Below are 57,092 nucleotides of genomic sequence, written 5' to 3' on the forward strand. Positions count from 1 at the left end.
CGACGCGGTCCGGCTGGCCGGTGACATGCGAGCCGGGCACTACGACGCGGTCGTGGGACTGGGCGGTGGCAAGATCATCGACTGCGCCAAGTTCGCCGCGGCGCGGGTCGGTCTGCCGCTGGTCGCGGTGCCGACGAACCTCGCGCACGACGGCCTGTGCTCGCCCGTCGCCACCCTCGACAACGACGCGGGCCGCGGCTCCTACGGTGTGCCGAACCCGATCGCCGTCGTCATCGACCTGGACGTGATCCGCGAGGCCCCGGTCCGGTTCGTCCGGGCCGGCATCGGTGACGCCGTCTCCAACATCAACGCGATCGCCGACTGGGAGCTGTCCAACCGGGTCACCGGCGAGAAGATCGACGGTCTGGCCGCGGCCATGGCGCGCCAGGCGGGCGAGGCCGTGCTGCGGCACCCCGGCGGCATCGGGGAGAACGGCTTCCTCCAGGTCCTCTCGGAGGCGCTGGTCCTCACCGGCATCGCGATGTCGATCTCCGGTGACTCCCGGCCCGCCTCGGGTTCCTGCCACGAGATCAACCACGCCTTCGACCTCCTCTTCCCCAAGCGTGCGGCGAGCCACGGCGAGCAGTGCGGGCTGGGTGCGGCCTTCGCGATGCATCTGCGGGGGGCGACCGAGGAAGCCGTGTACATGGCCGAGGTGCTGCGCCGCCACGGGCTGCCGGTGCTGCCCGAGGAGATCGGCTTCACCGTGGACGAGTTCGTCCAGGTCGTGGAGTTCGCTCCCAGGACCAGGCCCGGCCGCTACACGATCCTCGAACACCTCGACCTGAAGACCGACCAGATCAAGGACATCTACTCCGACTATGCCAAGGCCATCGGTAGCTGAACTCCGCCCCGTCGTGCACCCCCCAGGGGTGAAGGACCGGCGCAGCGGTGAGCACTGGATGGGACGCCTCTACATGCGTGAGGTGTCCCTGCGGGTCGACCGCTACCTGGTGAACACCAGGATCACGCCCAATCAGCTCACGTACCTGATGACCGTATGCGGCGTGCTCGCGGCCCCGGCCCTGCTGGTGCCGGGGATCGCCGGCGCGGTGCTCGGCGTGGTGATGGTCCAGCTGTACCTGCTGCTGGACTGCGTCGACGGCGAGATCGCCCGCTGGAAGAAGCAGTACTCGCTCGGCGGGGTCTATCTGGACCGGGTCGGCGCCTATCTGACGGACGCGGCGGTCCTGGTCGGCCTCGGCCTGCGCGCCGCCGACCTGTGGGGCGACGGCCGGATCGACTGGCTGTGGGCCTTCCTCGGCACCCTGGCCGCCCTGGGCGCGATCCTGGTCAAGGCGGAGACCGACCTCGTCGGGGTCGCCCGTCACCAGGGCGGGCTGCCGCCGGTCAAGGAGGCCGCCTCCGAGCCCCGGTCCTCCGGCATGGCGCTGGCCCGCAGGGCCATCGGCGCGCTCAAGTTCCACCGGCTGATCCTCGGCATCGAGGCGTCCCTGCTGATCCTGGTCCTCGCGATCGCGGACCAGGTCAGGGGCGACCTCTTCTTCACCCGCCTCGGCACCGCCGTGCTCGCCGGGATCGCGCTCCTGCAGACCGTGCTGCACCTCGTGTCCATCCTCGCCTCCAGCAGGCTGAAGTGAGTACGGCGATGAAGGTCGGCGCGGTCATCATCACCATGGGCAACCGCCCCGACGAGCTCCGGGCCCTGCTGGACTCCGTCGCCAAGCAGGACGGCGACCGGGTCGAGGTCGTCGTCGTCGGCAACGGCTCGCCCGTCCCCGACGTCCCCGCGGGCGTACGGACGGTCGAGCTGCCCGAGAACCTCGGCATACCCGGCGGCCGCAACGTCGGCATCGAGGCCTTCGGTCCCGGCGGCACCGACGTGGACGTTCTCCTCTTCCTGGACGACGACGGCCTGCTGGCGCGGCACGACACCGCCGAGCTGTGCCGGCAGGCCTTCGCGGCCGACCCCGAGCTCGGCATCGTCAGCTTCCGTATCGCCGACCCGGAGACCGGGGAGACGCAGCGCCGCCACGTGCCGCGGCTGCGCGCCGCCGACCCGATGCGCTCCTCGCGCGTCACCACCTTCCTGGGCGGCGCCAACGCGGTGCGCACGAAGGTCTTCGCCGAGGTCGGCGGGTTGCCGGACGAGTTCTTCTACGCCCACGAGGAGACCGACCTGGCCTGGCGGGCGCTCGACGCGGGCTGGATGATCGACTACCGGTCGGACATGGTGCTGCACCACCCGACGACCGCGCCCTCGCGGCACGCGGTCTACCACCGCATGGTGGCCCGCAACCGTGTCTGGCTCGCACGCCGAAACCTGCCCGCGCCCCTGGTCCCGGTCTATCTCGGCGTCTGGATGCTGCTGACGCTGGCCCGCCGCCCCTCGGGGCCGGCGCTCAAGGCCTGGTTCGGCGGATTCGGGGAAGGCTGGACCAGTCCGTGCGGGTCCCGGCGGCCCATGAAGTGGCGTACGGTGTGGCGGCTGACTCGACTGGGCCGACCTCCTGTCATCTGACAAGCTCGTTCCTGAGAGCATTCGGGCCGTACCCCGGTCCCTGGCTCATGCCTACGCCCGACCAGCGTGCGCATCTTGAAGACGAAAGTTTCCACTTGTGAGTGAGACAACGCATGACGGCGGAGTCGCGGTGAGCGACCGTCCGTCGCCCGATGACGGGCTCTCCGCGGCCGAGCTGGCCGACCGGTACGGGCTCGCGGTCAGCGGTGCCCGGCCCGGGCTCGTCGAGTACGTCCGCCAGCTCTGGGGACGGCGTCACTTCATCCTCGCCTTCTCGCAGGCGAAGCTCACCGCGCAGTACAGCCAGGCCAAGCTCGGCCAGCTGTGGCAGGTGGCGACCCCGTTGCTCAACGCGGCCGTCTACTACCTGATCTTCGGCCTGATCCTGAAGGCCAACAAGGGCTTGTCACACGACGTGTACATCCCGTTCCTGGTGACCGGTGTGTTCGTCTTCACCTTCACGCAGAGCTCGATCATGGCCGGTGTCCGCGCGATCTCCGGCAATCTCGGGCTGGTGCGCGCGCTGCACTTCCCGCGGGCCTCGCTGCCCATCTCGTTCGCGCTCCAGCAGCTCCAGCAACTGCTCTTCTCGATGATCGTGCTGTTCGTCGTGGCGATCGGCTTCGGCAGCTACCCCGGTCTGTCCTGGCTGCTGATCCTCCCGGTGCTGGTCCTCCAGTTCCTCTTCAACACCGGGCTCGCGCTGATCGTCGCGCGGATGGGCGCGAAGACTCCGGACCTCGCCCAGCTGATGCCGTTCATCCTGCGCACGTGGATGTACGCGTCCGGTGTCATGTTCTCGATCAGCACGATGCTGGAGGGGCGTCCGGAGTGGATCGCCCGGGCCCTCCAGGCCAACCCGGCCGCGGTCTACATGGACCTGATGCGCTTCGCGCTGATCGACGGGTACGGCTCCTCGAACCTGCCCCCGCATGTGTGGGCCATCGCCGTCTTCTGGGCCGTGGTCGTCGCCGTCGGCGGATTCGTGTACTTCTGGAAGGCTGAAGAGAGGTACGGCCGTGGCTGAGCAGACCTCCCACATCCCGACCGTCATCGCGGACGAGCTGCACATCGTCTACCGGGTCAACGGCGCCAAGACCGGCAAGGGCAGCGCCACCGCCGCCCTCAGCCGCATCCTCAAGCGGGGCGAGGAGCGCGGCGTCCGCAAGGTGCACGCCGTCCGCGGCGTCTCCTTCGTCGCCTACCGCGGCGAGGCCATCGGCCTGATCGGTTCGAACGGCTCCGGCAAGTCCACCCTGCTGCGTGCCATCGCCGGCCTGCTGCCCGCCGAGAAGGGCAAGGTCTACACCGACGGCCAGCCCTCGCTGCTCGGTGTGAACGCGGCCCTGATGAACGACCTCACGGGCGAGCGCAACGTCATATTGGGCGGGCTCGCGATGGGCATGTCGCGCGAGCAGATCAGGTCGCGCTACGAGGACATCGTCGACTTCTCGGGCATCAACGAGAAGGGCGACTTCATCACCCTGCCGATGCGCACCTACTCGTCCGGCATGGCGGCCCGGCTGCGCTTCTCCATCGCGGCGGCCAAGGACCACGACGTCCTCATGATCGACGAGGCCCTCGCCACCGGTGACCGCAAGTTCCAGAAGCGCTCCGAGGCCCGCATCCGCGAGCTGCGCAAGGAGGCCGGCACGGTCTTCCTCGTCAGTCACAACAACAAGTCGATCCGTGACACGTGCGACCGCGTGCTGTGGCTGGAGCGCGGTGAGCTGCGCATGGACGGCCCGACCGAAGAGGTCCTCAAGGAGTACGAGAAGTTCACGGGCAAGTAGCCCATTTCGCCCAGGGCCCCGCCGGAACTCTTCGGCGGGGCCCTGCGTCTGCAAAGGAAACGTCAACTCCGCCTGGGCTTAGGAATCTTGACACCAATCGGTGTGTTGTTGTGATGTGCAGGACACCCCGACGGACCATGCAGCGTTGTACAACGTAAGCTGTACGGGTGCTGATTCGCGGCAAGTGGGGCGATAATGCGCGACACCCGGCACCGGCGCGCCGCGCGGACCCCCGGGCGGCGTGTCCGAAATGGGCAGTGTTGGGTCGGCAGTGTAGAACGGGAGATGTGACGGCAATGGCTACGGGAACTCTCCAGCTCCGTGACGCGTGTGCCGTCTCCGCGCCGGGTGGCGAGCGGTGACCGAAGCCGGGACGGCGCGTACCGGAGACCCGGAGCGCGGCACCCTCGACAAGGCCGCGGACGAGAACTTCCCCGTGGCGCCCTTCTTCCTGCCCAAGGCCTGGCGTGTCGACCTGATGGCCGTGTACGGCTTCGCCCGGCTCGTCGACGACATCGGTGACGGCGACCTCGCCCCGGGCGGCGCGGACGCCCGCCTGCTCGGCGTGTCGCCCGAGGACGCCGGGGACCGGCTCCGCATGCTGGACGCCTTCGAGGCCGATCTTCACCGTGTGTTCGACTCGACCCCGCGCCATCCCCTGCTGCGCCGGCTCCAGCCGACCGTCCGCCGCGCGGCCCTCACCCCCGAGCCCTTCCTCGGCCTGATCGCGGCCAACCGCCAGGACCAGCTCGTCGCGCGGTACGAGACCTACGACGACCTCGTCGCCTACTGCGAACTGTCCGCCAACCCCGTCGGCCGCCTGGTCCTCTCCGTCACCGGCACGTCGACGCCGGAGCGGGTGCGCCACTCCGACGCGGTGTGCACCGCGCTGCAGATCGTCGAGCATCTGCAGGACGTCGCCGAGGACCTCGGCCACGACCGTGTCTACCTGCCCGCCGAGGACATGAAGCAGTTCCACGTGCGCGAGACGGACCTCGCCGCACCCACAGCAGGCGCATCGGTGCGCGCACTGGTTGCATACGAAGCAGAACGCGCCATGAACCTCCTGAATGAAGGCACCCCCCTCGTGGGTAGCGTCCACGGCAGGCTGAAGCTGCTGCTCGCGGGGTTCGTTGCGGGGGGAAGGGCGGCGATCCGTGCGATCGCCGCCGCCGAATACGACGTACTTCCCGGCCCGCCCAAGCCCGGCAAGCTCCAGCTGCTGCGCGAGGTGGGAGTGACTCTGCGAGGAGAGGGGTGATCCGGACCGTGGAGTCGGAACAACACGTGTCCGCACCGGTACTCGCCGCGTACAGCTACTGCGAGGCGGTGACCGGTCAGCAGGCCCGTAATTTCGCGTACGGCATCAGGCTTCTGCCGACGCCCAAGCGCCGCGCGATGTCGGCGCTCTACGCGTTCTCGCGGCGCGTCGACGACATCGGCGACGGCGCGCTCGCGCCCGACGTGAAGAGCGCGCGCCTGGAGGAGACCCGGGCGCTGCTCGCGCGGGTCCGCGCGGGGTCCGTGGACGAGGACGACACCGACCCGGTCGCGGTGGCGCTCGCCCACACCGCCGAGGCCTTCCCGGTGCCGCTCGGCGGCCTCGACGAACTCATCGACGGCGTGCTGATGGACGTGCGCGGCGAGACGTACGAGACCTGGGACGACCTCAAGGTCTACTGCCGGTGCGTGGCCGGGGCGATCGGCCGGCTCTCGCTCGGCGTGTTCGGTACGGAACCGGGGGCGCGCGGAGCGGAGCGCGCGCCGGAGTATGCCGACACGCTCGGGCTCGCGCTCCAGCTCACCAACATCCTGCGGGACGTCCGGGAGGACGCCGCGGGAGGACGCACCTATCTGCCCGCCGACGACCTCGCCAAGTTCGGCTGCTCGGCCGGGTTCGACGGACCGAACCCACCGGAGGGTTCCGACTTCGCGGGCCTCGTGCACTTCGAAGTGCGTCGGGCCCGCACCCTTTTCGCCGAGGGGTACCGGCTGCTGCCCATGCTGGACCGGCGCAGCGGCGCGTGTGTCGCCGCCATGGCCGGCATCTACCGCCGGCTCCTCGACCGGATCGAGCGCGAGCCCGAGGCGGTGCTGCGCGGCCGGGTCTCGCTCCCCGGACGTGAGAAGGCGTACGTCGCCGTACGCGGTCTGTCCGGCCTCGACGCCCGCCATGTGTCCCGGCGCGCCGTCAGGAGGCGCGCCTGATGGACAATCTGGGCCAAGGTGACGCCGGCGGCGAAAAGCGGCGCGCAACCCTCCGGAGCCGGGCGGCGTCCCTGACTGAGACGGCCGACCGTGCACCGCTCAACCATCGCGGCGCGGCCGCAGGGGAGGGGGCACGATGAGCGACGTCACACAGTCCGCGGGCACTCCGGGCCGCCCCGAGGGGGCGGCCGCCGTAGTGGTCGGCGGAGGGCTCGCCGGGATCACCGCCGCGCTCGCGCTCGCCGACGCCGGGGTCCGGGTGACCCTGCTCGAAGGGCGTCCGCGTCTCGGCGGGCTCGCCTTCTCCTTCCAGCGCGGCGATCTGACCGTGGACAACGGACAGCATGTGTACCTGCGCTGCTGCACCGCCTACCGGTGGTTCCTCGACCGCGTCGACGCCGCCTCGCTCGCACCCCTGCAGGATCGTCTCGACGTGCCCGTTCTCGATGCCGAGGGCAAGCCGGGACGACGGCTCGGCAGACTCGGCCGCACCGCGCTGCCCGTGCCTCTGCATCTCGCGCGCAGCCTCGCGACCTACCCGCATCTGTCACTCGCCGAGCGCGCCAAGGTCGGGCGTGCCGCGCTGGCGCTGAAGGGCCTGGACCTCGCCGATCCGGCGCTCGACACGCAGAACTTCGGCAGCTGGCTCGCCGAGCACGGTCAGTCGCGGCGTGCCGTCGAGGCACTGTGGGACCTCGTGGGGGTCGCCACCCTCAACGCGGTGGCCCAGGACGCCTCGCTCGGGCTCGCCGCGATGGTGTTCAAGACGGGTCTGCTGTCCGACCCGGGCGCGGCCGACATCGGCTGGGCACGCGTCCCGCTGGGCGAACTGCACGACACCCTGGCCCGCAAGGCGCTCGACTCCGCGGGCGTCCGTACCGAAGTCCGTACACGCGTCACCTCCATCTCCCCTAACGAAAACGGGCGTTGGGACGTTCAGGTTCCCGGCGAGCGCATCGAGGCCGACACGGTCGTCCTCGCCGTGCCGCAGCGCGAGACCCACGATCTGCTGCCCGGGGGAGCGCTCGACGCCCCGGACCGGCTCCTGGAGATCGGCACCGCCCCGATCCTGAACGTCCATGTCGTCTACGACCGGAAGGTGCTCGGCAAGCCGTTCTTCGCCGCGCTCGGCTCCCCGGTGCAGTGGGTCTTCGACCGGACCGAGGCGTCGGGACTGCGCGAGGGCCAGTACCTGGCGCTGTCACAGTCGGCCGCGCAGGAGGAGATCGACACGCCCGTCGCCGACCTGCGCGAGCGCTACCTGCCCGAGCTGGAGCGGCTGCTGCCCGCCACACGGGGCGCCGGCGTGAAGGACTTCTTCGTGACCCGGGAGCGGACCGCGACGTTCGCCCCCACCCCGGGAGTCGGCCGCCTGCGGCCCGGCGCCCGCACCAAGGCACCCGGCCTGTACCTGGCCGGAGCGTGGACCGCCACCGGGTGGCCCGCGACCATGGAGGGTGCGGTCCGCAGCGGTGTCAGTGCGGCGGGCGCCGCGCTCGGCGCCCTGGGCCGGCCCCGCGATCACCTCCTCGGAGTCTTCGAGGAGGCGGCATGACGCTCGACCAGAGCACGGCAGGTCCCCGCACCTCCGGTACCGCAACAAGAGGAGAGACTGTGCCCACTGTGCCCCCGGCCGAGACGGCTGCCGACGCGGTGGACGTGACCGCGCTCCTGGAGCGCGGCCGGACCCTGGCCACACCGGTCCTCCGGGCGGCCGTCGACCGCCTGGCGGCGCCCATGGACACCGTCGCCGCCTACCACTTCGGCTGGATCGACGCCGAGGGCAACCCCGCGGACGGCGACGGCGGCAAGGCCGTGCGCCCCGCGCTCGCCGTGCTCTCCGCCCAGGCGGCCGGTGCCGCCCCCGAGGTGGGTGTGCCCGGCGCGGTCGCGGTCGAGCTGGTGCACAACTTCTCGCTGCTGCACGACGACCTGATGGACGGCGACGAGCAGCGCCGCCACCGGGACACCGTCTGGAAGGTGCACGGCCCCGCCCAGGCCATCCTCGTCGGCGACGCCCTGTTCGCCCTGGCCAACGAGATCCTGCTGGAGCTCGGCACCGTCGAGGCGGGCCGTGCCACCCGCCGTCTGACCACCGCGACCCGGGCCCTGATCGACGGTCAGGCCCAGGACATCTCGTACGAGCACCGCGACCGGGTCAGCGTCGAGGAGTGCCTGGAGATGGAGGGCAACAAGACGGGCGCCCTGCTCGCCTGTGCCTGCTCCATCGGCGCGGTCCTCGGCGGCGCCGACGACTTCACCGCCGACACGCTGGAGAAGTACGGCTACCACCTCGGCCTGGCCTTCCAGGCCGTCGACGACCTCCTCGGCATCTGGGGCGACCCGGAGGCCACCGGGAAGCAGACCTGGAGCGACCTGCGCCAGCGGAAGAAGTCCCTGCCGGTGGTGGCCGCGCTCGCCGCGGGCGGGCCCGCCTCCGAGCGGCTCGGCCGGCTCCTGGCCGAGGACGCCAAGGCCAGCGACTTCGAGAACTTCTCCGAGGAGGAGTTCGCCGCACGCGCGGCGCTCATCGAGGAGGCGGGCGGCCGCGAGTGGACGGCCCAGGAGGCGCGCCGCCAGCACACGATCGCCATCCAGGCGCTGGACGCGGTCCAGATGCCCGACGAGGTCCGGGCCCAGCTCGTGGCGCTCGCCGACTTCGTCGTCGTACGGAAGAGATGATCATTATCGGTCGAATACACCTCGCGTAGTCGCCGGCCGGTGCGACCCCGAGCCCAGTGATCTTCCGGGCAGGGGCATCGCCATGGAGCGACGCACCGGCCGACGGCGGACCCACAGCAGAGACGTACCACTGCACGAAGGGGAAGCCATGACAGCGACGACCGACGGAAGCACCGGGGCCCTGCCGCCCCGCGCTGCCTCGGCCAGCGAAATCCAGCACGAGACGACTCCCGAGGCGGCCGGGACAGTCGAGACCCGAGACGCCGCCACGCGCGCCATGCGGCGCGCCACCGACTTCCTGCTCGCACGCCAGGACGCCGAGGGCTGGTGGAAGGGCGACCTGGAGACCAACGTCACCATGGACGCCGAGGACCTGCTGCTGCGTCAGTTCCTGGGCATCCTGGACAAGTCCACCACCCACGCCGCCGGGCTCTTCATCCGCGGCGAACAGCGCGAGGACGGCACCTGGGCCACCTTCTACGGCGGTCCCGGCGAACTCTCCACCACCATCGAGGCGTACGTCGCCCTGCGGCTGGCCGGTGACGCCCCGGACGCCCCGCACATGGCGAAGGCCTCCGCCTGGATCCGTGAGCGCGGAGGCATCGCCTCGGCCCGCGTCTTCACCCGGATCTGGCTGGCCCTGTTCGGCTGGTGGAAGTGGGAGGACCTGCCCGAACTGCCGCCCGAGCTCATCTACTTCCCGAAGTGGATGCCGCTCAACATCTACGACTTCGGCTGCTGGGCACGGCAGACGATCGTGCCGCTCACCGTCGTGTCGGCCAAGCGGCCGGTGCGGCCCGCGCCGTTCCCACTCGACGAGCTGCACACCGACGCCGGCGACCCCAACCCTGCCAAACCCCTTGCTCCCGTGGCAAGTTGGGACGGCGCCTTCCAGCGCCTCGACAAGGCCCTGCACCAGTACCGCAAGGTCGCACCGCGCATGCTGCGCCGCGCGGCGATGAACAGCGCCGCGCGCTGGATCATCGAGCGGCAGGAGAACGACGGCTGCTGGGGAGGCATCCAGCCGCCCGCCGTGTACTCGGTCATCGCCCTGCACCTGCTGGGCTACGACCTCGAACACCCGGTGATGCGCGAGGGGCTCGCGTCGCTGGACCGTTTCGCCGTGTGGCGCGACGACGGTGCCCGGATGATCGAGGCCTGCCAGTCGCCGGTGTGGGACACCTGCCTGGCGACCATCGCGCTCGCCGACGCGGGGCTGCCCGCCGATCACCCGCAGCTCGTCAAGGCCGCCGACTGGATGCTCGGCGAGGAGATCGTCCGGCCCGGCGACTGGGCGGTCAAGCGTCCCCAACTGCCGCCTGGCGGTTGGGCGTTCGAGTTCCACAACGACAACTACCCCGACATCGACGACACCGCGGAGGTCGTGCTCGCGCTGCGCCGCGTCAGGCACCACGACCCGGAGCGCGTGGAGAACGCCATCGGGCGGGGGGTCCGCTGGAACCTCGGTATGCAGTCGAAGAACGGCGCCTGGGGCGCCTTCGACGTCGACAACACCAGCTCCTTCCCCAACCGGCTGCCCTTCTGCGACTTCGGGGAGGTCATCGACCCGCCGTCCGCGGACGTCACCGCGCACGTCGTGGAGATGCTCGCCGTCGAGGGACTCGCACACGATCCGCGCACCCGCCGGGGCATCGAATGGCTGCTCGCGGAACAGGAGGCGGACGGCTCCTGGTTCGGGCGCTGGGGCGTCAACTACGTCTACGGCACGGGGTCGGTGGTCCCGGCGCTCGTGGCGGCGGGGCTGCCCGGGTCCCACCCGGCGATCCGCCGGGCCGTGGCCTGGCTCGAAACCGTCCAGAACGACGACGGCGGCTGGGGCGAGGATCTGCGCTCCTACCACGAGGCCGCCGAGTGGAGCGGTCGCGGCGCGTCCACCGCGTCCCAGACGGGATGGGCCCTGCTCGCCCTGCTGGCCGCGGGGGAGCGCGACTCCAAGGCGGTGGAGCGCGGGATCGCCTGGCTCGCGGAGACCCAGCTGTCCGACGGTTCCTGGGACGAGCCGTACTTCACCGGCACCGGCTTCCCGTGGGACTTCTCGATCAACTACCACCTCTACCGACAGGTCTTCCCCCTCACCGCACTCGGCCGCTATGTCCACGGCGAACCGTTCGCCGGGGTCCAGGGGGGTTGATGAGCGCGACGACGTCCGGACCGGCACCGCTGCTGATCGCCTGCGCGCTCGGCATCGAGCACCTCGCGCTGCGCAGCGGCGACCGGACCGGGGCCGGCGGGCCCGTCACCGTGCTGCGCACGGGCATGGGGCCCAAGGCCGCCGAACGGTCGGTCACCCGCGTCCTCGCCGACCCGGCGCTGCGCGGGGCCGCCGTCCTGGCCACCGGCTTCTGCGCGGGGCTCGCCCCCGGTATGCACCCCGGTGACCTGGTCGTCGCCGAGGAGACCCGGGACCCGCACGGCACGACCCCGTGCGTGGGCACCGACCTGCTCGTCAGGGAACTCGTGCGCGCCGTGCCGGGGCGCACCGTCCACACGGGGCCGCTCACCGGCTCCGATCACGTCGTCCGTGGTCACGAGCGGTCGGATCTGCTCACGACCGGCTCCATCGCGGTCGACATGGAGTCTGCGTCGACGCTGCTCAGCGCCGTTCGGGTGGGTGTACGCCCGGTTGCGGCCGTCCGGGTGGTCGTGGACGCTCCGGAACATGAACTCGTCCGTATCGGCACGGTGCGCGGTGGAATATCAGCTTTCCGTGTTCTTCGTGCCCTTCTTCCCGCTTTTTTTGAATGGCACCGTTCTTTGCTGCTCCCTCGGAGGTGAGCCAGATGGCCATGCCGCTTCGGCAGTCCATGAAGGTCGCTGCATACTTGTTCGAACAGAAGCTCAGGAAGCGGGACAAGTTCGCCCTGCTCGTCGAGTTGGAACCGCTTTTCGCGTGCAACCTGAAGTGCGAGGGCTGCGGAAAGATCCAGCATCCCGCGGGTGTGCTCAAGCAGCGCATGCCCGTGGCCCAGGCGGTGGGAGCGGTACTGGAGTCCGGCGCGCCGATGGTGTCCATCGCCGGCGGAGAGCCGCTGATGCACCCTCAGATCGACGAGATCGTACGGCAGCTGGTAGCGAAGAAGAAATTCGTCTTCCTCTGCACCAACGCGCTGTTGATGCGCAAGAAGATGGACAAGTTCAAGCCCTCGCCCTATTTCGCCTGGGCCGTGCACATCGACGGGCTGCGGGAGCGGCACGACGAGTCCGTGGCCAAGGAGGGCACCTTCGACGAGGCGGTCGAGGCGATCAAGGAGGCCAAGCGACGCGGCTTCCGGGTCACCACCAACTCGACCTTCTTCAACACGGACACCCCGCAGACCGTCATCGAGGTCCTCAACTTCCTCAACGACGACCTGAAGGTGGACGAGATGATGCTCTCGCCCGCCTACGCCTACGAGAAGGCCCCCGACCAGGAGCACTTCCTCGGCGTCCAGCAGACCCGGGAGCTGTTCAAGAAGGCCTTCGCCGGCGGCAACCGGCGCCGCTGGAGGCTCAACCAGAGCCCGCTCTTCCTGGACTTCCTGGAAGGCAAGGTCGATTTCCCCTGCACCGCCTGGGCGATCCCCAGCTACTCGCTCTTCGGCTGGCAGAAGCCCTGCTACCTGATGAGCGACGGGTACGTGCAGACGTACAAGCAGCTTCTGGAGGAGACCGACTGGGACGCCTACGGCCGGGGCAGGGACGAGCGGTGCGCCAACTGCATGGCCCACTGCGGCTACGAGCCGACCGCGGTGCTCGCCACCATGGGCTCCCTCAAGGAGTCCCTGCGTGCCGCCCGCGAGACCTTCACGGAAAGCCGCGGGTGACGACGTGACCGCCGTATCCCTGGGCCTCCCCGAGGTGCCGGTCCGGGCGATCGCGGAGCGCCGTGTCTCACGGCGCATCCAGGTCGGACCGGTGGCGGTCGGGGGCGGAGCACCCGTCTCGGTGCAGTCGATGACGACGACGCGTACGTCGGACGTCGGCGCCACCTTGCAGCAGATCGCGGAACTCACCGCGTCCGGCTGCCAGATCGTCCGCGTCGCCTGTCCCACGCAGGACGACGCCGACGCCCTCGCGACCATCGCCCGCAAGTCGCAGATCCCGGTGATCGCGGACATCCACTTCCAGCCCAAGTACGTGTTCGCCGCGATCGACGCCGGCTGCGCGGCGGTGCGGGTGAACCCCGGCAACATCAAGCAGTTCGACGACAAGGTGAAGGAGATCGCGCGGGCCGCGAAGGACGCGGGGACCCCGATCCGCATCGGCGTCAACGCCGGCTCGCTCGACAGGCGACTGCTCCAGAAGTACGGCAAGGCGACCCCCGAGGCGCTGGTCGAGTCGGCGCTGTGGGAGGCGTCGCTGTTCGAGGAGCACGGGTTCCGCGACATCAAGATCTCCGTGAAGCACAACGACCCCGTGGTGATGGTCAACGCCTACCGGCAGCTGGCGGCGCAGTGCGACTATCCGCTGCACCTCGGTGTGACCGAGGCCGGTCCCGCCTTCCAGGGGACCATCAAGTCGGCCGTCGCCTTCGGGGCGTTGCTGAGCGAGGGCATCGGGGACACCATCCGGGTGTCGCTGAGCGCCCCGCCGGCCGAGGAGGTCAAGGTCGGCATCCAGATCCTGGAGTCGCTCGGGCTGCGCCAGCGCCGCCTGGAGATCGTCTCGTGCCCGTCCTGCGGCAGGGCCCAGGTCGACGTGTACAAGCTGGCCGACGAGGTCACGGCCGGTCTGGAGGGGATGGAGGTCCCGTTGCGCGTCGCGGTCATGGGCTGCGTCGTCAACGGCCCCGGCGAGGCGCGGGAGGCGGACCTGGGGGTCGCCTCCGGCAACGGCAAGGGGCAGATCTTCGTCAAGGGCGAGGTCATCAAGACCGTGCCCGAGTCGAAGATCGTGGAGACCCTCATCGAGGAGGCGATGAAGATCGCCGAACAGATGGAGAACGACGGCGTCGGGTCCGGGGAACCGGCCGTCACCGTGAGTTGATCAGCACGGACCGAGAGGGGGCCCGAGCGTGACGATTCTGGAGAACATCCGGGGACCACGCGACCTGAAAGCGCTGTCCGAGGCGGAACTCGGTGAACTGGCCGAAGAGATAAGGGAGTTCCTGGTGCACGCGGTCGCCAGGACCGGCGGTCACCTGGGGCCCAATCTGGGGGTGGTGGAGCTCTCCATCGCGCTGCACCGGGCCTTCGAGTCGCCCGGTGACCGCATCCTGTGGGACACCGGCCACCAGAGCTATGTGCACAAGCTGCTGACCGGACGTCAGGACTTCTCCAAGCTGCGCGGCAAGGGCGGGCTGTCCGGCTACCCGTCGCGCGAGGAGTCCGAGCACGACGTCATCGAGAACAGCCACGCCTCCACGGCGCTCGGCTGGGCGGACGGGCTCGCCAAGGCCCGTCAGGTACAGGGGGAGAAGGGCCATGTCGTCGCCGTCATCGGAGACGGCGCGCTCACCGGCGGTATGGCGTGGGAAGCACTCAACAACATCGCCGCCGCCAAGGACCGCCCTCTGATCATCGTCGTCAACGACAACGAGCGCTCCTACTCGCCGACCATAGGCGGTCTCGCGAACCACCTCGCGACACTGCGCACGACGGACGGCTACGAGAAGGTGCTCGCCTGGGGCAAGGACGTGCTGCAGCGCACGCCCGTCGTCGGCAACACCCTCTACGAGTCGCTGCACGGCGCGAAGAAGGGGTTCAAGGACGCGTTCGCGCCGCAGGGCATGTTCGAGGACCTCGGCCTCAAGTACGTCGGGCCGATCGACGGGCACGACGTGGGCGCCGTGGAGTCCGCACTGCGCCGCGCGAAACGTTTCCACGGACCGGTGCTCATCCACTGCCTCACCGAGAAGGGCCGCGGCTACGAGCCGGCGCTCGCACACGAGGAGGACCACTTCCACACGGTCGGCGTGATGGACCCGCTCACCTGCGAGCCGCTCGCCCCCTCCAACGGGCCGTCCTGGACCTCCGTGTTCGGCGACGAGATCGCGCGGATCGGGGAGGAGCGCGCCGACGTCGTGGCGATCACGGCGGCCATGCTGCACCCCGTCGGACTCGGCAAGTTCGCCGAGCGGTTCCCCGACCGGGTGTGGGACGTCGGGATCGCCGAGCAGCATGCCGCGGTGTCCGCGGCCGGACTCGCCACCGGCGGTCTCCATCCCGTCGTCGCCGTCTACGCCACCTTCCTCAACCGCGCCTTCGACCAGCTCCTCATGGACGTCGCGCTGCATCGCTGCGGTGTCACCTTCGTCCTCGACCGGGCCGGTGTCACCGGGGTCGACGGCGCCTCGCACAACGGCATGTGGGACATGTCGATCCTCCAGGTCGTGCCGGGCCTCAGGATCGCCGCGCCGCGCGACGCCGACCAGCTGCGGGCCCAGCTGCGCGAGGCGGTCGCCGTCGACGACGCGCCGACGCTCGTCCGCTTCCCCAAGGAATCGGTCGGCCCCGCGATTCCCGCGATCGGCCACGTGGGCGGGCTGGACGTCCTGCACCGGGCCGAGGGCACACCGCAGGTCCTCCTCGTCGCCGTCGGGGTGATGGCGCCGGTCTGTCTCCAGGCCGCCGAACTCCTGGAGGCCCGCGGCATCGGCTGCACGGTCGTCGACCCGCGCTGGGTGAAGCCCGTCGACCCGTCGCTGCCCGGGCTGGCCGCCGAGCACCGGCTCGTCGCCGTCGTCGAGGACAACAGCCGGGCATCCGGGGTCGGCGCGGCGGTCGCGCTGGCGCTCGGGGACGCGGACGTCGACGTCCCGGTGCGGCGGTTCGGCATCCCGGAGCAGTTCCTCGCACACGCCAAGCGCGGTGAGGTGCTGGCCGACATAGGCCTGACGCCCGTCGAGATCGCCGGGCGGATCAGTGCCGGCCTGGCCGTCAGGGAAGAGCTCTCCAAGGAGAAACAGGAATGACCGAACCAGCGGCGAAGGGGGAGTTCGACCTCGGCGCGCTCCTCGCCGAACGCGGCGCCGAGCGCTACGAGCTGCACGGCAAGTACCTGAACCACCAGCTTCCCCGGATGCTGCACACCATCGGCTTCGACAAGGTCTACGAGCGCGCCGAAGGGGCGCACTTCTGGGACGCGGACGGCAACGACTACCTGGACATGCTCGCCGGCTTCGGGGTGATGGGCCTGGGCCGCCATCACCCCGTGGTCCGCCAGGCGCTGCACGACGTCCTGGACGCCTCGCTCGCCGACCTGACCCGCTTCGACTGCCAGCCGCTGCCGGGCCTGCTCGCGGAGCGGCTGCTCGTCCACAGCCCGCACCTGGACCGGGTGTTCTTCGGCAACAGCGGTACGGAGGCGGTCGAGACCGCGCTGAAGTTCGCCCGCTACGCCACCGGGAAGCCGCGGGTCCTCTACTGCTCGCACGCCTTCCACGGGCTGACCACCGGCTCGCTGTCGGTGAACGGCGAGGACGGTTTCCGCGACGGCTTCGCACCGCTGCTTCCCGACACGGCCGTCCCGCTCGGCGACCTCGACGCGCTGGCCCGGGAGCTGAAGAAGGGCGACGTCGCCGCGCTGATCGTCGAGCCCATCCAGGGCAAGGGCGTCCACGAGGCGCCGCCCGGCTACCTGCGCGCCGCCCAGGAGCTGCTTCACCAGCACAAGGCACTGCTCATCGCCGACGAGGTGCAGACCGGGCTCGGGCGGACCGGGGACTTCTACGCGTACCAGCACGAGGAGGGGGTCGAGCCCGACCTGGTGTGCGTGGCCAAGGCCCTGTCCGGCGGATATGTGCCGGTGGGCGCCACCCTCGGCAAGGACTGGATCTTCAAGAAGGTCTACTCGTCCATGGACCGGGTCCTCGTCCACTCGGCGAGCTTCGGGGCGAACGCGCAGGCCATGGCGGCGGGGCTCGCGGTCCTGTCCGTCATGGAGAACGAGCAGATCGTGGCCAACGCACGCGCCACGGGGGAGCAGCTGAAGTCCCGGCTCGGCGCGCTCGTCGACCGGTACGAACTGCTCGGTGACGTACGCGGCCGGGGGCTGATGATCGGCATCGAATTCGGGCGCCCCAGGTCGCTGAAGCTGCGCAGCCGCTGGACCATGCTGCAGGCCGCCCGCAAGGGGCTGTTCGCCCAGATGGTGGTCGTGCCGCTGCTGCAACGGCACCGCATCCTCACACAGGTCTCGGGCGATCATCTGGAGGTGATCAAACTGATCCCGCCGCTGATCATCGACGAGCGGGACGTGGACCGCTTCGTGGAGGCCTTCACCGCGGTGATGGACGACGCGCACAGCGGCGGCGGCCTGATGTGGGACTTCGGCAAGACGCTGGTGAAGCAGGCCGTCGCCAACCGCTAGGGGGCGTCGTCGCCGCCCCGTGCCGGGCACCCCGTACCGGGGCGGGCTCTCTCGACGGGCCCGCCGCCGGTGCGCGGGCCAGGTCGAGCAGGGTTTGCCTCAGAGGCAAGAAATTTGCCCCAGAGGTAACAGTGCGGCTCAATGGAGGGCATGAACCCTGTCGAGGGTAGCGACCCTTCCGCTCCGCAAGCGGCAGAGGGGCCTGCCGCCGAGCTCCCCGCCGTTGCGCCCCAGCTGCGCGAACTGCGCCGCCGTGCCGCCCTGACGCTGGAGGCCGCGTCCCGCGCGGCCGGGCTCTCACCCGCCCATCTCTCCCGTCTGGAGACCGGGCAGCGCCAGCCCTCGCTCCCGATGCTGCTCGCGCTCGCCCGTGTCTACGGTACGACGGTTTCCGAGCTCCTCGGCGAGACGGTCGCCGAGCGGCACGCGATCGTGCGCGCCGCCGACATGGAGCCGACACCGGCCGGCGGCTGGACGTACTGGCAGGCCGGAGCCCCGGGCCGCGGCATGCAGGCCCTGCGGGTGCACGTCCCGCACGGCTCGCAGGGCGACATCGTGCGCGTCCACCCCGGCGAGGAGTGGCTGTACGTCCTCACCGGGCGACTGAGACTGCGCCTCGGGGACACCGCGCACATGCTCGCGCCGGGGGACAGCGCGCACTTCGACTCGCTCACCCCGCACCGGATCGCCGCCGCCGACCCCGGTGGGGCCGAGCTCCTTTTCGTACACACCCTGCTTCAGAGTCCGACCGCCGCGCTGTGCCTCGGCCCGGTGGCGGGACACCTCACCCCGGGAGAGCTGTCATGACCGAACCCACTCCGACCGGTCCCCGTAAGTCCATGGAGGAGAAGTTCCCCCGTGCGCTGTGGGTGCGGCTGATCATCTACGTCGCCGTCGGCCACCTCTTCGCGGCCTTCATCTACCTGCTCTTCACGCTGGGCGCGCAGGGCCAGTAGGCGTGCCGGGCCGGCGGGCGTCCGGAGGGCCGGCCCAGGGCCGCGTCAGTCCAGCAGGCGCTCGCGCAGGCGGTCCCGCACCTCCGGGGTGACCCGCAGCGCCTGTTCCAGGTAGGTGTCGACGCCGCCCTAGGTCTCCTCGATCGTCTCGAAGGCCGCCGTGAGGTACTCGGCGCGCGCGTCGAACAGGGGGCTGAGCAGTTCCATGACCTCCGGGGAGTACGCGGAGGGGGAGGAACTGCTGCGGTGCACCTTGTAGCGGCGGTGCTTGGCGTTCGACTCCAGGTAGTCGGCGACGATCGCGTCGCGCTCGACACCGAGGGCGAGGAGCGTCACGGCTATGGACAGGCCCGCGCGGTCCTTGCCCGCCGCGCAGTGCATCAGCGCGGGCACGCTGTCCTCGGCCAGCGCGTGCAGCACCTGGGAGTGCTCCGTCGTGCGCTCCTTGATGATCGTGCGGTAGGAGACGACCATCCGGTTCGCGGCCTTGCCGTCCGAGAGGATCGAGCGCAGCTGGTCGAGGTCGCCGTCACGGACCATCTTCCAGAACTCGGCGCCGTCGGCCGGGTCGGTGAGCGGCAGGTTCACGTTCCGCACGCCCGGGAGGTCGACGTCGGGGCCCTCCAGCTTCTGGTCCGAGGCGTTGCGGAAGTCGAAGATCGTGTGCAGGCCCAGCGAGGAGAGGAACGTGGCGTCCTTCTCGGTCGCGTGCGCGAGGTGGCCGCTGCGGAACAGCCGCCCCTGCTTCACCCGCCGGCCGTCGACGGTGGGCAGGCCGCCCACGTCCCGGAAGTTGCGCACTCCGGCCAGCTCGGGCTCGGTCGACGGGACCTGCTGCGTCACGTGGACTCCTCACATTCGGCCGCCGGCGCCGCCCAGGTCCTGCCCGGTGGCGTGTGTCGACGGGTTGCGCTCTCGACCATACGACATGGGTTCCTGAGGCAATGAGTTGTCCACAGGCGTTGCCCGCGGGGCACGGCCGCCGGGAGCATGTCGGTGTCTGATCGGGGCCGTTCGGATCTGTGGGGGACCGATGATCGAGACCGGCGCGGACGGTCGCACCTGGCTGCTCTCGGGGCCGACGAGCAGCTACGCACTGCGGCTCACCGACCTCGACGAACTGCTCCACCTGCACTGGGGCCCGCGGATCTCGCTGGCCGACGCCGAATCGCTGGCCGCGCTGCCCGCGCCGCCGTACCGGCCCTTCGAGTCGCTGCTCGACGGCCGTGAGGAGTACCCCGTCGAGGGCGGGCCCCGCTTCGTGCGCCCCGCCCTCTCCGTGCGGACCGCGGAACGCCGGGGGACCGAGTGGCGGTTCGAGGGGGTTGGTGAAACGGGTCACGGGCACGGAGACGACGAGCTGGCGCTGCGCTTCGCGGACTCCGGGCTCCGCATCACGCTGCGCTACCGCATGCGCGGCGACGTCGTCGAACGCTGGGCCGCCCTGGACAACGACGGGCCCGCCGTGGAGCTGCTGCGCGCCGACTCGGCGACCTGGACGCTGCCCGAGCGCGACGGCTGGCGGCTGTCCCAGCTGCACGGCCGGTGGGCGGCCGAGTCCCGGCTGGTGCGCTCCCCCCTCACCTACGGGGAGAAGGTCATAGGCAGCCGGCGCGGCCACACCGGGCACCAGCACCTGCCCTGGGTCGCGCTGGACAGCGAGGCCACCGAGGAGAGCGGCGAGGTGTACGGGTGCGCCCTCGGCTGGTCGGGGTCCTGGCGGATCGCCGTGGCCCAGCTGCCCGACGCCCGGGTGCAGATCACCGGCGGCGCGGGGTACGACGACTCGGGGCTGCTGCGCCTGGAAGCGGGGGAGTCCTTCACCACCCCGGTCTTCGCCGGGCTCTGGAGCGACGGAGGCTTCGGCGGGGCGAGCCGGACCTGGCACGCCTACCAGCGGGAGCACGTCGTCCCGGACGCCGGCCGGGACCGCCCGGTGCTCTTCAATTCCTGGGAGGCCACCACCTTCGACATCGCCGAGGACCAGCAGATGGCGCTGGCGCGGCGGGCCGCGGAGATGGGTGTCGAGCTGTTCGTGGTCGACGACGGCTGGTTCGGCGCGCGCACCGGCGACCGGGCCGGGCTCGGCGACTGGACGCCCAACCCGGACCGTTTCCCCGCGGGGCTCAAGCCGCTCGCCGACCATGTCCACGCACTCGGCATGCAGTTCGGGATCTGGGTCGAACCGGAGATGGTCAATCCGGACAGCGAGCTGTACCGCGCGCACCCGGACTGGGTCCAGTTCCAATACGGGCGAACCAGGACGGAGTACCGCAATCAACTCGTACTCAACCTGGCCCGGCGCGACGTCGAGGAGCACCTGTGGGAGCAGCTCGACCGGCTGCTCTCCGGCGCGCCGGTCGACTATGTGAAGTGGGACTTCAACCGCTGCTTCACGGACGCGGGTTGGCCCGGCGAGTCCTATCCGCAGAAACTGTGGGTCGAGCACGTGCGGGCCCTGTACGCCCTCCTCGACCGGCTGCGGGCCGCGCACCCCGGTGTCGCCTTCGAGTCCTGCTCCGGCGGTGGCGGCAGGATCGACCTCGGCATCATGGCCCGTACGGACCAGGTGTGGACCTCGGACAACACCGACCCGCTCGACCGGCTCGCCATCCAGTACGGCATCAGTCAGATCCACCCCGCACGGATCATGGCCGCCTGGGTCACCGACAGCCCGAACACCCAGCTCAACGGCCGGGTCAGCTCACTGCGTCTGCGGTTCGTGAGCGCCATGGCCGGAGTCCTCGGCATCGGTGGGGACCTGTCCGCGTGGAGCGAGGCGGAACTCGCCGAGGCCCGGGAATGGGTCGGCCTCTACAAAGAGATCCGCCCCGTCGTGCAGCGGGGGGACCTCTACCGTCTGCGCCCTCCGGAGGGAGGTCTGAGCGCCGTGCAGTACGTCCACGACGACGAGACGGTGGTGCTCGCCTGGCTCCAGGCCCAGCGGTACGGCGAGCCGGCGGCTCCGCTCCGGCTGCGCGGACTCGACCCGACGCAAGCCTACGAGTGCCGTGAAACGGGCGAAATCCATCGAGGTGCGGTGCTGCTGCACCACGGACTGCGGACGGGCCTGCGAGGAGACCTCGATGCCGCAGTCATCCGGTTACGTCGCATATGACCGTTCTGCCGGAATCGGGACCTTCGTTCCAACTGGCCCTGGATTAGGGCGCCGTGCGGTGGGCCGCGTGAGCAGCGTCATATTCGTGACGATGCGTCGCGGCCCGCTTTTCGCAACGCGCCCGTATCCACGGGCTGGTTGAGCGGGAGAAAAGATCATCTCTTCACGGAGTGTGACGGGCATTTCCGACATGGATCAAGAAAGGTGGGCACGCGAAAAAATCACCTGCTTGTGGCTGCGCTCTCGTCTCGCTTACGTTCGCCCTCACTCCGGACGGACGCCCAATCCTGCCGCCGGCCGGAATCCGCACACAGACCCGCACACGGCAGGAGCGGGGGACCCAAGGTTCCATGCCTGTTCCGGGGTCTCCGGAACGGCTCGGGGTACAGCCACGCCGACGCGTGGCCGGGCATCTCCAGCCCGCACCCGACAGCTCACCTCGCAGGCGCCGGAGAGGAACTCGTCATGCCCGCGAAGGGTAAGCACCGCCGTCCCAAGTCCCCCCGCTTCGCCCGCTCGATCGCCGTCGCCGGAACCGGTGGCGCCGCACTCGCGCTGCCCCTGCTGGGTGCCACGGGCGCCCATGCCGCGACCCCCGCCGCCGCCGTCGCGCAGAAGGCGGGCAAGGTCGTGACCGCCGCTCCCGTCGCGGCGGAGAAGGTCGCCGGGACCAAGACCTACCGCGTCAAGGCCGGCGACTATCTCTCGAAGATCGCCGCCGAGCAGAGCGTCCGCGGTGGCTGGAAGAAGCTGTACTCCGACAACCGCTCGGCCATCGGCGGCGACCCGGCGCTGGTCCACCCGGGTCTGAAGCTGACGATCGGCGCGAAGGCCGTGTCCGGTGGCGCCACCCAGTCGTCCGCCCCGGCCGCGAAGACCGAGAGCGCCCCGGCCGCGAAGGCCGACAACGCCCCCGCGCCCCAGGTCGCCGCGAAGAGCTCCTCCGGCTACACGCTGCCGGTCGCGGGCGGCAGCGTCGGCACCTCCTACAAGGTGGCGGGCAGCATGTGGTCCAGCGGTTACCACACCGGCGTGGACTTCGTGGTCCCGACCGGCACCACCATCAAGTCCATCGCCGCCGGAACCGTCGTCTCCGCCGGCTGGGGCGGCGCCTACGGCAACCAGGTCGTCATCCAGCACGCCGACGGCAAGTACTCCCAGTACGCCCACATGTCGGCCCTGTCCGTGTCGGCGGGCCAGACCGTGACCCCCGGCCAGCAGATCGGCCTCTCCGGCGCGACGGGCAACGTCACCGGACCGCACCTGCACTTCGAGATCCGTACCACGCCGAACTACGGCTCGGACGTGGACCCGGTCGCCTACCTGCGCTCGCACGGTGTCGCCGTCGGCTGACACCTCCCGCAGTCCCCGGCGCCCGCCGCTTCCTGCCGCGGACGCCGGGTCCCGCTCCTGACGGCGGGACCCGACGTCCACCAGGCAGGACCGCCTCCGAAGGCCGGACCCCCGATCCCCGGGGGCCGGCCTTCGGTGCGTCGACACGTCAACACGGCGCCACCGGTGCCGGATTGCGGCCCTCCGGGTGCGGACTCGGTCAACGCTCCTGATCAGGGCCCTATTCCGGATTGACCAATACTTGACGAGTGTCTTATCTCACCATCCGTCAACCCTTCCTTACGGTCGCGTAGCTCACATCGAAAGGTGAATCATGGTCCGACGTGGCAGACGATTCGAAGAGTGACAACAGATCAGTGATCGGGTCGTACGTGGCGGTGGGGGACAGCTTCACCGAGGGCGTCGGCGACCCCGGTCCGGACGGGGCCTTCGTGGGCTGGGCCGACCGCTTCGCGGTGCTCCTCGCGGACCGGCGCGCCGAGGGCGACTTCAACTACACCAATCTCGCCGTGCGCGGGAAACTGCTCGACCAGATCGTCGCGGACCAGCTCGGGCGCGCCAAGGAACTCGCCCCGGACCTGGTCTCCTTCTGCGCGGGCGGCAACGACATCATCCGGCCCGGCACCGACCCCGACGAGGTCGCGGAGCGCTTCGAGCGTGCGATCGCCGACCTCACCTCCGCCGTCGGAACCGTCATGGTGACCACCGGCTTCGACACCCGTGGCGTGCCGGTGCTCAAGCACCTGCGCGGCAAGATCGCCACGTACAACGGACACGTGCGTGCCATCGCGGACCGCTACGGCTGCCCCGTGCTCGACCTCTGGTCCCTCAAGACGGTTCAGGACCGCCGTGCCTGGGACGGCGACCGGCTGCACCTCTCGCCCGAGGGGCACACCCGGGTGGCGCTCCGCGCCGGTCAGGTCCTCGGTCTCGACGTGCCGGCCGACCCGGACCAGCCCTGGCCGCCGCTGCCGCCCCGCGGCACGCTCGAAGTGCGGCGCGACGACATCCACTGGGCACGCGAGTACCTGGTCCCGTGGATCGGGCGCCGGCTGCGCGGCGAGTCGTCGGGAGACCATGTGGCCGCCAAGGGCGCCCTCTCCCCGGACGACATCAAGATGCGCATAGAGGCGGTCGCCTGAGCGGCGCCGACGCCGGCGGGCTCCCCCGCGGGCGGCTCGACCAGTGAGGTGACAGCGCGGGAGTGGCGTGGGGCGGAGCGCGGCACGCGGTGCTGGGATGACCGCGAACCGCCCCCCGTCCCGAGGGGCGGGGCCCGAAGGAGACCTCCATGCCCGCCCGTCGCGTGTCCACCGCACTCGCCGTGACCCTCCTCGCCCTCGCCCTCCCGCAGGCCGCCGCGGCCCCCGCCCTCGCGCTGGAGGCCCGCCCCGGAGCCGCCGCCGAGTCCACCCCGTCCACGGTCACCGTCACCGGACAGGGCAGCGCCACCGCCGCACCGGACGTCGCCGTCCTCGGTGTGGGCGTCGCGGCCACCGCGAGGACGGCGAAGGAGGCGCTCGCCGCACAGACCAGCGCGTCGAACGCCCTGCTCACCGCCGTGCGCGCCCAAGGCGTGGCGGAACGGGACATCCGCACCGAGAGCCTCTCGCTGTCGCCGGTCCACGAGATCCACGACGGGACCTCCGAGTCGACCGGCTACGAGGCGGCGCAGTCGTTCTCGGTGAAGGTCCGGGACATCGCCGCCACGGGCAGGGTCCTCCAGGCGGTCACGGACGCGACCGGCGACGCGGGCCGCATCCAGTCCGTCGTCTTCGACGTGGCCGACCCCGGCCCGCTGCACACCGCCGCCCGCGAGGCCGCGTACGAGGACGCGCACGAGAAGGCACTCCAGTACGCGCGCCTCGGCGGCCACCGGCTCGGCCGCCTGGTGTCCCTCACCGAGGACGGCGGCGGCGAGTCCCGTCCGGTACCGATCGCGGCGGCGGCCTTCGGCCAGGGCGGGACGGTGCCGGTCGCGCCCGGGGAGATCCGGGACACGATCACGGTCACGGCGGTGTACGAACTCGGCTGAGCCGGCGCCGAGGACCGCTCGGCCCGGACCGCTCCGACAAGGACGCCGTGGCCGGCGCGCTCAGGGCGCGTCGTGCGCCCAGGGGGGCGCGGACCCGCGACCCCTCCCGAAGGGGGCGGGACTCACCGCACCGCTGCCACCAACGCGGCCCGCTCCAGGCCGAGTTCGCGAGCCAGGGCCTCGTCCACCCACTCATGGGTGCGCGCCCGTGACACCGCGCCCGCGTACGCCGTCATCTGCACGGCCAGACCGTCCAGCAGCGCGGTGAGCCGCAGGGCCGCGCCGGTCGGGTCCGGGCAGTGGAACTCGCCCGCGGCCACGCCCTCCGCGATCACCTCGGTGAGCGCCGCCTTCCACTGCTTGTCGAGGTCACGCGTGACCTCCCGCAGCGCGGGCTCGCGCAGCGCGGCGGCCCAGCCCTCGATCCACAGCCGCCAGCCCTTGGCCTGCCCGGTCGGCGCGTACCAGCGCACCGCGGTCCGCAGCCGGCGCAGCGCGGTGGTGCGCCGGCCCAGCAGTTTGCGCAGATGGGCGAGGTCGTCCTCGGCCGCGTAGGTGAAGGCCGCGGCGACCAGCTTCTCCTTCGTCGAGAAGTGGTACAGCACCAGCGCGTTGCTCACCCCGAGCGCCGAGGCCACATCGGCGATCCGCACCGCCGCCACACCCCGCGCCTCGATCTGCTCGACGGCGGCCCGCAGCAACTCCTCGCGCCGCTCCGCCACGCTCAACCGCACTCTCGCCACGCCGCAACCCTAGTCCCTCGCCCCCGGTGATGCGGGCGCAGGGCGGCATTGCGGGGCCCCTTCAGTGGCATCGCGGGGCCCCTTCAGGACTACGAACGCGACATCCGCGGCGGGGCGTCCGCCCGCCCCGGCGCCCGCACCACGGGCCCGTGGGCCCGCCCGGCGGGCCGATGTCGGACCCCTTGACACCGTCGCGCGGCGGGGACCACAGTACGGCAACTACTGACTGTCCATTCAGTCAGTAGGCGTGTGTCAAGGCGATGTGTGACCCGTCCGTACGTCCCCGTAGCGCCGCAGGAGTCCACCGTGACCCAAGCACCGAGCACCCCGATGCCCCGGCCCGAACCCGACCTGCCCGACCTCTCCGAGGGCTGGGGCGAACAGCGTTCCCGACTACGCAAGGACCTGCGCCGACTCGACGTGCTGTTCTTCCTCATCTGCACCCTCGTCGGCCTCGACACGATCGGCTCGGTCGCCGCCCAGGGGCCGGAGGGCCTGACCTGGATGGCGATCCTCGCGCCGGCCTTCTTCCTTCCGTACGGCCTGCTCGTCGCCGAACTCGGCTCCGCCTTCCCGGTGCAGGGCGGCCCGTACGTCTGGACGCGCCTCGCCTTCGGACGGCTGGCGGCCGGCGTCAACCAGCTCCTGTACTGGATCTCCAACCCCGTATGGGTCGGCGGCAGTCTGTGCATCATCGCGCTGACGACCTGGGAGGAGTTCTTCACCCCGCTGCCCGGGCTCTGGAAGTACGCGGCCGGGATGCTGTTCATCTGGGGCGGCGCCCTCGCGGTCGTCCAGTCGGTGCGGATCGGCAAGTGGGTGCCGATCGCCGGAGCCGTGGCCCGCATCGTCCTGCTCGGCTTCTTCCTCGTCTCCGTCGCGGTGTACGCGGTCCGGCACGGCGTCCACGCCCTGCCCGCCGGTGACTTCACCCCCACGTACACCGGATTCGTCGCCCTCGTGCCCGTCCTGATCTTCAACTACGTCGGCTTCGAACTGCCCAGCTCGGCGGCCGAGGAGATGCGGAACCCGCGGCGCGACATACCGCTGTCCATCCTGCGCTCCGGGCTGGCCGCGCTGCTGCTCTACGGCGGTCCCATCCTCGGCATCCTCTTCGTCCTGCCGGGCGAACGGATCGGCAGCCTCGGCGGGTTCATCGACGCCTGCAAGGCCGTGTTCACCGTCTACGGAGGCTCGATCGCCGCGGACGGCACCGTCACGCTGACCGGGGCCGGTGCGGTCTTCGGCGGCGTCGCGGCGGCAGGACTCGTCGTCGGTCTGCTCACGTCCGGCGTCACCTGGGCCATGGGCGCCCACCGGGCGCAGGCGGTGGCCTGCGCGGACGGCGCGGGACCGGCCTGGCTCGGACACATCTCGGAGAAGCACGGCACACCGGTCCGGGTGAACCTGCTCTCCGCCGTCCTCGCCTCGGTCCTCTTCGTGGTCGCCCTCGACCTCACGGGCGGCGACGGCGAGAAGTACTTCGCGGCGGGCCTCGGCCTCACCATCTGCACGACGTTCATCTCGTACGTGATCACCTTCCCGAGCCTCGCCGTGCTGCGCCGCAAGTACCCCTCGGTTCCCCGGCCGTACTCGGTGCCGGGCGGGCTGTTCGGCGCCCGGCTGGTCAGCGCGCTGGCCACCGTGTTCGTGGCCTTCACGGTGGTGGTGCTCGTCTGGCCCGGCTTCGGTGTCGGCTGGTTCGGCACGGCGGGCAGTGCCGCGGACTCGCTCCCCGAGTCGTTCGCGGGGCAGCGGCTGCAGTACACGCTCAGCCAGGTGGTGCCGCTCGTGCTGTTCGTGGCCATCGGGCTCGCCTGCTACGCGGCGGGCGCGCGGACCCGGCGGGAGAAGGGCTAGGGGGTCGCCGGAACCGGCCGACCGGGGCGGGACCGGCCGGTGCGCGTCGGGCGAGCCGCCGGAACCGACCGAACCCGGCCCGAACCCGGTCCGGCCCGGTCCGGCCGGTTCCGGCGGCTCCGCGTGATCAGTCGACGAACTGGTAGTCGGCCTTGATACGGCCGTCCTCGCCGAGGACGAGGAACTCCAGGCCGCCGCCCGTCGCCCGGTTCTCACCCCGGTCGAAGGACTCCCAGCGGAACGTGACGACGTCCCGGAGCACGCGGGCGGGCTCCTGGATCCTGAAGAGGTACGTCCCCGGGGCCACGAACTCCTCGTACGCGCGGGTCACGCGCGCGTGCAGTTCCTCGTGGCCGCGGGCCTCCAGGACGGCGGTGCCGAAGCCCAGGGCCACCGCCCGGTCGTGCATCTCCTGCGGAGGGCGGAGGACGTGCAGGCCGTCCTCCGCCCACAGGTCGTGGACGGTCTTGCGGCGGATCTCGGGGTCGGGCTCGTTCCAGACGCCGATGTAGCGCTCGATCAGGTCCTGCGCGTCGAAGGCGGGCATGATGCTCCTCGTGCGGGTCGGTGCGCCGGCCGCGCTGTCCGTGGCGGCCGGCGGGTTCTCGTGATGTCACCGACTCTGCTCGGGGCCCGCCCCCGCCTCAATTCCCGGCAGGGAATGGCCGTTCGGCCAGGACTCCGTGGGCGTCCAGGGCGATCGCCCCGCCCGGGTGCGCCAGCAGCGGGTTGACCTCCAGCTCGGCGAGCTCGGGATGCTCGGCGGCGGCTCGGGCCACCGCGCACACGGCGTCCGCGACGGCCCGGAGGGACACGGCCGACGCACCGCGCCAGCCGGTCAGCAGGGGTGCGTGCCGCAGTTCGGCGAGCAGGGCACGCGCGCGTGCGGCCGTCAGCGGCGCCGGCGCGAGCGCCGTGTCGGCCAGCAGCTCCGCCGTGACGCCTCCCATGCCCACCATCGCGACGGGACCGAAGGCCGGGTCCCGGCGCACCCCGACGATCAGCTCATGGGCGTGCGCGGGCGCCACCATGGCCTCGACGGCGTAGCGGCCGGCACCGGTGGCGGTCCGCATCCGCCGGAACGCTCCACGCAGGCCGTCCGCGTCGGCGAGGCCGAGTGCCACCCCGCCCGCCTCGGTCTTGTGGGCCGGGCCCATCGCCTTGAGCACCACCGGGAACCCGATGCCGCGCGCCGCGGCGACCGCCTCGTCGGCGGACGTGACGAAACAGGCCTCGGGGAAGCGGAGTCCGTGCGAGGACAGGAGCGCGCGGACGGTCTCGTAGGAACCGTCGGGCACCGGGGGCGCGACCGGGGGCGGATCCTGAAGTGCCTCCGGGGCCGCCCACGGCGCCCTCAGACGGGCGACTCCGGCGAGTGCCGTCGCCGCCTGCTCGATGCGTTCGTACACGGGCACACCGCGCCCGCGCAGCACCGCCAGCGCGGCCGTGTCCCGGGCCATGGTGTGCACGAGCAGGGCACGGCCCGACGCGTCGGCGGCGTCGGCCAGTTCACCCGCGACCTCGCACTCCCGCCCGGCCTGGGCCGGGTTGGCGCTCGCGTAGTCCCCGAAGTACCCGGTGAGGACGACCGCGTCGGCGTCCCCGCCGTGGAGCAGAGCACGGGCCACCCGCGCGTAGGTACCCAGATCGGCCTCGCCGGCGCCCGCGAGGTCGACGGGGTTGAGACGGCCGGCCCCGGGCGGCAGCACCGCCGACACCTCGCGCGCCGTGCGCGCGGACAGCCGGGGCACGTCGAGGCCGCGTACGGCGCACGCGTCGGCGGCGAGAGCGCCCTGACCGCCGCTGTCGCCCACGACGGCGACCCGGTACGCGTGCGTGCCGGATCGGCGAGCGGCCCCCGACAGGAGGCACACCGCCGTGTCGACCAGTTCGCCCGCCGAGTCCAGCAGCAGGGCGCCCGCGTCCCGGCACACCGCGGCGACCGTGGCGTACGGGCTCACCAGCGCGCCGGTGTGGGAGGCGGCGGCGCTCGCCGAGGCCGCGCTCCGGCCGACCGTCAGCAGGAGCACCGGCTTGCCGGCCTCGTGCGCGGCCGCGAGGACGCGGGCGAGGCGGCGCCCGTCGCGGAAGTCCTCGACATACGCGGCGATGACGCGCGTCGGCTCATGGGCGACCAGGGCCTCCAGCGCGTCCGCCACGTCGATGTCGCGCTGGTTGCCCAGCGAGACGAAGCGGGAGAAGCCCTGCCCCGCGCGTGCGAGGAGACGGCCGATCTCCAGGGCGAGGTTCCCGCTCTGCGACACCAGACCGACGCCTCCCACCGGGAACTCGCCCCAGCTGAGCCTGAGTTGCGTGCTCGCATCGACAAGTCCCATGCAATTGGGGCCCAGCAGTCGGGCCCCGCCACCGGTCACCAGTTGGGCGAGCGCCCGCTCCTCGGAGCTGCCGCCGCCCGCGCTGATGACGGTGAAACAGCGGGCGCCGACGGCGAGTCCCTCCACGACGACGGCCCGTACCGACGGGGCGGGCACCGCCACGACGACATGCTCCGGTACGTCGGCCAGGCCGGTCAGACCGGGCCGGAACGGCACTCCGTCCAGGCTGCCGCCGCGCCGGTTGACCAGGTGCACCGACCGGCGGCCACGGCCCGACAGGGCCCCCTTCGCCAGCCAGTAACCCCACTTCTCGGGGTCGCGGGACGCGCCGACCACGGCGACGGAGGCCGGGTCGAAGAGGGCGGCCAACGGCGCCTTTGCCGTCATCCGTACCACCCGAAGCGTTCGGCGATCACCGGCAGTCGCTCGGTGACGATGGCGTGCGCGGCGGCCCGCGGCGTCGTCCCGTCGGCCTCGGCGCGGGCCAGCATCTGGTCGATCAGGGCGCGCATGGAACGCCGTGTGTACGTGAACGCCTCGTCCGCGTCGGCTCCGATGTCGCCGAACAGCGTCCACCACCACCAGGCATTCGTACCGGAGTTGACGACGACGTCCGGGAGGACGGTGACCCCGCGCGCGGCGAGCGACTCCTCCGCCTCCGGCAGCACGGGCATGTTGGCCGCCTCGACGATCCAGCGCGCGGTGATCCGCCGCTGGTTCGCGCCGTCGATCGCGTACGAGACGGCCGCGGGCACCAGGACCTCCGCGTCGACGGACAGCCAGGCGTCGCCCGGCAGTTCACGGTCGACGGGCCGCAGCGCGGAGCGGTCGACCGTCCCGTACACGTCCCTGGCCGCGAGGAGCGCCTCCACGTCGAGGCCCTCGGGGTTGGCGATCGTGCCCTTGACGTCGGCGACGGCCACCACGCGCAGCCCCGCGCGGGACAGGAAGCGCGCCGTGGCGCCGCCCATGGTGCCGAGCCCCTGCACGGCCACCCGCGTGCCCGCGTACGGCACCCCCGCGCGGTCCAGCGCCGCGAGCACCGACTCCGCGACACCGCAGCCGCCCACCAGCTCGTCGAGCCCGATGCCGTCGACCTCGACCGCGAAGGCGTCCGCGAGCCGTCGCCGGGCCGTGGCCTCGTCGTCGAGCAGCGGATACACGGCCTGGATGGAGGAGACCAGCCCCGCCTCCTCGACGGCACGGTCGACCAGGTCCTGGGTGAGGCCGAGGTCCTCACCGGTGGTCCAGAAGCGCTCGATGTACGGGCGCATGGCGCGCAGGTAGCGCACCAGGATGCTGTACGCCGCCGGGTCCTGGGGGTCGCAGTCGATGCCGCCCTTCGCGCCGCCCAGCGGGACGTAACGCCCCTCCGGGTTGTAGTGCAGCGCTTCCTTCATGGTCATGCCGCGGGCGAGCCCGGCGACCTCGTCCAGCGTGCATCCCGGGCGCATGCGGAGGCCGCCGCTGGAGACGCCTCGCACCAGCCGGTCGACCACGAGGAAACCCTGGCGGCCGGTGACGTGGTCCGTCCAGGTGAGTGACAACAGAGGGGCGGTCATGGGGTCTCCTCGGGGATGGTGATCAGGGTGGGGCCGGGGGTGCGCAGTGCCTCGGTGAGCGCGGTCGTCAGCTCCTGCGGGTCACGCACGCGCGTGCCCTGCCCTCCGTAGGAGCGGGCCAGGGCAGGCAGGTCGACCGGCGCGAGATCCACCGCGGTGGGGGTGTCGCCCCGTGCGGCCATCTCGTCGCGGATCTCTCCGTAGCCGCCGTTGTCGAACACCAGCACCGGCAGGGGAAGCCCGAGCTGCGCCGCGGTCGCCAGTTCCTGCGCCGTGAACTGGAGGCCACCGTCGCCGCTGAGCGCCACCACCTGGCGATCGGGGCACGCCACCTTGGCGCCGATCGCCGCGGGCAGAGCGTAGCCGAGCGTGCCGAAGCCGGTCGGGTGAAGATAGCGGCCCTCGGGGCCCAGCGGGAGGTGGGGGAGGGCTCCGTAGTAGCAGCACTGGGCGCTGTCCGAGGTGACGACCGCGTCGTCCGCGAGGACGGCACGGACCGCCCGCAGATACGGCAGCCACCGGGCGTCGCGTGCGGAGGTCTCGGCGTCGCGGGCCGCTCGCAGGAGCCGCGCCGCGCGGGCGGGCTCCGTGTCGTCGGGGACCGCTGCGACTCGCTCCGGGGCGTCCGGCACCGGGACGGGCACGCCGTCCGCCGGCCGGCGGGTGTCCCCTTCGAAGGCCGGGGAGTACGCCGGTTCTCCGCCGACGGGCACGCGTGCGTGCCCGCCAGAGGCGGAGAGCAGCGCCGTCACCTCGGACAGCAGCGCGCGCAGGCAGGCCTGTGCGTCGCCGACGACCTCCACGTCGGCGGCCGCACCGGCGTACATCTGGTCCGGGTCCATGTCGACACGGATCAGCGTGCCGCCCAGGGCCGGGGGCGGGGACCACAGGTCGGACTCGGCGAGCTCGGTCCCCACCGCCAGCACGACGTCACACGCCGCCAGCCACCCCTGGACGGACCGGCTGTGCAGCGAGACGCCGAGGGACAGCGGGTGGCGCTCGGGGACGATCCCCTTGCCGTTGGCCGTCGTGACGACGGGCGCGCCGAGCCGCTCGGCGAGCGCGAGAACCGACGCGGACGCCGCGCGTGCCCCGCCGCCGAGGACGAGCGCCGGACGGCGTGCCGAGGCCAGCACGTCGGCGGCCCTTCGTACGGCTTCCGCGCCGGGCACGGCGGGCGCGACGGCCGGGGCGACGCGTACCGGCCCGGTCTCCTCGGCGGTTTCCAGCAGGTCCAGCGGCACCTCGATGTGCACGGGGCGGGGCCGCCGCGCGGTGAAGAGCGTGAAGGTCCGTGCCACGGCCGCGTCGATCTCCGCCACCGAGGAGACCCGGTGGCTGAACGCCGCCACCCCGCGCATCGCCTCGGTCTGGCTGCGCATCTCGTGCAGCAGACCGGTCGCCAGCCGGGGGTGGCGCAGGGGCATCCCCGGCGACACGACCAGCAGCGGCACGCTGTCGGAGTACGCCTGCCCCACGGCGGCCGCGGCGTTCAGCAGCGCGGGCCCGGTCGTCGTGATCACCACGCCGGGTCGCCCGGTCACGCGCGCGTACCCGTCGGCGGCGTACCCGGCGCCCTGCTCGTGGCGCGGCAGGGTGTGCCGGATGCCGTACGCGGCCAGGTGGCGGTAGATCTCCAGGTTGTGCGTCCCGGGGATGCCGAAGACGTGGGTCACGGCGTGCGCGGACAGGGCCCGGACGAGCGCCTCGCCGCCGGTGAGGCGGACGGGTGCCTCGCCGCCGCGGACCGGGACGGGCGCTGCGCCGCCGGTGACGCCGACGGGTGCCTCGCCCTCGCGGACGGGGACGGGCGCCGCGCCGCCGGTGACGCCGCCGGGGGCCTGGCCGTCGCTGAGGGGTCCGGTCATCACAGGCTCCGCGAGACGACGAGCCGCATGATGTCCGAGGTCCCCTCCTCGATCTCCTCCAGCTTGGCGTCGCGCATCCACTGCTCGACCGGATACTCCCGTGAGTAGCCCCAGCCGCCGAGCGTCTGGACGGCGGCCCAGGTGCACCAGGCGGCGGTCTCGGACGCCGTCAGCTTGGCCATCGCCGCCTGCGCGGTCGCGTCCAGGCCGGCGTCGAGGCGCTTGGCGGCCCGCCAGGTCATCAGCCGGGCCTGCTCCACGCGCGTGCGCATGTCGGCGAGGCGGAAGGCGACCGCCTGATGCTCGATGATCGGCCTGCCGAACTGTCGGCGCGTGCGAGCGTAGTCGCGCGCGTACTCGTACGCCGCCCGCGCCACCCCGGTCGCCGCCGCACCGAGGACCGTGCGGGAGATGTCGAAGGTGCGCATCAGCCCGCGGAAACCCTCGCCCTCCCCGCCGAGCCGGTGCTCGGCGGGGACGTGCGCGTCGTCGAGGAACATCTCGCGGCAGACGATGGCGCGCTGCCCCATCTTGCGCATGGGCTCCCCGAAGGAGACGCCCTCGGTGTCCTTGCGGAGCAGGAACGCGGTGACCCCGTCGGCGCGGCGCGCGGGGTCGGTCTTGGCGAAGACGACGTACTGCTCCGCCTCGCCGGCGTTCGAGATCCACGCCTTCTGGCCGTTGAGGCGGTATCCGGTGCCGGTGCGGTGCGCCGTGGTGACGATGGAAGCGGCGTCGGAGCCCGCTCCCGGCTCCGTGGTCGCCAGCGCGGTCATGGGGGTGCCGGGGCCCGTGAGCGGCGTCAGCCACTCCCGCTTCTGCTCCTCGGTGCCGAGTTCCACGACGGGATCGGCGAAGAAGCCGTTCGAGCAGAGCAGATTCCCGATGCCCAGGTCACCGACGCACAGCTCCTCCTGCACCAGGACCTGGGTGAACACGTCGGTGAAGCCGCCACCGCCGAACTCCTCGGGCAGCATGAAGCCGGTGATCCCGACCTCGGCGGCCTTGCGCCACAGGTCCCACGGCGTCTCGACGTCGGCCTCGTCGACCGCGCGGGCCCGCGGACGGATCTCGTCCCGCGCGAAGGAACGCGTCAGCTCCACGATGTCGCGCTGCTGCGCGCTGAGCGGGACCAGCTCGGTGGGGAGGTCGGACATGGTGCCTCCAGATGCGGACGGGGCGACGGGGCCGGGGCCGGGGGTGATCGCGGGACCCGAGGACCTCAGGACCGGGGATCGCGGGGACGCGGCGGACGATTACTGAATCGTCAGTCAGTATCGGAAGCGACCTCGTGCCGTGTCAACGTACTGAACGATGAATCAGTAAAAGACGTCCTCGCGTCCCTGGGCGGGGGGCGGTGCGGCGGGAGAGGGCCCGGTGACTTCACGATGTACGCGGTGCGATGCCCCGGGGGCGATTTCGCCGGCCCGTGGTCGAGTACGGTTCCCTCGCGCGGAAGAAGTGCGTGCGCGGTGGGGTTGAGGGATGCAGAACGAGGCCGGTGGACATCGCGCTGTGACCGGGGCGACCCGGCGCTGTCAGAGCCGACGACCATAATGAAAAGCCTGACCGACTCCATCTGGAGGTATCCGTGACCGGTTTCCGTACGTTGAGCTCCGGGCTCCGCACCTTGCGGCCCGCCGCCTTCGGCGCGGATCCGGGTGGTGAGCGCCTGGAGCGCATCCGCCGGTCCCCGAACTTCGCGGACGGTGTCTTCCAGAATCCGGAGCGTGCCCGGACCCGCCCCGACGGCTCGATGCTGGAGTTCGCGAAGGTCTACTTCCGCTCGGAGGAGCGCGTCCACCGCACCCCGACCGGGACGGTACCGGTGCACGCGACGACGCTCGCCGACCTCGCGCGGCCCGCGCCGAGCGGGCTGCGGCTCACCTGGATGGGGCATTCCAGCGTGCTCGCCGAGATCGACGGGCACCGCGTGCTCTTCGACCCCGTCTGGGGCGAGCGCTGCTCCCCTTTCGCCTTCGCCGGCCCCAAGCGGCTGCACCCGGTGCCGCTGCCGCTGGCCGCGCTCGGCCCGGTCGACGTGGTCGTCATCTCCCACGACCATTACGACCACCTCGACCTGCCCACCATCAAGGCCCTGGCCGGCACGGACACCCTGTTCGCGGTGCCGCTCGGCGTCGGAGCGCATCTCGAGCACTGGGGCGTGTCGCCCGACCGGCTGCGCGAGCTGGACTGGCAGGAGTCGACGAAGGTCGGCGGCATCACCCTGACCGCCACTCCGGCGCGCCACTTCTGCGGGCGTGGCCTGCGCAACACGCAGCACACCCTGTGGGCCTCCTGGGTCGTCGAGGGCGACGCGCACCGGATCTACCACAGCGGCGACACGGGGTACTTCGACGGCTTCAAGGACATCGGCGCCGAGCACGGCCCGTTCGACGCCACCATGATCCAGATCGGTGCGTACAGCGAGTTCTGGCCCGACATCCACATGACGCCCGAGGAGGGCATGCGGGCCCACCTGGACCTCCAGGGCGGGCAGCCCACCGGTGTGATGCTGCCGATCCACTGGGCCACGTTCAACCTGGCGCCGCACCCGTGGGCGGAGCCCGGTGAGGGGACGATCGCCGCCGCGCGCGCGATGGGCGCGCGCGCCGCGCTGCCCTACCCCGGCGAGCCCTTCGAGCCGACGGCCGAGACGGTTCCGGCCGAGCCCTGGTGGCGGGGCGTGGCCGCCGCACCGGCCGGTGGCTGGCCCGCCGCCGGGGACGAGCGCGCCGATACGCCGGGTGACGTCGCCGAGGGTGCGGCGGAGGGCACCGGAGAGCCGGAGACGGTGCCCGCGGGCTGAATTCCGTATCGACGGCGAGGGCCGGGGAGCGCATCGCTCCCCGGCCCTCGCCGTTTGTTCGCGACCGCTTCTGACCAGCTTCGATCGAATCGAGGCGCCAGGGGAACGCGTGTCCGAGAGGGTTATCGGTCGGTCGTACGACGCCTCATACCAGAGCGGGACGTCGGCCGGGGGACTTTGTCAACTGCCCACCGCACATGATGGCTTGGCGACTACTGTCAGTTGCCGTCGGGCGACGCGGGGCCGTTTTTTTCGGCTCTCCCGACCGACACCGCGATGGCGCACGCCCGCGTCGCGGACCCGCGGGAGCCCCATGCCCCGACGTACCAGTACGAGGACGCCGATGTCTCACCTTCGCGCACCGGCCGCACGCGCAGACCGTCGTGAGGGCGGCGGGCGGCACGGACGGCCGGTCGCCCACACCGCCCCGTCGCAGCCCGAGACGCATCTGCGGCCCCAGCTGCTGCGCCTCGCGGTGCTGCCGCCGACCGCCGTGGCACTGAGCGCGTGCGCGGCCATCCTGTTCATCGTCCGTTCCACCGGAACCCGGCCCGGCCTCGTCCTGTGGGCCGTCCTCGCGGGAGCCGGCGGCGTCGCCCTGGCCGGAATCCTGATCGCCGCCGTGGCGGCCGGCCGCGCCGCCAGGTCCGTACGGGACCGCGTCGGCGCACTGCGGCGCAGCAGCGCCCGCACCGAGAACGAACTGCGCGCCCTCGTCGAAGGACTGCGCCGTGGCGAGAGCCCGCCCGCGCGCAAGACTCGCCGTCAACTCCCCGCGCACGCCGACGACTTCGATCTGCTCGCCGCCGACCTCTCCCGCGCCCACGACGGTGCCGTCGCCGCCGTCGTGCAGGCCGCCCAGCTCTCCAGCCGGACGGGCAGCGAACAGAAGGTCGAGGTCTTCGTCAACCTGGCCCGGCGCCTCCAGTCGCTCGTGCACCGGGAGATCTCGATCCTCGACGAGCTGGAGAACGAGATCGAGGACCCCGACCTGCTCAAAGGGCTCTTCCACGTCGACCACCTGGCCACCCGCATCCGCCGCCACGCCGAGAACCTCGCCGTGCTGGGCGGTGCCGTTTCACGCCGCCAGTGGAGCAACCCGGTCTCCATGACCGAGGTGCTGCGGTCCGCGATCGCCGAGGTCGAGCAGTACTCCCGGGTCAAACTGGTGCCCCCCATCGACGGCACCCTGCGCGGGCACGCGGTCGCCGACGTCATCCATCTGCTGGCCGAACTCGTCGAGAACGCCACGGTGTTCTCGGCCCCGCACACCCAAGTGCTGCTGCGCGCCGGCCTCGTCACCTCCGGCCTCGCCGTCGAGGTCGAGGACCGCGGCCTCGGCATGCCCGTGGACGAGCAGAACAAGATGAACGCGCTCCTCACCGACCCCGACCAGGTCAACGTCGCCAGCCTGCTCCAGGACGGCCGGATCGGCCTGTACGTCGTCTCGCAACTGGCCCGGCGGCACGGCATCCACGTCCGCCTCCAGAGCAACATCTACGGCGGCGTCCAGGCCGTGCTCGTCGTCCCGCAGGAACTGCTCGGCAGCGCCCCGGGCGAGCCAGGGGCGCTGCAGCAGGGGCGGCCCGACGCGACGGGAAGGGGACCGCGCCCCGCGACGGCGGACCCGAACCCCCGTCCCGCACCGGCGGGTCCGGCCACGCAGCCCGTGCCCGCACCCGCGGGTGCCCGGGTGGTGGCGCCCGTGCCCCGGCAGGCACAGCGGGAGCAGCCGCCCCCGCGCGTCCCGCAGGCCCGGCCCGGCGGTGCCCCCGCACCGCTCCCCGTACGCGGGACCCGGGCGGCGCGGCCCAACCCGGCGGACGCCGTGCCCGGCATCCGACCGGAGGACCGGCACACCGTCGCGGAGAACGTGACCGCGCCGCCCACGCCACGCGTCGGGACCGTGCGCGGCACCATGGGCAAACCCCAACTGCCCAGGCGGCGGGCCCAGGAGCACATCGCGCCCCAGCTGCGTGACGGGCCGGCCCCGCGTCAGGACCCCGAGTTCGTCGCCGGCCACGACCCGGGGCTGATGGCCGCCTTCCAGCGGGGCATCGGGCTCGCGGAGGCCGCGCACGCCGAGGCGGCACGCAGGGAGGAACCGCCCGCGGACCGGCCGCACCTGGACCTGGTCCGCACGGACCTGCCGACGCCCCGGGCAGCGGGCGCCGCGGATCCCGTGACCGGCGGCGACCACCACGCAAGCCTCGGAGGCACGGGTCTCGGCAGCGAGGGTCCTGGGAACGGCGGCTTCCCTTACGCGGGTCTCGGCAGCGAAGGTCCCGTGAACGGCGGCGCCCATTACGCCGGTCTCGGCAGCGAAGGTCCCGGTCGCGCAGACCCCGGCGGCGCGGACGCCCACCACACGGGTCTGGGGACCGCGGGTCCCGGTCATGCGAACCCCGGCGGCGCGGACGCCCACCACACGGGCCTCGGCAGCGCGGGCCCCGGGAACGGCGGCGACCATCCCGCGGTCCTCGGGAACGCGGGCGCGGGTCACGCGAACGTCGGGAACGTGGGCCGCTGGGTCCGGGAGGCCGGTCCCGCGGATCTCGGGAGCATCGACGCCGGCCGCCCGCACCTGGGGAACACGGGTGCCGGCGGGACGGACCTCCGGAACGCGGGTGCGAGCCACGCAGGGCTCGGGAGCATCGACGCCGGCCACCCGCACCTGGGGAACACGGACGCAGGCCAGGCGGACCTCCGGAACACGGGCGGCAACCACGCAGGGCTCGGGAGCATCGACGCCGGCCACCCGCACCACGGAAACGCGGGCACCGGCCATGCGGAGTTCGCGGGCACCGGCCATACGGGGTCCGCGGGCACCGGCCATAGGGAGTCCGCGGGCACCCGCAGCGGGCTCGCGGAGGAGTCGGCCACGGCACACATGGCCGAAGCGCCCACGACGCACGGGCCGGCGCCGTACGGGACACGACACACGACGTACGCGCCGGCACCGCACGAGACACAGGGGACACGGCACACCCTGCCCACGCCCGGACACGACCTCGCTCCCCGGCACGACGGGAGCGCTCCGGCCGGATGACCAGCCCCCCCACCACCCCCACCCCCTGCGCTCCCGCAGGCCTTCGTACCCCAAGGAGTCGATCCACCATGGCGAGCGATGCGCCGACCGGCCTCGTGTCCGACCTCGACTGGCTGATGAGCGGACTCGTACAGCGCGTGCCCCACACCACGAGCGCCGTACTGCTGTCCTGCGACGGGCTCGTGAAGTCGGTCCACGGTCTCGACCCGGACAGCGCCGACCACATGGCGGCGCTCGCCTCCGGCCTCTACTCCCTCGGCCGCAGCGCGGGCGTCCGCTTCGGGGACGGCGGCGACGTACGCCAGGTCGTCGTCGAACTCGACTCGACCCTGCTGTTCGTCTCCACCGCGGGCTCCGGCACCTGTCTCGCCGTGCTCGCCGGACGCGAGGCCGACGCGGCGGTGCTCGGCTACGAGATGGCGATGCTGGTCAAGAGCGTCCGCCCCTACCTGATGACCGCGCCCCGGCAGCACTCCGTCGAACCCCCGGCGATGAGGCCTTGAGCGTGGCCGCGGCCGGGGACGGGCCTTGGCTCGACGACGCGGCCGGACGCTTGGTGCGTCCCTACACGGTCAGCAACGGCCGGACCCGGCCGACGACCGCGCTCGACCTCCTGTCCCAGGTGATGGCCACCGGGGCGACCCCCCTCGGCTACCTCGGCCCTGAACACACCCAGGCACTGGAACGGTGCCGGGCACCCGTCTCGGTCGCGGAGATCGCCGCCCACCTGCGGCTTCCGGCGGTGGTCACCAAGGTGCTGCTGTCCGACCTCGTCGACTGCGGGGCGCTCACCACGAAGCCCCCGGAGTTCCACCACAACCCCACTGACCGGTCTCTTCTGGAGGCAGTGCTCGATGGACTACGACGACAGCTCTGACCCGTTCCCCACCGCGCTGAAGATCCTGGTGGCGGGAGGGTTCGGGGTCGGCAAGACGACCTTCGTCGGAGCGGTGAGCGAGATCGCACCGCTCAGCACGGAGGAGCTGCTCACCACGGTCAGTGCCGCGACCGACAATCTCGACGGCATCGAGAACAAGGTCGAGACGACCGTCGCGATGGACTTCGGGCGCATCAGCCTCGACCCGGAACACACGCTCTACTTGTTCGGCACCCCCGGGCAGGAGCGGTTCTGGTTCATGTGGGACGAGCTCTCCGAGGGCGCGCTCGGCGCGGTGATCCTCGCCGACACCCGCCGACTGGAGGACTCCTTCGCGGCCGTCGACTTCTTCGAGCAGCGCGGTCTCGGATTCATCGTCGCGGTCAACGAGTTCGACGGTTCCTACCGCTACGACCCCGAGGAGGTGCGCGCGGCCATCGACCTCGACCCCGAGATCCCCGTGGTGCGCTGCGACGCCCGGATCTCCAGTTCGGGCGTGCAGACCCTGCTCACCCTGGTCCGGCACCTGCTCGCCCACGCGCCCTCCCACGCTCCGAGCCACGGGGCCCACACATGACGCACCCGCCACGTCACGGAGCCCACGCATGACGCCATTCCCGAGCCACGGAGCACGCAGATGAGCTACGACCCGCCGCGTCCGGCCGGTCGTCTGCTGCTGACGCCGGAGGACAAGGACGCGCCGGCCCGGGTGCGGCGGCTGCGTCTGCTGGGGCTGGGCACGTACGCGGAACCCGCCTTCGACGCCTTCGCCGACCGCCTCGCGGACGTCGCCGCGGTGCCGTACGCCATGGTCAACTTCATCGACGAACAGCGGCAGTTCTTCGCCGGCCTGCACACCCCGGACGGCAACGTGACGGGCGTCGCGCCGGCCGTGCCGGACACCGGGGACGGCGTCGCGGCGACCACGGGCGCCACGGCCGCCGCCGAGCCCGGCACGGACCCCGCGGTCGGGCGCTACCGGAGCCGCGACTTCGGCTACTGCCCCCACGTGGTGGTCCGCCGCAAGGCGCTCGTCCTGGAGGACGTCTGCGACTACCCGCGGTTCGCCGGCAACGCGGTCGTCGACGAGATCGGCGTCCGCTCCTACCTCGGCGCCCCGCTCATCGACCGCACCGGCATCGCCCTCGGCACGATCTGCGCCGTCGACGTCGAGCCGCGCCCGTGGGGGAAGGCGGGCCTGGAGACCATCAAGGCGATGGCCGCGGAACTCGTCGAGCAGATCGGACGACGGGAGGACGGGCGGACCCTGTGAGGGTGCTCCGGCGTCGCGGCCCGGCGTCGTTCGGCGTCGCGGCCCGGAGTCGGGCGGGGCACGGCCCACAGTCGGTCGGGGCACGGCCCACGAAGGACGCAGGTGACGCGCGGCCCGGCGGCGGTCGAATTCCGGCGCCCCGCGGGAGGTTGAGCGTGCCCCCGCCGAGGAACGCTTGCGCCCGGACCTCCTCGACACCGCACGGAAAGGCACACCATGACCGATCTGCGTCTCGGTGCCCTCGGCTTCGGACTGCGCGGCTCCCTCGCACGCGTCGCCCACCGCCCCGGCCGGGGCTCGCGCGTGACCGTCGTCGCCGAGCACGATCCGGCACAGCGGGACCGCGCCGCCGACCACATTCCCGGCGTCCGTACCGTCGACGACCACCACAAGGTCCTCGACGACCCCGACGTCGACGCCGTGCTCGTCCTCACCCCGGACCACACGCACGCCGACATCGCCTGCCGGGCGCTGCGTGCCGGAAAGCCCGTCCTCGTCGAGAAGCCCCTGGACATCACGATCGAGCGCTGCGACCTGATCCTGCGCACCGCCTTCGAGACGGGCACCCGCCTGTACGTCGGTCACAACATGCGCCACATGCCGGTGATCCGTCTGATGCGCGACATCGTGGCGCGCGGCGGGATCGGCAGGGTCAAGACCGTGTGGGTGCGCCACTTCGTCGGCTACGGAGGGGACTGGTACTTCAAGGACTGGCACGCCGAACGGCGGTGCACCACCGGCCTGTTGCTGCAGAAGGGCGCCCACGACATCGACGTGCTGCACTGGCTGGCCGACGGTTTCACCGAACGGGTGCAGGCACTCGGCGACCTCATGGTGTACGGGGACAACCCGCACCGCCGGGCCCCGGGGGAACCCAAGACGGACGACTGGTACACGAAGGACGGCCACTGGCCCGCGCACACCCAGCGTTCGTTGAACCCGGTCATCGACGTCGAGGACGTGTCGCTGGTCAACATGCGCCTCGACAACGGAGTGCTCGCGGCCTACCAGCAGTGCCACTTCACCCCCGACTACTGGCGCAACTACACCGTCATCGGCGACGCCGGGCGTCTGGAGAACTTCGGGGACGGCCCCGGCGCCGTGGTGAAGGTGTGGAACAGCCGGCGCTCCGGACAGCGGGACCGGGCCGACGCCGAGCACCCCGTGCCCGCGGTGGACGAGGACGCCGAGCACGGTGGCGCGGACCCCCTGCTGATCGACGAGTTCCTGCGGTTCGTCCGTGACGGAGGGCGTACCGACACCTCCCCGGTCGCCGCGCGCATGGCGGTGGCGGCGGGATTTCGTGCCACGCAGTCGCTGCGGGACGGCGGCACCCCGCTCGACGTGCCCCCGCTCGACCCGGAACTGGTCGCCTACTTCGAGCGGGGACAGGTCCGCGAGGAGGCGTGAAGGAAAGCTGGGGCCGCGCTTAAGAAAACCTCGATGGACCAGGAGCACCTGCGTACGGCAGATTTCTCGGGGAATTCACCCCTCTCCCCGGACCGGGCTCCTTCGGCGTGCCCTGCCCCGGGAACCTCACCCACAGGAGCCGTCGCGTGAAGGCGCTGGTCAAGGAGAAGGCGGAGCCCGGACTCTGGCTCACGGACGTCCCGGAGCCGCAGGCCGGCCCCGGCGACGTACTGATCAAGGTCCTCAGGACCGGTATCTGCGGCACCGACCTGCACATCCGCAACTGGGACGGCTGGGCGCAGCAGGCCGTCAGCACGCCCCTGGTGCTCGGCCACGAGTTCGTCGGCGAGGTCGTCGAGACCGGCCGTGACGTCGCCGACATCCAGGTCGGCGACCGGGTCAGCGGCGAGGGCCACCTGGTCTGCGGCAAGTGCCGCAACTGTCTGGCCGGACGCCGTCACCTCTGCCGGGCCACGGTCGGCCTCGGCGTCGGCCGCGACGGAGCGTTCGCCGAGTACGTCGTCCTGCCCGCGTCCAACGTCTGGGTGCACCGCGTCCCCGTCGACCTCGACGTCGCCGCGATCTTCGACCCCTTCGGCAACGCCGTGCACACGGCGCTGTCCTTCCCGCTGGTCGGCGAGGACGTCCTGATCACCGGCGCGGGCCCGATCGGTCTGATGGCCGCCGCCGTGGCCCGCCACGCGGGAGCCCGCAACGTCGTGATCACCGACGTCAGCGAGGAGCGCCTGGAACTCGCCCGCAAGATCGGCGTGAGCCTGGCCCTCGACGTCTCGGAGGCGACGATCGCCGACGGTCAGCGCGAGCTGGGTCTGCGCGAGGGCTTCGACATCGGCCTGGAGATGTCCGGCCGCCCCGAGGCGATGCGCGACATGATCGCCAACATGACGCACGGCGGCCGGATCGCCATGCTCGGCCTGCCGTCGCAGGAGTTCCCGGTCGACTGGTCCCGGATCGTCACCTCCATGATCACGATCAAGGGCATCTACGGCCGCGAGATGTTCGAGACCTGGTACGCCATGTCGGTCCTCCTCGAAGGCGGACTCGACCTCGCCCCCGTGATCACCGGCCGCTACGGCTTCCGCGACTACGAGTCGGCCTTCGCCGACGCGGCGAGCGGCCGCGGCGGCAAGGTCATCCTCGACTGGACCGCCTGATCTCCGGCTCGGTTCGCCTCCGGGGCGCACAAGCCTGTGCCGAGAGCCCGACCGTGCCCAGCCCTTCGGGCCTCCGCGCGCTCGCCCTCTCGACCCACGTGCGCCCCTCCGGCCCACTCGCCCCTTGCACCTGCGCCCCCTGCACTTGATGGAGCCCCTTATGTTCGACTCCGTACGCGACGATCTCCGCGCCACCCTCGACGAGATCCGCGCCGCGGGCCTGCACAAGCCCGAGCGGGTCATCGGCAGCCCGCAGTCCGCGACGGTGAACGTCACCGCCGGCGGTCGCCCCGGCGAGGTCCTCAACTTCTGCGCCAACAACTACCTCGGCCTCGCCGACCACCCCGACGTCGTCGCGGCAGCCCACGAGGCGCTCGACCGCTGGGGCTACGGCATGGCCTCCGTGCGGTTCATCTGCGGCACGCAGGAGGTGCACAAGGAGCTGGAGGCGCGGCTGTCCGCGTTCCTCGGCCAGGAGGACACGATCCTCTACTCCTCCTGCTTCGACGCCAACGGCGGCGTCTTCGAGACCCTGCTCGGCGCCGAGGACGCGGTCATCTCCGACGCCCTCAACCACGCCTCGATCATCGACGGCATCCGCCTGTCCAAGGCGCGCCGCTTCCGGTACGCGAACCGTGACATGGCCGACCTGGAGGCCCAGCTCAAGGCGGCCTCGGACGCCCGCCGCCGGCTGATCGTCACCGACGGCGTCTTCTCGATGGACGGCTATGTCGCGCCGCTGCAGGAGATCTGCGACCTCGCCGACCGCTACGACGCCATGGTCATGGTCGACGACTCGCACGCCGTCGGCTTCGTCGGCCCCGGCGGACGCGGCACGCCCGAGCTGCACGGCGTCATGGACCGCGTCGACATCATCACGGGCACCCTCGGCAAGGCGCTCGGCGGCGCCTCCGGCGGCTACGTGGCCGCCCGCGCCGAGATCGTCGCGCTGCTGCGCCAGCGTTCGCGCCCGTACCTCTTCTCGAACACGCTCGCCCCGGTGATCGCGGCGGCCTCGCTCAAGGTGCTCGACCTGCTGGAGTCGGCCGACGACCTGCGGATCAGGCTCGCCGAGAACACCGCGCTGTTCCGTTCCCGGATGACCGAGGAGGGCTTCGACGTCCTTCCCGGCGACCACGCGATCGCCCCCGTCATGATCGGGGACGCGGCCGTCGCCGGACGCATGGCGGAGCTCCTCCTGGAACGGGGTGTCTACGTGATCGGCTTCTCGTACCCGGTCGTTCCGCAGGGCCAGGCGCGCATCCGGGTGCAGCTGTCGGCCGCGCACTCGACCGAGGACGTGAACCGCGCGGTGGACGCCTTCGTGGCGGCCCGCGCGGAACTCGACGGCTGAGGAACCCCCGCGACCTGAGAGAATCGGTCGCATGATCGAGGCGCGGCGGCTCCACATCCTCCGTGCGGTGGCCGACCACCGCACGGTCACGGCGGCTGCCGCCGCGCTCTACCTCACGCCCTCGGCGGTCTCCCAGCAGCTGACCGCGCTGGAGCAGGAGACGGGCCACCGCCTCGTCGAGCGCGGCGCGAAGGGCGTGAGGCTGACGCCCGCCGGTGAGATCCTGCTCGGCCACACCAACGCGGTGTTGGCCCAACTGGAACGCGCGGAGGCCGAGTTGGCCGCGTACGGCGCGGGCTCGGCGGGCACGGTGACCATCGCGTCCTTCGCGACCGGCATAGGCCTGGTGGTCGCGCCCGCACTGGCGCGCCTGTCCGGCACGGCCCCCGGGATCCACGTCCGGGTGCAGGACGCCGAGGGCGACGCCAGTCTGCCGATGGTGCTCGACCGGCAGATCGACATCGCGGTCGCCGTCGAGTACCGGGGCGCCCCCGACGCCGACGACCCCCGCCTGACCCACGTCCCGCTCTACGCGGAGCCCTTCGACGCGGTCGTCCCGGTCGCCCACCGCTTCGCCGACGCCGACGAGGTGCCGCTCGCGGAGCTGGCCAAGGACCCGTGGATCGGCCCCTACCCGGGCAACCCCTGTCATGACGTGGTCGTCCTGGCCTGCGAGAACGCCGGCTTCCAGCCCCGTCTCGAACACTCCTCCGACGACTTCCGTGCCGTCGTCGCGCTGGCCTCGGCCGACGCGGGTGTCGCACTCGTGCCCCGCTCGGCGCTGCGCGGCATGGACCTCACGGGCGTGGTCGTACGCCCCGTCGACGGCGTCGCCCCCACCCGCCGTGTCTTCGCCGCCGTACGCCGTGGGGCGGAGGGGCATCCGCTGATCCGGCCGGTCCTGGACGCGCTCACCGAGGCCGCGACCGCGGATTGAGAAAGCCGTCGTCCCGGATGTGGGATAGCATCCCGAATGAGGGACGTAAGAGGGAGGCGCCATGGGCGACGAGGTCGATGTCCGGCTCGGTGCCCGGCTGGCCGAGCTGAGGGCCGAGCGCGGCTGGTCCCTGGGCGAGCTGGCGGAGCGCAGCGGAGTGAGCCGGTCCACCCTGTCCCGCACCGAACGCGCCGAGATCAGCCCCACCGCGTCGCAGCTCAACCGCCTGTGCGCGGTCTACGGACGCACCATGTCGCAGCTGCTCAGCGAGATCGAGCCGGAACCCGCCCTGCTGGTGCGGGCGGCCGACCAGGCGATCTGGGAGGACACGTCCTCGGGCTTCGTACGACGGTCGGTTTCGCCGCCGCACGCCGGGCTGCGCGGCGAACTCGTCGAGGGACGGCTCGCGGCGGGCGCGGCCATCGACTACGACCGGCCCCCCGTACCCGGCCTGGAACAGCACATCTGGGTCCTCGACGGAACCCTCGAGGTGACCGCTCAGGACGTCGTGCAGCGGCTCGGCGCCGGGGACTGCCTCCGGCTGCGCGTGTGGGGGCCGACCCGCTTTCGCTGCCCGGGCCCCGAGGCCGTGCGCTACGCCCTGGTGGTGGTGCTGCCGTGACCGCCGTCGCCCGCCTGGACGCCTCCGAAGTCCTCGCCTGCGCGGGAGAGCTGGCCGACCTCCTGGCCGACACCGTGCTCGGGGGAGCCTCCGTCGGCTTCCTCGCGCCGCTGGACCGGGCGACAGCCGTCGCCTGGTGGGAGGAGCGCGCCGCGGCGGTGTCGGCGGGCCGGATCGCCGTGTGGGTGGCCCGCGACGCCGACCGGTTGCTCGGCACGGTCGGACTCGCCTTCCCGGACAAGCCCAACAGCCGCCACCGCGCCGAACTCGTGAAGCTGATGGTCCACCGTGACGGCCGGGGACAGGGCGTCGGCCGCACGCTCCTGACCACCGCCGAGGCCGCCGCCGCCCATTCCGGGGTCACCCTGCTGCACCTGGACACCGAGACCGACAGCCCCGCCGAGTTCCTCTACCGCTCCGCGGGCTGGACCCGGATCGGCGCGATCCCCGACTACGCGGCGGCCCCGTCCGGAGAGCTGCGCGGGACGACGATCTACTACAAACAGGTGGGGGCGGCGGCGCCCGCACCGGCCCATCGACCACGTATCCAGGCGTGATTGTCAGTGCCTTTGGCTACGGTGCGTCCCATGCCGGAAGCCGAAGACGTACGCCGTGTCGCCCTCTCCCTGCCCGACACGACGGAGAAGATCGCGTGGAGCATGCCCACGTTCAGGGTCGCGGGCAAGATGTTCGCCACGCTCCCGGAGGACGAGACCTCCATCGCGGTGCGCTGCCCGAAGGAGGAGCGCGACGAACTCGTCCTGGCCGAGCCCGGCAAGTTCTGGATCGCCGACCACGAGGCGGGCTTCGCCTGGGTGCGGGTCCGCCTCGCCGCCCTGGACGACGACGAACTGCGTGACATCCTGGCCGACTCCTGGCGCCAGGCGGCACCGCCCCGGCTGATCGACGCCTACCCGGACCTGGGCCTCCCGTCCGCCGACTGAAACGGCTCCGGCGACGTCCGTGCCCCGTGGCATGATCCGGAAGCGTGAGCCGAGCGCACGGCGCCCGGTTCCGCGGGGGACGGGTGGGGCATGGGGAGTCAGGGGAGGGGATCGAGCGGGATGGCCGGGACGTCATCGGGCGGGACATCACAGCGCGACGAGCCGGGCGGCGAACGACGGGACGAACCGTCGGACCGCGCGGGGAAGGCGCGACGCGGAGAGCGGCGGCGTCGTGACATCGTTGCCGCCGGGGCGCCCTCGCCCGTCTGGTCGCGGGACTTCGCCCTCTTCTTCGTCGCACGCGCCCTCGCCCGGCTCGGCGACACCATGCTCCCGGTGGCGCTGGCCGCCGGACTGCTGCGGTACGGATACGGGGTCGGCGCGGTCGGCCTGGCCATGGCGGCGTCGGCGGCCTCGTTCGCGGGCCTGGTGATCTTCGGCGGGGTCATCGCCGACCGGTTCAGCACACGCAAGCTCATGATCGGTGCCGATCTGGTGCGGCTGGTCACCCAGTCCCTCGCCGCCGCGCTGTTCTTCGCCGGCCACGTGGTCCTCTGGGAGATCTGCGTGATCGGCGCGGTCAACGGCGTGGCCGGCGCGGTGTTCCAGCCCGGCGTCGCCAGCACGGTGCCGCGCCTCGCCACCGACGTCCAGGGGGCCAACGGCGCCATACGGATCGCCGAGTCCGCCGCCCAGCTCGCCGGCCCGGCGCTGGCGGGCCTGCTGGTCGCGTTCTCCTCCGCCGGCGGGGTCTTCGCCGCCCACGCGGCGACCTACGCGCTCAGCGCCCTGTGCCTGCTCCTGCTCCGGCTGCCCCCGGCCGCCCCCGGAAGCCGGTCCCACAGCGGCAGCTTCAGGGCCGATCTCGCCGAGGGCTGGCGGGAGTTCAGATCCCGCACCTGGCTCTGGGGCGTCATCGTCATCTGGTGCGTCTACATGATCTCCATCTGGGGGCCGACCGTCCCCCTGGTGGCCACCGAGGTGGTGCAGGAGCACGGCCCGCGCGCCTACGGCCTGGTCAACTCGGCCCTCGGCGCCGGCACCGTCATCGGCGGACTGATCGCGCTGCGGCTGCGCCCCCGCCGCATGCTGCGGGCCGGATCTTTCGCCCTCTTCGCCTTCGCCTGCTTCCCGGCGACCGTCGGATGGGGACTTGGCGTGGCGGCCATGTCGGCCGGCGCGGTCGTGGCCGGCGCGGGCATGTCGCTGTGGGGTGTGATGTGGGCGACGAGCGTGCAGACACAGGTGGCGCCCGACGTCCTCAACCGCATCCACGCGTACGACGTCGCGGGCTCCCTGGCCATGATGCCCGTAGGGCAGGCACTGGCCGGACCGGCCGCCGCGGCGCTCGGCGCCGACCACGTGCTGCTCATCGCCGGCGTCATGACCCTCGTCGTCTCGACCGCCCTGCTGGCGGTGCCCGCGATCCGGAATCTGGTCCGTGTCGACGGCCCCCCGCCGCTGCCCCGCCCGTCCGCCGCGACGGAACCCGTGTCGGCCGCGGCCGCCCGGCGGGAGGACCGCCCGGCCGTGTGAACCGACCGGCGGGCGGCGCGCCGCTCACCCGTCGACCCGGGCCGCCGGGCGTCCGGTCATCCGTGGACCCGGGCTCCCAGGAAGGCGCCGATCCGCTCCCGCAGGGACGCCGGGTCCAGGCCGTGGGCGGCGACGTGCTCCTCGACCGTCCCGTACCGGCGCAGCTCGCGGCGGCCCACACCGAGGCCCAGGACCCGGTGCGGCACGTCGGCGAGCGCGTCGGCCGCCTCCTTCGTGGACGTGCCCGCCAGATACGGCTCGACGAGGACCACGTCGGTGCCCGCGGTCTCCGTGGCCCGGCGCAGCGCCGCCGCGTCGAAGGGCCGGACGGTGGTCGCGTACAACAAGGTCACGTCGAGCCCCTCCGTGGCGGCCAGTGCGGCGTCGAGCATCGGACCGACCGCGACGACCACGCCCGCGTGCCCCTCGCGCACGGTGCGGAAGCGCGCTCCGTCGACGGGCAGCCCCTGCGTGTTCGACTGCACGGACAGGCGGACGTACACCTTGTCGTCCCCGGCCGCGACCGCGTGGCGCAGCAGCGTCTCGGCCTCGTCGGGATGGCCCGGGACGTGCACCGTCCAGCCGTCCAGTGTGTCGAGAAGGGCCACGTCGCCGGGCGACATGTGGGTGAAGCCGCCGGCCGGCCAGTCGAAGGACGCGGCGGCGCTGACGAGCACCGCGCCCGCGTCCTGGTGCCCGAGGTCCAGTTTGACCTGCTCGAAGGGCCGTTCCACGAGGAAGCTGGCGAAGGTGTGCAGCACGGGACGCAGCCCGGTCAGCGCGAGGCCCGCGGCCGTGCCGATCAGCAGCTGCTCACGAATGCCCACGTTGACGACCCGGTCGGGATGCCTGCTCCGGGCCTTCGCGAAGCCGTCCATGCCGATCTCGGCCAGGACGACCGCGACACGGGGGTCCTCGTCGAGCAGCCGCGAGACGACAGGGGCGAAACGGTCACGCATGGTGTCCATGGGATGTGTGTCCTTCCGTCGGCTCAGGCCGACTTCGGTTCGACCTGGGCGACGACCACGCGCGGACGTCCGGGATGGGGCGCCGTGAAGGCGGCGTACAGGGCTTCGTGGTCGCGGCCGTCCACCGTGGCGGCGGACCAGCCGGCCGCCTCGAACCGGGCCGCGATGCCCCCGGGGCGGGCGTGACTGGCGGACGAGTTGTCGACGACCACGGTGTGGAGCCGTTCCAGACCTGCCGGACCGGCGAAGGCGATCGCCTCGTGATTGCTTCCCTCGTCCAGTTCCGCGTCGCCGATCAGCACCCACACGCGGGGCTCGTCCAGTCCTTGCGCGCGCAGCCCGAGAGCCGTTCCGACGCCGATCGGCAGTCCGTGCCCGAGGGACCCGCTGCCGATCTCGGCGCCCGGTACGAGGACACGGTCGGGGTGGTGGCCCAGCGGCGACGCGTAGGAGCCGAATCCGGGCAGCCACGACTCGGGCACGAACCCCTTGGCCGCGAGCACGGTGTAGTACGCCATGGGTCCGTGTCCCTTGGAGAGCAGGAACCGGTCCCGCTCCGGATCGTCCACACGGTCGGGCGCGACCCGCAGCACCCGGTCGTACAGCACCCACAGGGCGTCCATGGTCGACGTCGCCGCAGGTCCGTGCTTCTCGTCGCCGGTCATCAGCCCCATCAGGCGGGGCAGGTCCGTGTACGCGTACCGCTGCGTCGCTGTGATCGTCATGCCGACGATCGTGCAACCTCAACCAAACTTCAGGTCAACCCGCACTCGTCCCGGGCGCGGACCCGCATAAACGGGTGCGCGACCACAGGCGCGAGTGCGGTATTGTTTCCGTGCACGTTCGGCCCGGGGAAACCCCAGGTCAGGCGGGCACCGGGACGTGGCGCAGCTTGGTAGCGCACTTGACTGGGGGTCAAGGGGTCGCAGGTTCAAATCCTGTCGTCCCGACGGTGCGAAGGGTCTTCGCGGGCAAGAGCCCGCGGGGCCCTTTTTGCGTTTCCCCGCGACGGCTACCGCGACCGCGACGGCTGACGGGCGACGGGCGACGGATGAGGGCGCGAGCCGGCCGGGGCCCCGGCCGAACTCGTGGCGCGGGCGGGGGCCTCCGGTCAGTCGGCGCGGCGGGTGAAGCGCGCGGCGATCGTGACGCGGGTCAGCGGCTTGAGCATGCCGGCCTGGTTCCAGGACATGCCGAAGTCCCCGCGTTCCACCGGGAGTTCGGCGGTGAGGGTGACCGCGTCGGCGGAGATCTCGGACGCCTTGGCGGTGAAGGACAGCGCACGGGTCACGCCCAGCACGGTCAGGTCGCCGGTGACGTGGACGGTCGCGTCGCCGGACGGCGTGACCTCCGTGGCGGTGAAGACGAGCGAGGGGTGCGTCTCCACATCGAAGAAGTCCGCGGAGCGCAGGTGCTCGTCACGCTTGGCGTTCCTGGTGTCCAGGGACGCGGCGCCGATGGTCACGCTGCCGTGCGCGCCGCCCCCGGCGAGCACCTCGCCGTCGCCGCCGACCTCGGCGAACACCCCCTTGACGTTCAACAGGCCCCAGAACGTGCGGTGCTGGAACCCGACGGTGGTGCCTGCCGGGTCGAGGGTCCAGTGACCCGCCGAGACGTCCGGGAGCGCGCCGGGCCGGGACGAGGGGGTGGTGTGGGACATGGTCGTCCGTGCCTTTCGTGAGCGGTCCGGTGCCCTGGCGGCGCCGGAGCCGGTGGAGGGGGCGGGAGAGGCCGGGCCCGGGTGGCCGCGGTCGGGTGCCGCACCGATCGGTTGAATGATGAATACATCGCCAGCTACTACTACGCCAGCTATTAGGTAGCTCGCGAGATAATAGATGGGCGGGGTATTCTCGGCAAGTGGGTGAGGACTCGGGATCGGACTACGGGAGCCAGCGCATGGGGGAGTCCCAGCAGTCGAAGGAGCGGGCCGGGTGTCCCGGCGCGGCGGACCCGTGTCCGAGCGCCGAGGAGACCGACCTGCTGCAGCGGTGGAACGGCCTGGCGACGGGGTTCCGTGAGCTCACGGACGAACTGATCGCCGAGGCCCAGCGCGAGGTGGGGCTGCCGCCCTCGTCCCTCGAAGTGCTCTGCTTCCTGGTCGCGTCGTCGGACCGAGCCGCTCCGATGCGGCTGCTGTCCCAGGCGCTCGGCTTCTCCACCGCGGGGACGACCGGGGTGGTCGACCGGCTGGCCGACGCCGGTCTCGTCGAGCGCCGCCCGTCCCGTTCGGACCGCAGGGTGACCTATGCCGTGCTGACTCCGCTCGGCCGGGAGACGGCCACGACCGCGGCGAAGGTGTTCGCCGACGCGGTGCGGCGTCGTGTCGTGGAACCCCTGGGGGAGGAGGGCTTCGCCTCCTTCGCCCGCGCCTTCGTCACGCTGGGCATCGTGGACGCGCCCTGCGAGGAGCCGACGGAGCCCTGCTGACGGCTGTGCCCGGGGCGCCCGCCGCGTGGTGGTCAGCCGCCCGCCGCCGTCGGCGGGCGACTGACCGGACCGGAGCCGACGGCGGGCTGACTGGACCGGTGCCGATGGCGGCGGCTGACCGGACCGGAGCCGACGGCTGACCGGACCGGTGCCCGTCAGGCCTTGAAGGCGACCCCGCCGTACAGGGAGACCGGTGCGTCGCCGATGGAGGTCTCGTCCTCCGCGAGCTCGGGATGCCAGTCCTTCACGGAGACGATGCCCGGTTCGACCAGGTCGAGCCCCTTGAAGAACCGGCCGACCTCGGCGTGGGAGCGGCCGACGAGGGTCACCCCGCCCTTCGCGTACGTCTCGATGCCGCGCCGCACGTTCTCGGGCTCGAAGTCGGCGGTCATCGCCGACAGTGCCAGGCAGCTGCCCGGCGCCAGCGCCTCGACCAGGGTCTCCACCAGCTCGTACGCGCCGCTCTCGTCAGCGATGAAGTGCATCAGGGCGATCAGGGACAGGGCTACGGGCCGGTCGAAGTCGAGGACGCGGCCCGCCTCGGCGAGTATCTTCTCCGGCTCGCGCGCGTCGGCCTGGATGTACTCCGTCACGCCCTGCGGGGTCCCGCGCAGCAGCGCCCCGGCGTGGGCGAGGACGATCGGGTCGTTGTCGACGTACACCACCCGCGCGTCCGCGGCGGTGCGCTGCGCGATCTGGTGGAGGTTGGGCTCGGTGGGGATGCCGGTGCCGATGTCGAGGAACTGCCGGATCCCCGCCGCGCCGACGACATGGCGGGTGGCCCGCTGCATGAACCAGCGGTTGCTGCGGGCGGCCCGTTTGGCGCCCGGATCGAGCGACTGGATGTGCCGGCCGAGCTCCTCGTCGACCGGGTAGTTGTCCTTGCCTCCGAGGTACCAGTCGTACACCCGTGCCGGATGCGGCCTGCTGGTGTCGATCCGGTCCACGGTGGACTCGGGCCCCGTCATGCGGCAACTCCTTTGCTAGACCTGCCTGTTCGCCCTGCCTGGGGGTGTTCGGCAGTACGTGCGAGCAGTGTGCCATCCCGGCGAGGCGTCAGGGGTCCGGGTGACGTTCCGGGGCCGGGGGAGCGGGATCTTCCCAGATGGCCGGTCGCGGGTCTATAGTCGAAAACTAGCAGTGCTAATTAATTGTTTCCGCCCCTTCGCCGGTCCCCGCGATCCGGAGATCCCGCGCTCGCGAGACCGGCGATCCCGTGATCCGCGCCCGCGTCACACCGTGATCGCGTGATCCGCCGTCCTCCAGGAGTCCTGTCGTGCGTCCCGTCCACTTCGCGGCCGCCCGCCGCACCCCCATCGGCAAGCTGCGCGGAGCCCTGTCCTCCGTGCGGTCCGACGACCTCGCCGCGACCGTCGTGCGCGGGCTGGTCGCCGGACTGCCCACGCTCGACCCGGCCCGTATCGACGACGTCTACTGGGGCGCCGCCAACCAGGCGGGCGAGGACAACCGCAACGTCGCCCGCATGGCCGCGCTCCTCGCGGGCCTGCCCGAGTCCGTACCCGGCGCCACCGTCAACCGGCTGTGCGCCTCCGGCCTGGAGGCCGTCACGACCGCGGCCCGCGCCATCGCCTCCGGTGAGGCCGACATCGTGCTCGCGGGCGGCTCCGAGTCGATGAGCCGGGCGCCCTTCGTCCTGCCCCGCCCGGACGAGGCCCTTCCCCATCGCATCGAGACGGTCGACACCCGGCTCGGCTGGCGCCTGGTCAACCCCGCGATGAAGGACCTGCACGGTCTCCTGTCGATGGGGGAGACGGCCGAGGAGGTCGCCGAGCGGTACGGCGTCCCGCGCGAGCGCCAGGACGCGTTCGCGCTGCGCAGCCACCAGCGCGCCGCGGATGCCCGCAAGAACGGGTACTTCGACGCCGAACTGCTCCCCGTCGAACGCCCCGACGGCGTCGTCGTCGACACCGACGAATGCGTACGCGAGGACACCTCGCTCGACAAGCTCGCCCGCCTCAGGCCGGTGTTCCGCGAAGGCGGCACGGTCACCGCGGGCAACGCGTCCCCGATGAACGACGGCGCGGCCGGCCTGCTGCTCGTCAGCGAGGACGCCCTGAACGACCTGGGGCTGGAGTCCCTCGGACGCTACGTCGCCGGAGCGTCGGCCGGTGTCCACCCCGACGTCATGGGCATCGGCCCCGTCCCCGCCACGCAGAAGGCGCTGGGACGCGTCGGCTGGGGCATCGGCGACATCCAGGAGGCCGAGTTCAACGAGGCCTTCGCCGCCCAGGCCCTCGCCTCCGTGGACAAGCTCGGGATCGACCCGGAGCTCGTCAACCCGACCGGCGGGGCCATCGCCCTCGGCCACCCGCTCGGCTGCTCCGGCGCCCGCATCCTCACCACCTTGCTGCACCGCATGCGCCGTACCGGCGCCGCGCGCGGCCTGGCCACCATGTGCGTGGGGGTCGGACAGGGCAGCGCGGTCCTGGTCGAGCGCGGCTGAAGCCCCGTACGCGGCTCCGGCGGGCGGAGCCGCGCGACCCGTCCGAAACCAGCGAACACCAGCCGCCCCCGGCGGAGATCAGAAACGGAGCACCCCTCCATGGCCACCCTGTCCCTCGCCGCGATCCTCGCCGAGAACGCCCGCCGCCGCCCCGACCGGACGGCGCTCGTCGAGGGCGACCTGCGCCTCACCTTCGCCCAGGTGTGGCGGCGTGCCCTGGCCGAAGCCGGCGCCCTGGCCGGCCTCGGTGTGCGGCCGGGGGACCGGGTGGCGCTGATGGCCCCCAACACGGCGGACTTCCCGCACGCCTACTACGCCGTCGCGGCGGCGGGCGGCGTGGTCGTCCCCGTCCACCTCCTGCTGTCGGCGTCCGAGGTCGAGCACGTCCTGAAGGACAGCGGCGCGACCCTGCTGCTGTGTCACCCGGCGCAGGCCGGGACGGGCGCCGCGGCGGCGCGCGCCCTCGGCGTCCGCGTCGTCATGCTGGGCGCCGAACTGGAGAAGCTCGCGGCGGACGCCGAACCGCTCCCGTCCTACGTCACCCGCGACGCCGACGACCCGGCCGTCGTCTTCTACACCAGCGGCACGACCGGCGTCCCCAAAGGCGCCGTGCTCAGCCACTTCAACCTGGTGATGAACGCGACCGTGAACGCCTTCGACGCCAACGACATCCGCCCCGACGACATCGCGCTCGGCGCGCTCCCGCTCTTCCACGCCTTCGGCCAGACCGTCTCCCTCAACTCCACCTGGCGGGCGGGCGCCACCCTCGTCCTGCTGCCGCGCTTCGACGCCGCGCGCGCGATCGAACTGATGGTGAAGGAAGGGGTGAACACCTTCCACGGCGTCCCCACCATGTTCGTCGCCCTCGCGGCCGCCGCGGCGGACACGGACGCACTGCCCGAGCTGCGGGTCTGCGTCTCCGGTGGCGCCTCGCTGCCGGTGGCCGTCCTGGAGCGGTTCGAGACGGCGTTCGGAGCGAAGGTCTACGAGGGGTACGGGCTGTCGGAGACCTCGCCGACCGCGACCGTCAACCAGCCCCTGTTCGGCACGAAGCCCGGCACCATCGGCCACCCCTTGTGGGGCGTGGACGTGGAGATCGCGCGGGCGGAGGCCGAGGACCGTGTCGAACTGCTGCCGGCGGGCGAACTCGGTGAGGTCGTCGTCCGCGGCCACAACGTCTTCTCCGGGTACCTGGGCCGTCCCGAGGCGACCGCGGAGGCCGTGGTGGACGGCTGGTTCCGCACCGGCGACCTGGGCACCAAGGACGAGGAGGGCTTCCTGCGGATCGTCGACCGCAAGAAGGACGTCATCATCCGCGGCGGCTACAACGTCTACCCGCGGGAGGTCGAGGAGGTGCTGATGCGGCACCCCGGCGTCGCCCAGGTCGCGGTGATCGGACTGCCGGACGAGCTGCACGGCGAGGAGGTGTGCGCGGTCGTGGTCCCCGCGCCCGGCTCGGCCGCCGACGGCGACGGCATCACCACGTGGTCGAAGGAACACCTGGGCCGTCACAAGTACCCGCGCCGCGTGGAGTTCACCGACGCGCTGCCGCTCGGTCCGAGCATGAAGGTGCTCAAGCGGGAGCTGCGGGCCCGGTACACCGGCTGAGCCGCCGGCGCAGGTGCCACCTGTCGAGACGCTCCTTACGGCGGCCGGATAGGTGGGCATAGCATCGGTTCCCGCATGAACACGATGACGCTCTGGCACATATCCGGCTGGGAGTTCGCCGCGCTCGCCTTCGCGGCCCTGCTCGTCGGCTTCTCGAAAACGGCGGTGAGCGGGGCCAACACGGTCAGCCTCGCCGTCTTCGCGGCCGTCCTGCCCGCCCGCGCCTCCACCGGCGTGCTGCTCCCGATCCTGATCGCCGGGGACGTCCTCGCGGTCCTCACCTACCGGCGCCATGCCCACTGGCCCACGCTGTGGCGGCTGTTCCCGGCGGTC

Annotated in this window: 51 protein-coding genes, 1 tRNA gene, 1 pseudogene and 1 riboswitch (2 of these 54 cut by a window edge); of the genes and pseudogenes, 42 read left to right on the forward strand and 11 right to left on the reverse strand. The window is 72.1% G+C overall.

All coding sequences use genetic code 11. From position 1 onward, the window contains the following. From BKI49_RS32530 to BKI49_RS32610, 18 genes are all read left to right on the forward strand, one after another. Positions 1 to 844 carry the 3' portion of an iron-containing alcohol dehydrogenase family protein gene (locus tag BKI49_RS32530; protein ID WP_095937873.1) on the forward strand. The gene continues 218 nt to the left of window position 1, outside the view, so 844 of the gene's 1,062 nt are visible here — the last part of the coding sequence; its start codon lies beyond the left edge, outside the window; it ends in the stop codon at positions 842 to 844. Continuing rightward, complete coding sequence (locus BKI49_RS32535) at positions 822 to 1,601, forward strand: CDP-alcohol phosphatidyltransferase family protein (RefSeq protein WP_179332657.1); 780 nt, start codon at positions 822 to 824, stop codon at positions 1,599 to 1,601. The genes BKI49_RS32530 and BKI49_RS32535 overlap by 23 nt, the downstream gene beginning before the upstream one ends. Beyond that, positions 1,598 to 2,482 carry a glycosyltransferase family 2 protein gene (locus tag BKI49_RS32540; RefSeq protein ID WP_095937875.1) on the forward strand — a complete coding sequence of 295 codons (885 nt, stop codon included), beginning with the start codon at positions 1,598 to 1,600 and terminating at the stop codon, positions 2,480 to 2,482. The genes BKI49_RS32535 and BKI49_RS32540 overlap by 4 nt, the downstream gene beginning before the upstream one ends. 97 nt (positions 2,483 to 2,579) lie before the next feature. Next, the gene (locus tag BKI49_RS32545) at positions 2,580 to 3,509 is read left to right on the forward strand and encodes an ABC transporter permease (RefSeq protein ID WP_095937876.1); all 930 of its coding nucleotides are present in this window, start codon (positions 2,580 to 2,582) and stop codon (positions 3,507 to 3,509) included. Then, positions 3,484 to 4,275 (forward strand): ABC transporter ATP-binding protein, encoded by a 792-nt coding sequence (locus BKI49_RS32550; RefSeq protein ID WP_373557625.1) that lies wholly within the window; start codon positions 3,484 to 3,486, stop codon positions 4,273 to 4,275. The genes BKI49_RS32545 and BKI49_RS32550 overlap by 26 nt, the downstream gene beginning before the upstream one ends. A 358-nt stretch (positions 4,276 to 4,633) precedes the next feature. Next, on the forward strand, positions 4,634 to 5,536 hold the full coding sequence (gene hpnC, locus BKI49_RS32555; protein ID WP_095937878.1) for a squalene synthase HpnC: 903 nt from the start codon (positions 4,634 to 4,636) through the stop codon (positions 5,534 to 5,536). Beyond that, the gene (gene hpnD / locus BKI49_RS32560) at positions 5,533 to 6,483 is read left to right on the forward strand and encodes a presqualene diphosphate synthase HpnD (RefSeq protein WP_095937879.1); all 951 of its coding nucleotides are present in this window, start codon (positions 5,533 to 5,535) and stop codon (positions 6,481 to 6,483) included. Before hpnC ends, hpnD begins: the two co-directional genes overlap by 4 nt. Further along, entirely contained in the window at positions 6,483 to 6,623 is a 141-nt protein-coding gene (locus BKI49_RS36090; RefSeq protein ID WP_257005046.1) for a DUF6380 family protein, read from the forward strand. Before hpnD ends, BKI49_RS36090 begins: the two co-directional genes overlap by 1 nt. Next, positions 6,620 to 8,038 carry a hydroxysqualene dehydroxylase HpnE gene (gene hpnE / locus BKI49_RS32565; RefSeq protein WP_095937880.1) on the forward strand — a complete coding sequence of 473 codons (1,419 nt, stop codon included), beginning with the start codon at positions 6,620 to 6,622 and terminating at the stop codon, positions 8,036 to 8,038. Before BKI49_RS36090 ends, hpnE begins: the two co-directional genes overlap by 4 nt. Further along, positions 8,035 to 9,165 (forward strand): polyprenyl synthetase family protein, encoded by a 1,131-nt coding sequence (locus BKI49_RS32570; RefSeq protein WP_095937881.1) that lies wholly within the window; start codon positions 8,035 to 8,037, stop codon positions 9,163 to 9,165. Before hpnE ends, BKI49_RS32570 begins: the two co-directional genes overlap by 4 nt. Before the next feature lie 148 nt (positions 9,166 to 9,313). Then, complete coding sequence (gene shc / locus BKI49_RS32575) at positions 9,314 to 11,317, forward strand: squalene--hopene cyclase (protein WP_095937882.1); 2,004 nt, start codon at positions 9,314 to 9,316, stop codon at positions 11,315 to 11,317. Continuing rightward, positions 11,317 to 11,961: a phosphorylase family protein gene (locus BKI49_RS32580; protein ID WP_095937883.1), complete on the forward strand. Its 645-nt coding sequence runs from the start codon at positions 11,317 to 11,319 to the stop codon at positions 11,959 to 11,961. The genes shc and BKI49_RS32580 overlap by 1 nt, the downstream gene beginning before the upstream one ends. Before the next feature lie 5 nt (positions 11,962 to 11,966). Beyond that, complete coding sequence (gene hpnH / locus BKI49_RS32585) at positions 11,967 to 12,989, forward strand: adenosyl-hopene transferase HpnH (RefSeq protein ID WP_028798885.1); 1,023 nt, start codon at positions 11,967 to 11,969, stop codon at positions 12,987 to 12,989. A 4-nt stretch (positions 12,990 to 12,993) separates the two neighbouring features. After that, positions 12,994 to 14,151, forward strand: coding sequence for a flavodoxin-dependent (E)-4-hydroxy-3-methylbut-2-enyl-diphosphate synthase (gene ispG / locus BKI49_RS32590; protein ID WP_095937884.1), 1,158 nt, complete (start codon positions 12,994 to 12,996; stop codon positions 14,149 to 14,151). Between the two features lie 28 nt (positions 14,152 to 14,179). Further along, entirely contained in the window at positions 14,180 to 16,078 is a 1,899-nt protein-coding gene (dxs, locus tag BKI49_RS32595; protein ID WP_095937885.1) for a 1-deoxy-D-xylulose-5-phosphate synthase, read from the forward strand. Beyond that, positions 16,075 to 17,475: an aspartate aminotransferase family protein gene (locus BKI49_RS32600; protein ID WP_095937886.1), complete on the forward strand. Its 1,401-nt coding sequence runs from the start codon at positions 16,075 to 16,077 to the stop codon at positions 17,473 to 17,475. The genes dxs and BKI49_RS32600 overlap by 4 nt, the downstream gene beginning before the upstream one ends. A gap of 150 nt (positions 17,476 to 17,625) precedes the next feature. After that, entirely contained in the window at positions 17,626 to 18,282 is a 657-nt protein-coding gene (locus BKI49_RS32605; RefSeq protein WP_095937887.1) for a helix-turn-helix domain-containing protein, read from the forward strand. Further along, the gene (locus BKI49_RS32610; RefSeq protein ID WP_234020594.1) at positions 18,279 to 18,431 is read left to right on the forward strand and encodes a DUF6126 family protein; all 153 of its coding nucleotides are present in this window, start codon (positions 18,279 to 18,281) and stop codon (positions 18,429 to 18,431) included. The genes BKI49_RS32605 and BKI49_RS32610 overlap by 4 nt, the downstream gene beginning before the upstream one ends. A gap of 45 nt (positions 18,432 to 18,476) precedes the next feature. On the opposite strand, the pseudogene BKI49_RS32615 reads toward BKI49_RS32610, so the two are convergent. Continuing rightward, positions 18,477 to 19,274: pseudogene (locus BKI49_RS32615) on the reverse strand (tyrosine-protein phosphatase). Between the two features lie 190 nt (positions 19,275 to 19,464). Between BKI49_RS32615 and BKI49_RS32620 the strand changes: the two are divergent. From BKI49_RS32620 to BKI49_RS32635, 4 genes are all read left to right on the forward strand, one after another. Next, entirely contained in the window at positions 19,465 to 21,549 is a 2,085-nt protein-coding gene (locus BKI49_RS32620; RefSeq protein ID WP_095937888.1) for an alpha-galactosidase, read from the forward strand. Positions 21,550 to 21,856: 307 nt separating this feature from the next. Beyond that, a riboswitch (cyclic di-AMP (ydaO/yuaA leader) is annotated at positions 21,857 to 22,010 on the forward strand. A gap of 4 nt (positions 22,011 to 22,014) precedes the next feature. Continuing rightward, on the forward strand, positions 22,015 to 22,902 hold the full coding sequence (locus BKI49_RS32625; protein ID WP_095937889.1) for a M23 family metallopeptidase: 888 nt from the start codon (positions 22,015 to 22,017) through the stop codon (positions 22,900 to 22,902). 356 nt (positions 22,903 to 23,258) lie between these two features. Further along, a complete protein-coding gene (locus BKI49_RS32630) occupies positions 23,259 to 24,044 on the forward strand; it encodes an SGNH/GDSL hydrolase family protein (protein ID WP_028798877.1) in 786 nt (261 codons plus the stop codon). A 149-nt stretch (positions 24,045 to 24,193) separates the two neighbouring features. Continuing rightward, entirely contained in the window at positions 24,194 to 24,937 is a 744-nt protein-coding gene (locus BKI49_RS32635) for an SIMPL domain-containing protein (protein ID WP_095937890.1), read from the forward strand. 122 nt (positions 24,938 to 25,059) lie between these two features. On the opposite strand, the gene BKI49_RS32640 is transcribed toward BKI49_RS32635, so the two are convergent. Continuing rightward, the gene (locus tag BKI49_RS32640; RefSeq protein ID WP_095937891.1) at positions 25,060 to 25,680 is read right to left on the reverse strand and encodes a TetR/AcrR family transcriptional regulator; all 621 of its coding nucleotides are present in this window, start codon (positions 25,678 to 25,680) and stop codon (positions 25,060 to 25,062) included. 306 nt (positions 25,681 to 25,986) lie between these two features. On the opposite strand from BKI49_RS32640, the gene BKI49_RS32645 reads away from it, so the two are divergent. Next, positions 25,987 to 27,540 (forward strand): APC family permease, encoded by a 1,554-nt coding sequence (locus tag BKI49_RS32645; protein WP_095937892.1) that lies wholly within the window; start codon positions 25,987 to 25,989, stop codon positions 27,538 to 27,540. A gap of 127 nt (positions 27,541 to 27,667) precedes the next feature. Here the strand turns inward: BKI49_RS32645 and BKI49_RS32650 are convergent, their stop codons facing one another. The 5 genes from BKI49_RS32650 to BKI49_RS32670 all read right to left on the reverse strand — a co-directional run bounded on the left by BKI49_RS32650 (position 27,668) and on the right by BKI49_RS32670 (position 34,463). Beyond that, entirely contained in the window at positions 27,668 to 28,087 is a 420-nt protein-coding gene (locus BKI49_RS32650; protein ID WP_095937893.1) for a hypothetical protein, read from the reverse strand. A gap of 97 nt (positions 28,088 to 28,184) precedes the next feature. Next, complete coding sequence (locus BKI49_RS32655) at positions 28,185 to 30,263, reverse strand: acetate--CoA ligase family protein (protein ID WP_179332658.1); 2,079 nt, start codon at positions 30,261 to 30,263, stop codon at positions 28,185 to 28,187. After that, positions 30,260 to 31,438 carry a glutamate dehydrogenase gene (locus tag BKI49_RS32660; protein WP_095937895.1) on the reverse strand — a complete coding sequence of 393 codons (1,179 nt, stop codon included), beginning with the start codon at positions 31,436 to 31,438 and terminating at the stop codon, positions 30,260 to 30,262. Before BKI49_RS32660 ends, BKI49_RS32655 begins: the two co-directional genes overlap by 4 nt. After that, positions 31,435 to 33,306, reverse strand: a complete 1,872-nt coding sequence (locus tag BKI49_RS32665) for a thiamine pyrophosphate-dependent enzyme (protein WP_095937896.1) — start codon at positions 33,304 to 33,306, stop codon at positions 31,435 to 31,437. Before BKI49_RS32665 ends, BKI49_RS32660 begins: the two co-directional genes overlap by 4 nt. Next, a complete protein-coding gene (locus BKI49_RS32670) occupies positions 33,306 to 34,463 on the reverse strand; it encodes an acyl-CoA dehydrogenase family protein (protein ID WP_095937897.1) in 1,158 nt (385 codons plus the stop codon). Before BKI49_RS32670 ends, BKI49_RS32665 begins: the two co-directional genes overlap by 1 nt. 434 nt (positions 34,464 to 34,897) lie before the next feature. On the opposite strand from BKI49_RS32670, the gene BKI49_RS32675 reads away from it, so the two are divergent. The 14 genes from BKI49_RS32675 to BKI49_RS32740 all read left to right on the forward strand — a co-directional run bounded on the left by BKI49_RS32675 (position 34,898) and on the right by BKI49_RS32740 (position 49,292). Continuing rightward, entirely contained in the window at positions 34,898 to 36,115 is a 1,218-nt protein-coding gene (locus BKI49_RS32675) for an MBL fold metallo-hydrolase (protein WP_095937898.1), read from the forward strand. Positions 36,116 to 36,458: 343 nt separating this feature from the next. After that, on the forward strand, positions 36,459 to 39,164 hold the full coding sequence (locus BKI49_RS36430; protein ID WP_441350895.1) for an ATP-binding protein: 2,706 nt from the start codon (positions 36,459 to 36,461) through the stop codon (positions 39,162 to 39,164). Between the two features lie 68 nt (positions 39,165 to 39,232). Further along, the gene (locus tag BKI49_RS32685) at positions 39,233 to 39,667 is read left to right on the forward strand and encodes a roadblock/LC7 domain-containing protein (RefSeq protein WP_095937899.1); all 435 of its coding nucleotides are present in this window, start codon (positions 39,233 to 39,235) and stop codon (positions 39,665 to 39,667) included. Positions 39,668 to 39,669: 2 nt separating this feature from the next. Beyond that, positions 39,670 to 40,041, forward strand: coding sequence for a DUF742 domain-containing protein (locus BKI49_RS32690; protein ID WP_028798869.1), 372 nt, complete (start codon positions 39,670 to 39,672; stop codon positions 40,039 to 40,041). Next, positions 40,019 to 40,618, forward strand: coding sequence for a GTP-binding protein (locus tag BKI49_RS32695; RefSeq protein WP_095937900.1), 600 nt, complete (start codon positions 40,019 to 40,021; stop codon positions 40,616 to 40,618). The genes BKI49_RS32690 and BKI49_RS32695 overlap by 23 nt, the downstream gene beginning before the upstream one ends. A 60-nt stretch (positions 40,619 to 40,678) precedes the next feature. Continuing rightward, complete coding sequence (locus BKI49_RS32700; protein WP_095937901.1) at positions 40,679 to 41,314, forward strand: GAF domain-containing protein; 636 nt, start codon at positions 40,679 to 40,681, stop codon at positions 41,312 to 41,314. A gap of 216 nt (positions 41,315 to 41,530) precedes the next feature. Further along, positions 41,531 to 42,724: a Gfo/Idh/MocA family protein gene (locus tag BKI49_RS32705; RefSeq protein WP_095937902.1), complete on the forward strand. Its 1,194-nt coding sequence runs from the start codon at positions 41,531 to 41,533 to the stop codon at positions 42,722 to 42,724. Positions 42,725 to 42,870: 146 nt separating this feature from the next. Further along, positions 42,871 to 43,899, forward strand: a complete 1,029-nt coding sequence (tdh, locus tag BKI49_RS32710; RefSeq protein ID WP_095937903.1) for an L-threonine 3-dehydrogenase — start codon at positions 42,871 to 42,873, stop codon at positions 43,897 to 43,899. Between the two features lie 160 nt (positions 43,900 to 44,059). Further along, on the forward strand, positions 44,060 to 45,253 hold the full coding sequence (locus tag BKI49_RS32715) for a glycine C-acetyltransferase (protein ID WP_095937904.1): 1,194 nt from the start codon (positions 44,060 to 44,062) through the stop codon (positions 45,251 to 45,253). A gap of 31 nt (positions 45,254 to 45,284) precedes the next feature. Then, positions 45,285 to 46,190 (forward strand): LysR family transcriptional regulator, encoded by a 906-nt coding sequence (locus BKI49_RS32720; protein ID WP_095937905.1) that lies wholly within the window; start codon positions 45,285 to 45,287, stop codon positions 46,188 to 46,190. A 61-nt stretch (positions 46,191 to 46,251) separates the two neighbouring features. Then, complete coding sequence (locus tag BKI49_RS32725) at positions 46,252 to 46,812, forward strand: helix-turn-helix domain-containing protein (RefSeq protein WP_095937906.1); 561 nt, start codon at positions 46,252 to 46,254, stop codon at positions 46,810 to 46,812. After that, a complete protein-coding gene (locus BKI49_RS32730) occupies positions 46,809 to 47,369 on the forward strand; it encodes a GNAT family N-acetyltransferase (RefSeq protein ID WP_179332659.1) in 561 nt (186 codons plus the stop codon). The genes BKI49_RS32725 and BKI49_RS32730 overlap by 4 nt, the downstream gene beginning before the upstream one ends. 30 nt (positions 47,370 to 47,399) lie before the next feature. Continuing rightward, positions 47,400 to 47,756, forward strand: a complete 357-nt coding sequence (locus BKI49_RS32735) for an MmcQ/YjbR family DNA-binding protein (RefSeq protein ID WP_095937907.1) — start codon at positions 47,400 to 47,402, stop codon at positions 47,754 to 47,756. 120 nt (positions 47,757 to 47,876) lie between these two features. Beyond that, positions 47,877 to 49,292 carry an MFS transporter gene (locus BKI49_RS32740; RefSeq protein ID WP_095937908.1) on the forward strand — a complete coding sequence of 472 codons (1,416 nt, stop codon included), beginning with the start codon at positions 47,877 to 47,879 and terminating at the stop codon, positions 49,290 to 49,292. A gap of 56 nt (positions 49,293 to 49,348) precedes the next feature. Here BKI49_RS32740 and BKI49_RS32745 read toward each other — a convergent pair whose 3' ends face one another. Both BKI49_RS32745 and BKI49_RS32750 read right to left on the reverse strand, forming a co-directional pair. Next, a complete protein-coding gene (locus BKI49_RS32745) occupies positions 49,349 to 50,260 on the reverse strand; it encodes a transketolase family protein (protein WP_095937909.1) in 912 nt (303 codons plus the stop codon). Between the two features lie 23 nt (positions 50,261 to 50,283). Further along, on the reverse strand, positions 50,284 to 50,985 hold the full coding sequence (locus tag BKI49_RS32750; RefSeq protein WP_095937910.1) for a thiamine pyrophosphate-dependent enzyme: 702 nt from the start codon (positions 50,983 to 50,985) through the stop codon (positions 50,284 to 50,286). Positions 50,986 to 51,136: 151 nt separating this feature from the next. Here BKI49_RS32750 and BKI49_RS32755 point away from each other — a divergent pair. Further along, a tRNA-Pro gene (locus tag BKI49_RS32755) sits at positions 51,137 to 51,210 on the forward strand. Positions 51,211 to 51,371: 161 nt separating this feature from the next. On the opposite strand, the gene BKI49_RS32760 is transcribed toward BKI49_RS32755, so the two are convergent. Beyond that, a complete protein-coding gene (locus BKI49_RS32760) occupies positions 51,372 to 51,920 on the reverse strand; it encodes a YceI family protein (RefSeq protein ID WP_095937911.1) in 549 nt (182 codons plus the stop codon). A gap of 197 nt (positions 51,921 to 52,117) precedes the next feature. On the opposite strand from BKI49_RS32760, the gene BKI49_RS32765 reads away from it, so the two are divergent. Further along, positions 52,118 to 52,687, forward strand: a complete 570-nt coding sequence (locus BKI49_RS32765; protein ID WP_257005048.1) for a MarR family winged helix-turn-helix transcriptional regulator — start codon at positions 52,118 to 52,120, stop codon at positions 52,685 to 52,687. Positions 52,688 to 52,842: 155 nt separating this feature from the next. Here BKI49_RS32765 and BKI49_RS32770 read toward each other — a convergent pair whose 3' ends face one another. Next, positions 52,843 to 53,655, reverse strand: coding sequence for an SAM-dependent methyltransferase (locus BKI49_RS32770; RefSeq protein ID WP_095937913.1), 813 nt, complete (start codon positions 53,653 to 53,655; stop codon positions 52,843 to 52,845). Between the two features lie 308 nt (positions 53,656 to 53,963). Between BKI49_RS32770 and BKI49_RS32775 the strand changes: the two genes are divergently transcribed. The 3 genes from BKI49_RS32775 to BKI49_RS32785 form a co-directional block, all read left to right on the forward strand. Continuing rightward, positions 53,964 to 55,151 (forward strand): thiolase family protein, encoded by a 1,188-nt coding sequence (locus BKI49_RS32775; protein WP_095937914.1) that lies wholly within the window; start codon positions 53,964 to 53,966, stop codon positions 55,149 to 55,151. Positions 55,152 to 55,250: 99 nt separating this feature from the next. Further along, the gene (locus tag BKI49_RS32780) at positions 55,251 to 56,759 is read left to right on the forward strand and encodes a long-chain-fatty-acid--CoA ligase (protein WP_095937915.1); all 1,509 of its coding nucleotides are present in this window, start codon (positions 55,251 to 55,253) and stop codon (positions 56,757 to 56,759) included. A 75-nt stretch (positions 56,760 to 56,834) separates the two neighbouring features. Beyond that, positions 56,835 to 57,092, forward strand: partial view of a sulfite exporter TauE/SafE family protein gene (locus BKI49_RS32785; RefSeq protein ID WP_095937916.1) — the 5' end (the start) only. It continues 516 nt past the right edge of the window; only the first 258 of its 774 coding nucleotides appear in the window; its start codon is at positions 56,835 to 56,837; its stop codon lies beyond the right edge, outside the window.

Source organism: Streptomyces sp. Tue6028 (assembly GCF_002300165.1).
Lineage (GTDB): Bacteria > Actinomycetota > Actinomycetes > Streptomycetales > Streptomycetaceae > Streptomyces > Streptomyces siamensis.

What these genes read in the sequence shown, in the direction of transcription:
- BKI49_RS32605 (WP_095937887.1), top strand. Translation starts at nt 17,626, where the DNA reads ATGAACCCTGTCGAGGGTAGCGACCCTTCCGCTCCGCAAGCGGCAGAG.
- BKI49_RS32760 (WP_095937911.1), bottom strand. Translation starts at nt 51,920, where the DNA reads ATGTCCCACACCACCCCCTCGTCCCGGCCCGGCGCGCTCCCGGACGTC.
- BKI49_RS32695 (WP_095937900.1), top strand. Translation starts at nt 40,019, where the DNA reads ATGGACTACGACGACAGCTCTGACCCGTTCCCCACCGCGCTGAAGATC.
- BKI49_RS32715 (WP_095937904.1), top strand. Translation starts at nt 44,060, where the DNA reads ATGTTCGACTCCGTACGCGACGATCTCCGCGCCACCCTCGACGAGATC.
- hpnH (WP_028798885.1), top strand. Translation starts at nt 11,967, where the DNA reads ATGGCCATGCCGCTTCGGCAGTCCATGAAGGTCGCTGCATACTTGTTC.
- BKI49_RS32655 (WP_179332658.1), bottom strand. Translation starts at nt 30,263, where the DNA reads ATGACGGCAAAGGCGCCGTTGGCCGCCCTCTTCGACCCGGCCTCCGTC.
- BKI49_RS32580 (WP_095937883.1), top strand. Translation starts at nt 11,317, where the DNA reads ATGAGCGCGACGACGTCCGGACCGGCACCGCTGCTGATCGCCTGCGCG.
- BKI49_RS32620 (WP_095937888.1), top strand. Translation starts at nt 19,465, where the DNA reads ATGATCGAGACCGGCGCGGACGGTCGCACCTGGCTGCTCTCGGGGCCG.
- BKI49_RS32700 (WP_095937901.1), top strand. Translation starts at nt 40,679, where the DNA reads ATGAGCTACGACCCGCCGCGTCCGGCCGGTCGTCTGCTGCTGACGCCG.
- BKI49_RS36090 (WP_257005046.1), top strand. Translation starts at nt 6,483, where the DNA reads ATGGACAATCTGGGCCAAGGTGACGCCGGCGGCGAAAAGCGGCGCGCA.
- BKI49_RS32750 (WP_095937910.1), bottom strand. Translation starts at nt 50,985, where the DNA reads ATGACGATCACAGCGACGCAGCGGTACGCGTACACGGACCTGCCCCGC.
- BKI49_RS32735 (WP_095937907.1), top strand. Translation starts at nt 47,400, where the DNA reads ATGCCGGAAGCCGAAGACGTACGCCGTGTCGCCCTCTCCCTGCCCGAC.
- BKI49_RS32720 (WP_095937905.1), top strand. Translation starts at nt 45,285, where the DNA reads ATGATCGAGGCGCGGCGGCTCCACATCCTCCGTGCGGTGGCCGACCAC.
- BKI49_RS32635 (WP_095937890.1), top strand. Translation starts at nt 24,194, where the DNA reads ATGCCCGCCCGTCGCGTGTCCACCGCACTCGCCGTGACCCTCCTCGCC.
- BKI49_RS32600 (WP_095937886.1), top strand. Translation starts at nt 16,075, where the DNA reads ATGACCGAACCAGCGGCGAAGGGGGAGTTCGACCTCGGCGCGCTCCTC.
- BKI49_RS32665 (WP_095937896.1), bottom strand. Translation starts at nt 33,306, where the DNA reads ATGACCGGACCCCTCAGCGACGGCCAGGCCCCCGGCGGCGTCACCGGC.
- BKI49_RS32740 (WP_095937908.1), top strand. Translation starts at nt 47,877, where the DNA reads ATGGCCGGGACGTCATCGGGCGGGACATCACAGCGCGACGAGCCGGGC.
- BKI49_RS32685 (WP_095937899.1), top strand. Translation starts at nt 39,233, where the DNA reads ATGGCGAGCGATGCGCCGACCGGCCTCGTGTCCGACCTCGACTGGCTG.
- BKI49_RS32745 (WP_095937909.1), bottom strand. Translation starts at nt 50,260, where the DNA reads ATGGACACCATGCGTGACCGTTTCGCCCCTGTCGTCTCGCGGCTGCTC.
- hpnE (WP_095937880.1), top strand. Translation starts at nt 6,620, where the DNA reads ATGAGCGACGTCACACAGTCCGCGGGCACTCCGGGCCGCCCCGAGGGG.
- BKI49_RS32625 (WP_095937889.1), top strand. Translation starts at nt 22,015, where the DNA reads ATGCCCGCGAAGGGTAAGCACCGCCGTCCCAAGTCCCCCCGCTTCGCC.
- BKI49_RS32660 (WP_095937895.1), bottom strand. Translation starts at nt 31,438, where the DNA reads ATGACCGCCCCTCTGTTGTCACTCACCTGGACGGACCACGTCACCGGC.
- BKI49_RS32780 (WP_095937915.1), top strand. Translation starts at nt 55,251, where the DNA reads ATGGCCACCCTGTCCCTCGCCGCGATCCTCGCCGAGAACGCCCGCCGC.
- BKI49_RS32650 (WP_095937893.1), bottom strand. Translation starts at nt 28,087, where the DNA reads ATGCCCGCCTTCGACGCGCAGGACCTGATCGAGCGCTACATCGGCGTC.
- BKI49_RS32705 (WP_095937902.1), top strand. Translation starts at nt 41,531, where the DNA reads ATGACCGATCTGCGTCTCGGTGCCCTCGGCTTCGGACTGCGCGGCTCC.
- BKI49_RS32610 (WP_234020594.1), top strand. Translation starts at nt 18,279, where the DNA reads ATGACCGAACCCACTCCGACCGGTCCCCGTAAGTCCATGGAGGAGAAG.
- BKI49_RS32725 (WP_095937906.1), top strand. Translation starts at nt 46,252, where the DNA reads ATGGGCGACGAGGTCGATGTCCGGCTCGGTGCCCGGCTGGCCGAGCTG.
- BKI49_RS32570 (WP_095937881.1), top strand. Translation starts at nt 8,035, where the DNA reads ATGACGCTCGACCAGAGCACGGCAGGTCCCCGCACCTCCGGTACCGCA.
- BKI49_RS36430 (WP_441350895.1), top strand. Translation starts at nt 36,459, where the DNA reads ATGTCTCACCTTCGCGCACCGGCCGCACGCGCAGACCGTCGTGAGGGC.
- BKI49_RS32770 (WP_095937913.1), bottom strand. Translation starts at nt 53,655, where the DNA reads ATGACGGGGCCCGAGTCCACCGTGGACCGGATCGACACCAGCAGGCCG.
- BKI49_RS32535 (WP_179332657.1), top strand. Translation starts at nt 822, where the DNA reads ATGCCAAGGCCATCGGTAGCTGAACTCCGCCCCGTCGTGCACCCCCCA.
- shc (WP_095937882.1), top strand. Translation starts at nt 9,314, where the DNA reads ATGACAGCGACGACCGACGGAAGCACCGGGGCCCTGCCGCCCCGCGCT.
- BKI49_RS32670 (WP_095937897.1), bottom strand. Translation starts at nt 34,463, where the DNA reads ATGTCCGACCTCCCCACCGAGCTGGTCCCGCTCAGCGCGCAGCAGCGC.